Raw genomic sequence first — 57671 nt, forward strand, 5'->3', positions numbered from 1 at the left:
GAGAGCCCCATCCGAAAATATTGATATCCAGCTGGCTGTATTCACCGTAGCCGTTGAGCACGAAGCCGCGGGTGTTCAGGAAGGTCATGATGCCCAGCATGATCACCGTGACGAACTTCAGGCAGCCGATGAACCAGACCTTGGAAGCCGGGAAGTTGGAATAGCGGTTTGCCATCTGACGGATGCGCTCCAGCTTGAAGAACCAGCCGACCAGGATCAGCTCAAGGAATCCGGAAACGGCGAGTCCGATATTGTTGATGAAGGCGTCCAGGATATCCAGGATGTTCAGCCCGGCACCCGTGATGAAGAAGATGCTCAGGAGGAACGCCGGAACCAGTGTGAAGGTGACAGCTCTGTTGTGGGAAATCTCGAATTTGTCTTTCACTGCGGTGACGATTACCTGAGAAATCGATACCAGCGAGGTGATACCGGCCACGAACAGCGCGCCGAAGAAGCATACGCCGGTCAGCGCCTGCATGGTGGGCAGAGAACTGATGGCGGTCGGGAAGGTCATGAAGGCCAGTCCGACGCCGGCGCCTGCAACCTGTTCGACAGGCACGCCCTGGGAATACGCCATGAAACCGATAATGCTGAAGACGCCGATGCCGGCGAACAGCTCGAACCCGTGGTTTGCGGTCGCAGTGATGAACGCGCTGTTGACCACGTCAGTTTCCATCGGCAGATAGCTGGAATAAGAAATCATGATTCCGAAAGCGATGGACAGACTGTAGAAGATCTGGCCGTAGGCCGCGATCCAGACATTCGGTTTGGTTAGCGAGGACCAGTCAGGATTGAACATGTACTGCAGACCGTCTGCCGCATGGGGCAGCGTGATTCCGCGGATGACCAGGACGCAGGTCAGCACCATCAGGATCGGCAGTCCGATCTTGCAGGCCATTTCGACGCCTCTGGAGATGCCGCGGTACATGATGACCGCCGCCAGCGCCCATACGACGATGAACGGGATCAGAAGATTGGTCTGGATTCCGCCCAGGGTATGTGCGTTCGCGGTTACGCCCAGGAATTTAACAAAGAATTTCGTCGGATCTGAACCCCACGCCTGTGTAAAGGAAAAACCGACGTAGGACAGTGTCCATACGATAATCGCGAAATAATAGATCAGAATCATGAAGGAAATCATGACCTGTACCCAGCCAAGCCATTCAAAACGGCGGTTCAGCCGGGCCAGTGCGGCGGGGGCGCCGCCGCGGTAGGATTTACCGATGGTATACTCCATGATTAAAATCGGGATTCCCGCCGTGATGATGGCGATCAGGTAAGGCAGAAGGAAGGCTCCGCCTCCGTTATTTGCCGCCACGTACGGAAATCGCCAGAGATTGCCCAGGCCAACGGCAGAGCCGATTGCCGAGACAATAAAACCAACTTTAGAATTCCATTGTTCTCTCATTTACACTCTCCTCATTTCGAACTCAAAAACTCAGGTTTCATAATAATTGCATTATTCGCGCATGTATAGATACAAACGCAAAGACAATTATATAAAAACGGCATGAAAATGTCAATATCAATAATTTATTCGACAGAAATTTGTTCGCAAAAACAAAATACGGCCGCTGCGCCAGAGGGTTTTCGTCCCGAACCACGAATTTAAGAGTCTCTTCGCAGGGATGTTCGGGGGATTTTCGCGGCCCTCCCTCGGGGGCTTTTCGCGGGCCCCGGCGCAGATTTTTTTGTTGCCGGAGACTCCATGAACCGATTGATTTTCGCGTGCATCTCTGCTAAACTTGCAGTATACGGAAGAGAATATCTGGAAGCCTGCTAATAAAATGTCAAGCAGGAATTTGGGAGGAGAATATCTGATGAACGATAAAATTACAGATTCCATCGTCTATGTCGGTGTGAATGATTACGATATCGATCTGTTTGAGGGACATTATGTTGTTCCGGAGGGGATGGCGTACAACTCCTACGTGATTCTGGATCAGAAGGTTGCGGTCATGGACACCGTCGACCAGAGGAAGACGTCAGAGTGGCTTCAGAATGTCTACTGTGTCCTTCAGGGGCGCCGGCCGGATTATCTCGTTGTACAGCATATGGAACCGGATCATTCCGCATCGATTCAGGCGTTTCTGAATACGTACCCGGAGACGACGGTGGTCGGCAACAGCAAGATCTTTCAGATGATTCATCAGTTCTTCCCGGAGCTCACGCTGAAAAACAAGCTGGAGGTCGGAGACGGGGATACGCTGCGGCTGGGAACCCATGAACTGACTTTTGTGTTCGCTCCCATGGTTCATTGGCCTGAGGTGATGGTTACATACGATGCGGCGGATCGGGTTCTGTTCTCTGCGGACGGATTCGGGAAATTCGGATCCCGGGATGCGGGCGGTGACTGGGCCTGCGAGGCGAGACGCTATTATTTCGGTATCGTCGGCAAATACGGGGAGCAGGTACAGAATCTGCTGAAGAAGGCCGCCGGTCTGGACATTGCGATGATCTGCCCTCTGCACGGCCCGGTGCTGACGGAGAATCTCGGCTATTATCTGGGACTGTACGACACCTGGTCCAGCTACCAGCCGGAGGATGACGGTGTGTGCATCTGTTATACCTCTGTTTACGGGCATACAAAGAAGGCCGCGGAGATGCTCTGCACTGAGCTGCAGGATAAAGGCGTTCCGGAGGTGGTGCTCCACGATCTGGCCAGAAGCGATATTTCGGAGTGCGTTGAGGATGCGTTCCGTCTGGATAAGCTTGTGCTGGCCACCACGACCTTCAACTCGGAGATCTTCCCGTTCATGCGGGAGTTCATCGATCATCTGGTGGAGCGCAACTATCAGAAGCGGACTGTCGCGCTGATTGAAAACGGTTCCTGGGCACCGAACGCCATTAATGTCATGAAGGCAGCCTTCAGGGATTCCAGGGATATTTTGTTTACGGAGAATAATGTAACGATTCTGTCCGCGCTGAATCAGGAGAGCACGGAGAAACTCCATGCGCTGGCGGATGAACTGGCCATGGATTATGCCGGCGCGCAGATCAGCCGCAGACAGACCATCGATCCGACGGCGCAGTTCCGCATCGGCTACGGACTTTACGTGGTGACCTGCAACGACGGGAATAAACACAACGGACAGATCGTGAACACGGTTTCACAGGTGGCTTCTAATCCGGATCGGTTCGCCGTGAACCTGAATAAATCCAATTACACTGCGGAGGTGATTTACCGGACCGGCGTGCTGAATGTCTGCGTGCTGAATCAGCAGGCTCCCTTCCGGATCTTTGAGCACTTCGGCTTTCAGTCCGGTCGTGATGTGGACAAGTTCGCGGATTACCGGCACTACGGGATTTCCTCCAACGGGCTGGCGTATCTGAGCAGGTATGCCAACGCCTATCTGTCCATGAAAGTGACCGGAATCGTGGATATGGGCTCTCACTGGATGTTCGTCTGTGAGCTGACGGAATCCGCGGTGCTGAATTCTGTGGAAACGATGACCTATTCCTGGTATCAGCAGAACGTCAAACCGAAGCCCGAGGCGAAGGGCAAGGGCTGGGTGTGCAGCGTCTGCGGGTACGTCTATGAGGGAGAGGAGCTTCCCGAGGACTTCATCTGTCCGCTGTGCAAGCATCCGGCAAGCGACTTCCGCAGGCTGTAACGGCAGGTACTGTTCGCCGGTGCGCACTGGAGTATATCATGCCTGCACTGTTCGCTGGCATACAAATTGCAACTTATATGGCCAAAGTAAATCTGCCGCCCGGGGGAACTGATCCGGGTGAAATGACGGAGGCCTGATGAAATGACAGGGATGAAGCCCTGCCCGGAGAGGGCGGGGCTTCTGCATTTCCGGCCCGGGGCGGCAGGATTTCTGCAACACTGTTGCAGAGGGACAACAAAGAAATAACCCGAAGAAAGAATACCGGAGGTGGGTCAATGAAATTTGCATTTGTGGGAACCGGAATGATCGGTTCCGGTCTGGCTGTGAACGCTGCGCTGAGAGGTCAGGATGTGGTGCTGTACGATGTCGCGGAGCCGGAAGTGGTGAAGGGAACTGTCAGGAAGGTTCTGGATATCCTCGTGGAGGCGGGAGCTGTCGACAGAGAAAAAGCGGACGAGACTTTGTCGAAGATGTCGTTCACAAAGGATCTTGCGGAAGCCGTGACCGGGGCTGATTTTGTACAGGAATGTGTGCCGGAGAAGCTTGAGCTCAAGCATGCGACGTATCGTCAGATTCAGGAAATCTGCGGCGACAGCACAGTCATCGCCAGCTCGACAAGCGGCATGTTTCCGTCCGCGCTGGCGGAGGGCGCGCTCTATCCGGAGCGGATTATTGTAGGGCATCCGTACAATCCGTCGTATCTGCTGCCGCTGATCGAAATCTGCGGACCCCACGCGCCGCAGGAAACCATTGACCGGGCGCTGGAGGCTTACCGGGCGATGGGCAAGGAGCCTGTGGTCTGCCGCAAAGAGGTGACGGGCTTTATCGTCAACAGTCTTTCCTGGGGAGTGATGGACGGTGCGATTGACAAGGTTCTGGACGGCGTCTGTGATGTCGAGGATGTGGATAAGGCTGTCATGTACGGACCGGGACTGCGGATGGCGGTGACCGGGCAGCTTCTGACCATGTCCATGGGCGTGCAGGGCGGATTCAGGGAGATGGCGGAGAAATACGGAAAGACCGCTGCCCGCCGGCCGGATCAGATTGAACACTACGGTCAGATTGCGGATGGAGTGGACGCGGAGATCGCGGACCGGTCCGACGCGCAGGGCAGAACCGTGGAGGAAATCACTAAATTCCGTGACAAAGCGTTTGTCGAGCTCCTGAAGCTGCAGGGGAAGCTGTAATCGGCGTCTGTTCGTTAAGTCTCCGTCGGATTTAATGAGTGCTGACGGCAGATTCGGGTATCGAAAAAAATGAAATGCTGTAATGAAATGCTGTAACGAGAAAATCATCAGAAAATGTCGCTCGCTGCAGCATTTTTTCGTGCAGTACACAAAGCATCAGGAAGATATTTGTGCCAATAGGACAAACTGGCAATCGAATTTGGACAAGTTTGATGATTTCTGTTATTGTAAAAATTCGTTTTCGTGATAGAATGAAAGTATATTTATCCACATACTTGATAATTCCTTCTGCGGAAGGTCAGGGAGTGCTCTGCGGAAGGACGCGTCAGGTGTGTGCATCAATGTTATTTCTTAATCACAAGCTTTGACCGAGGAGAAAGGAGGTCTATGATGGGAGAGAATGTTCAGGAAAATACTCAGAAGAAGAGAAAATTCGCAGTTCCTCACGTCTACATTTTGTTATTGGCCATTATTGCAATCTTTGCGATACTGAGTTACATTATGCCGGCAAGCGTCTATGACACCAAGACGATTGACGGAAGAGAGATTATTCAGGCAAGCACCTGGCACACCGTCGCGAAAACGCCGGTCAGCCTGATGCAGTTTCTGACTGCGGTTCCGAGAGGAATGCAGGAATCCGCACAGATTATATTCTTTATATTCATCGTCGGCGGCTCCTTTACTGTCGTTCAGGAGACGAGAGCGATCGAGGCCGGCATGGGCAAGCTCGTACAGGCGCTGAAGGGAAAGACGATTGTGATTCTGCCGATCGTTATGGTTCTGTTCTCTCTCGGCGGTTCTGTATTCGGAATGGCTGAGGAAACAATTCCGTTCATTCCCATCTTCGTCGCGCTCTGCCTGGCGATGGGCTATGACTCCATGACCGGAGCGGCCATCGTGCTCTGCGGCGCCGGCGCGGGATTTGCCGGAGCCTTCATCAACCCGTTCACCATTCAGGTGGCGCAGGGAATTTCTGAGCTTCCTCTGCTGTCGGGAATGTCGTTCCGTATCGTGATGTATCTGTGCATGGTGGCACTGGCGACGGTGTTCGTCTGCAGATATGCGCTGAAAATAAAAAAGGATCCGCAGAAGTCCCTGATGTATGAATTCGACCAGACCCGTGAGGACACGGTGCAGCTGGAGGATCTGAAGGAGTTCACCGGAAAGGACGCGGCGATTCTGATCGTGTTCCTGGCGGCGATCATCCTGCTGATCTTCGGCGTCATTCATTACAAATGGTATATGGATGAAATCGCGGCGCTGTTCTTCGGAATGTCCATGATCATCGCGGTGATCGACAGGATGGGTTTCAACAAATACGCAGAGACCTTCGGAGCAGGAATGGCGGGAATCGCCTCCGGCGCTCTGGTCGTCGGATTCGCCAGAGGAATTCTGGTCGTTCTGAACGACGCCAACAATCTGCACACGATTCTGCACGCATCCGCGGCTGGACTGTCGCATCTGCCTTCTATGGCGTCTGCCGTCGGAATGTACATCTTCCAGTGCCTGCTGAACTATCTGGTTCCCTCCGGTTCCGGACAGGCTGCGGTTTCCATGCCGATCATGGCGCCTCTGGGCGATCTGGTCGGAGTAAACCGTCAGGTCGCGTGTATCGCGTTCCAGCTGGGCGACGGAATTTCCAATATCTTCACACCGACCTCCGGATACTTTATGGCGGGACTGGCGCTGGCCAAGATTCCATGGGCCAAGTGGGCGAAGTGGATCCTGCCGCTGATCGGGCTGGAATACCTGCTCGGACTGGTCTTTGTCATCGTCGCACAGGCGATCAACCTGGGACCGTTCTAAACCCGGAAACAGCGATGAACTGACCGGCAAAAGCCGGCGGAAACCGATTAACCTATTGTCAAAGAGAGCAGAGGCTGCTGTGCCGCTGACCGATACAGCAGGCACTCCGTGGAAGACACAGCGGCCCCTGCCTTTTTTAAAGGAAGAAATGTTTTATATTTTGATATTACTGGCGTGCTCCGTCGCCGCGACGGTGATTTTCTTCGTCACGCTGGTGCGTAATTTTAATAAGCACGTGCTGCTGATGGCAGCGGCGGTCACTATGCTGATCAACATGTTCGCCATGCATTATGTCACCTGGCTGGGACTGTGCCTCACGGTATCCCTGCCTCTTTCTGTTGTTTACGTACTGGGCGTCACCTTTCCGGGATTCGCCGCCGGCAGAGAGAACGGAAGGGGCGAAGGAACCGGGAAAGGCGGAACGAGCGGCAGGCGCGGACATGACAGCGGACGAGTCAGACGAAGCGGAGGACGCGGGGAAAGCGACAGGGAGGACGGAAAATGACGGTATTCGGCGGACTGATGATTTTTATCGGTATACAGTTGTTTCTCCTGGGATCGCAGATTCAGCGGGGAAACACCAGATTGCTGACGGCCTCTGTCCGGGAGAACATTCCGGAGAAGGAGATGGCGATGTTCTGCCGGCTCTTCGGGAACAAAATCCTTACCCTGTGTTTTGTTACCCTCGGCGTGGGCGTCGTATGTCTGTTCCTGAAGCAGAGCACTATGCTGCCGCCGGTTTTCATCGTCGTTATGGCGCTCTATACGGCGGCGCGCGAAGCGCTTCTGTACAGACGGTACAGGAAGAGGAACTAAGGAAAGGAGACCAGAATGCTTGATATTTTACTGGTGAACGGCCGCTATCCGGACTTCCGCGCCGGAGAAATGAGAAGCGGCAATATCGGAATCAGGGACGGAAAAATTGACATAATTACAGAGGGAGAGCCGAAGGCGGCACAGGTGATCGATGTCGCCGGACGCGTCGTTTCTCCGGGTTTTATCGATATCCATATGCATGAGGAGGACTTTGCCGGAGAGGGGCTGCGCTACTGCATCGCGGATATGATGCTCCGGATGGGCGTCACGACGGCAGTGGGAGGAAACTGCGGTATCCAGCACCAGACACTGAAGGAGTTCAAAGCCGGGATTCAGAAGCTCGGCGGTTCTCCGGTCAATTATCAGATGCTGGCCGGATACAACCAGTGCCGCTACCGGCTGGGCACGGAGCGCTATGCGGCGGCGACGCGGGAGGAGCGGAACCGGATTCGCGAAATGCTGGCGTCGGAGCTGGAGGAGGGCGCGATCGGAATTTCCTTCGGCATTGAATACGACCCCGGTATGACGACGGATGAGATTCTGTACGCCGCAGAGGTGACGGAGAATCCGGGACATCTTATCGCGGCTCATTACAGATCAGATAACGATAAGGCTCTGGACGCCATCGGAGAGATGATTCAGGTTACAGATGCGATCCGCAGTAAATTTCAGATTTCGCATCTGTCCAGCTGTGCGGCCATGGGGCAGATGACTGATGCGCTGAATCTCATTCACGGGGCGATGGACCGCAATCCGCGGCTGAACTATGACACCTATCCCTATGACGCTTTTTCGACGCATATGGGCTCGTCGGTCTTCGAGGACGGATGCCTGGAGGCCTGGCACAGGAGCTACGACAGCATCCTTCTGACAGAGGAGCCGTACCTGTATCAGCGGTGTACAAAGGAAATGTTCGAGGACGCCCGGGAAAATTATCCGGATATGCTCGCGGTTGCCTTTGTAATGAATGAGGAGGAAATCAGGCAGGCGGTGGCGGATCCTTACGGAATGATCGCCAGCGACGCCATTATCAATCAGGGAGCGGGTCATCCCCGTGCCGCAGGGACATTTCCCCGGGTCCTGGGGAAATACGTTCGTCAGGAGCACGCACTGTCACTGATCGACGCGCTGCACAAGATCAGCTTCACGCCGGCGGAACGCCTTGGCCTCGGGAACAAAGGCCGGGTCGAAGAGGGCGCTGACGCGGATCTGACCGTGTTCGATCCGGAAACGATTATCGACAAAGCGACCTTTACCGACGGAGGTCTCCCGCCCGCGGGAATCGACTATGTCTTTGTGAACGGCGGAATCGCTGCCAGAGGCACCGAAATCGTCGACGGCCGGAGGGGCGGCTTTATTCCGTATCATGATTAATGTAACGATACTTGCGGAGAATTATGTAAAGGACTTCCGGTGCAGAGGTGAGTTCGGGCTTGCGATGTATATCGAGACGGAGGATCACAAAATCCTGTTCGATACCGGTGCGTCCGGGCTTATGTTCGCGAATGCGGAGCAGAAGGGCGTGGATCTGTCGGAGGCGGATATCTGTGTTATCAGCCACGGACATTTTGATCATACAGGCGGACTGCCGGAATTCTGCAGGCAGAACCGGAAGGCGAAGATTTATCTTCACAGGGATGCGTTCGGTGCGACCTTCGGGGAGACGAAGGGGAAAATCGACGATTATGAGTGCGGAATTCTCTGGAAACCCGAAGTGCTGGAGGCCTGCGGGGACCGGGTGATCCGGACGGACGGTCCGATCCGGATCGGCAAAGATATCGTGATTTCCGGAACGATTCCGGAGCTGCCGGAATTTCAGCCTACGGAGCGTTTCTACCGGCTGCGGGCCGGAACGGACCTGATTCCTGACAATATGTCGCATGAGCAGTTCCTGGCGATTCGAGAACCGGGGAAGGGCATCGTTCTTTTCTCAGGATGCAGCCACAAAGGTATCATCGCCGCAATATGCCGCGCGAAGGCTTTGTTCCCCGGAGAGCCGCTGTATGCGGTGGTCGCCGGGATGCATTTAATCGGAACCTCCTGCGGGATGCGTCAGAAGATTATCGACCGTCTGACGGAGGAGGAGCCGCAGATTGTCGTGCCTCTGCACTGTACAGGTCTGGAGGCGATTTGTATGCTGAAGGCGCAGTTTGGCGACCGGTGCCGCCTGACGGGTACCGGCGGCCGGCTGAGATTTTAGAAATAAAGCAGGAGACGGATACAGAATGTATTGATGCGGAAGCCTGCGGGAGGAAGCTATGGACTATGAAGCATTGAAAAAAAGAATTATACAGGCAGTGGAAGGGGGGCGGGAGGAACTGTCCGCGCTGAATGACGATATCGCAGACCATCCGGAGCTTTCCGGTGAAGAATTTCAGACCTCGCGGAAGATTGTCGAACTGCTGCGGGGAAAGGGATATGAGGTGGAATATCCCTTCGACGGACTTGAGACCGCGTTCCGGGGCGTCGCGGGAAACAACGCTCATAAATACAAGGTTGCGATTATGGCGGAGTATGACGCCCTGCCGGAGGTGGGACACGCCTGCGGGCATTGTCTCAGCGGAGCTATCAGCTGTCTTGCGGCGATCGCGACAAAGGATATTCAGGATGAGCTGGAGACGGATATCCATATCATCGGAACGCCGGCGGAAGAGACTGACGGCGCCAAGTGCAAGATGGTGAAGGACGGCGTGTTTGATGGTTATGATATGGCGATCATGGTGCATCTGTACGATCAGAATCTGGTGACGCCCAGACTGCTGGCGCTTCGCAGCGACATGTATACCTTCCACGGGAAGGCGGCACATGCGTCGGCGTCTCCCTGGGAGGGAATCAACGCCTTCAATGCGGCCCAGCTGATGTTCCACGGAATTGATATGCTGAGGCAGCACGTTACGCCGGATGTCCGGATTCACGGAATCATCCGCGACGGCGGAGAAGCTCCGAACATCGTGCCGGAGAAGGTTACGGCGGAGCTGTATGTCCGGGCGCTGGATTATCGCTATATGGAGGAAGTAAATGACAAGGTCGTCAACTGTGTCAAGGCCGGATGCCTTGCGACAGGCGCGACCTGGGACACATATCCCACGGCGGCGACATATCAGGATCTGAAACTGAATCCCACAGGACTGGACGCGCTGAGGGAGATCTTTGACGAGCTGGATATTCCGGATAACGGGGACTATGACGCGGTTTTCGGCTCCGCTGATGCCGGAAACGTCAGTTACGTCTGCCCTACCTTCCATCCGTGCCTGCAGCTTGCACCAAGAGGCGTGGCGATTCATACCAGAGAGTTCGCCGAGCTCGTGAAGACAGATGCGGCTCATGAATGTCTGGTGAAGGGTGCCGAACTCGTCGCTCTTCAGATCGCGAAAATCTTCAGTGACGAGAACAGAATCGCGGCGATGAAGAGGGATTTCGAGACGGCGTGATGAGCGTGTGGGACTGAGAGATATATCGGACTGCTGAAGTGCACCTGCGGAGTTCAGGTTTTGTTATTGCAGATATACAGGGCGGGCATTAGACTCATGACAAAGTGCTGTTTGCCTTTATGATAAAATGCATATATAATATTTAGTGCCTGTTCATCAAGCCGTTATCAGACTTAGTGAGCAGGCACTAAACAAAAAGGAATTTTTCGGATATCATGAAGGCTATAACAATGAGAGCAATGTTGCCCGAGGTAACAGTGAGTCAATGTGGGATGCCGGCGTACATAATCGAATTGATCAATATGTTATTCCAATTCTGAAAAAACAAAACTGGAGAGTCTATCATTTCCACGATATGGGACAAAACGCAAGAGTTAAACAGGAACACAACATCTCAAATAATAAGATGCTGTTGTTTGATGCTGCAAATCTTGCGGCATTTTTGTACCGGCTTAAGCGGCACTATAAGAAAACGTACGATGAGATTGTGCAGACCATTCAGCTGATTGCACCGTATTTTTCGGATTTTGTCCTTGAACCGCAGGAGGGAAATGAGGAGCAGATTGTTTTAAAATGGCAGCAGAAGGGCTGTGAAGACATTTTCAATGCATCGCAGCTTTCTGACGGCACATTGCGTTTTATCTGCCTTGCTACGCTTTTGCTGCAGCCTCACGAACTGCAGCCGGCAACTATCATTGTCGATGAACCGGAGCTTGGTCTGCATCCATATGCGATTACTATTTTTGCGGAAATGGTCAGGCAGTTATCGAACGAGAAACAAATCATTATATCGACGCAGTCTGTTGAACTTCTTGATGAATTTGATGTTGAGGATGTAATGGTTGTAGACAGAGGCGAAAACGGCTCAGAACACATAAAAAGGAGCGGTCTGATTAAACTGCTCCTTTTGTAGTGGTGGTGCGCTCGGCGGTGCACGTTTCTAACCGGTGTCTGCCCATTAAGTCCCCGGGATCTGATGAGTTCTGACTGCGCGTCAGCCGGGGGTCAGAACCGGACGAGCTTGCCGAGGCTGTCGGCCCAGGCACCCCAGCCTTCTGTCAGCAGCTTGCGCCCGGCGTACATAGACGCGAGCGAGTCATCCAGTGGAGGCGCGATTTCCACGATGTCGAATCCGATGATGTTCAGCTCGGCAAACAGCCGCTGTATCAGAGTCATCGCCATGCGCGAGGTCAGCCCGCCGAACTGCGGAGTTCCGGTGCCTGCTGCATACGCCGGGTCCAGCGCATCGATATCGAAGGTCAGGTAGACCCTGCTGAAATTCCGCATCTTCGCGATGCAGTCGTCAGCGACCGACTCGATTCCTTCTTTGTAGCAGTCCCAGGAGGTCTTGACCTGAAGATTTCTGTCGATGTGAAACTCGAATTCATCGGGTTCAATTGAGCGGATTCCGATGAAGTACAGGTTCTTTTCGGACGTGATATTGGACATTTCCAGTGCGCGCTGCTCAGTAGAACCGTGGGAAAGAGGATCCCCCTCCAGTTCATAGCTGAGATCCATATGCGCATCGATATGAATAATGCCGAAGGGCTCGTCGAGCGCCGCGTTAATTCCGCGTTCAACCGGGATTGTGACGGAATGGTCGCCGCCGATCATTGTGAATCTCACGCCGCTGCGCACAAGAGCTTCGACATACTCCTGCACTTCCGCGAAAATTTCGTCCCGATCGGTTCCGTCGAAGTTGCCCGCATCCAGAACCCTGAAATCCCGGTAAAAACCGAGACGCTCCGTACAGGGGGTAGCGTGGTCCGTGTTGGCCCTCAGCAGATCGGGAGCCTGGGCTGCTCCGCCTCTGTAACTGACGCCGCCGTCATAGGGAATCCCGAAAATAACGGCGTCAACGTCTGCGATTTCCGCGCCCGGCGTGTTCAGTCCAAACCATGTGGCGGATTTTTTTGCATGTTCATTCTGTTTCAGCATGATGTCCTCCTGTCTGGTATGTAATGAGTGTACATCAATTATAGTATAAATGTGGTCAGAGCGGAAGAGATTGAGAAACAGAAAAGCAAACATAATTGTGCGGGTGATTTTTTGTCGTCTATGTGTTACAATAACTGAAACGGAGGTATGCAAACGCCAATGCAGTATAAAAACACGGTGGAAGGAAAATTTATAGACCGGCCGAACCGTTTTGTGGCCCATGTGGAAATCGACGGAACGCCGCAGACCGTGCACGTGAAGAACACCGGACGGTGCCGCGAGCTTCTGCTGCCGGGCGCGTCTGTGATTCTGGCGGAGGCGGAGAATCCGAACCGGAAAACGGCGTGGGATTTGATTGCTGTATACAAAGAAGGGCTGGGGCTTGTGAATATCGACAGCCAGGCGCCGAACAAGGTAGTGCAGGAATGGCTGAGTCGCGCGGGCTTCAGCGCGATCCGCCCGGAGTATTCCTATGGGAATTCCCGAATGGATTTTTATATGGAGCGGGAGGGCGTGCCGTATCTGATGGAGGTCAAGGGCTGCACGCTGGAGATCGACGGAATCGGATATTTTCCGGATGCGCCGACGCAGCGGGGAATTAAGCATTTGCATGAACTGATGAGAGCGGCCGGCGAGGGATACCGCGCCGTACTGGCCTTTGTGATACAGATGGAGGGAATTACTGAGGTGAGACCCAATATGACGACGCACCCCGCATTTGGCGAAACCCTGAGGAAAGCTGTCAGAGCCGGCGTGAAGGTTCTGTATCTGCCCTGCCGGGTGGAGCGTGACACGCTGGAAATTATAGACGATTCGATTGTTTGTCAGAGATGATGTGACGAGGAGGTAAATGATGAAGAAGGTTATCATTGTAAATGTGAGTCCGAGGAAGGGCGGAAATTCAGATGTGATTACTGCGAGACTGGCAGAGAAGGCGAATGACGCGGAGATCCGGACCGTGATCTTCCGGGAAACGCCTGTTTCCCCATGTCTTGCCTGCAATGTATGTAAGGGAAAGGAGACTCCGTTCTGCGTGCAGAAGGACGTGATGGGGGAATTGATTCCTGAACTGGACGGGTGCGATGCGCTTGTTCTCGTTTCGCCGATTTACTTCGGGCGGCTCAGCGGACCGGCCATGCTCTTTATCGACCGTCTGTACAGCATTTTCGCTCCTGACAGAGAGACAGCTTCCAATGCGACAAAGACAGGAAAGAAGCTGGCGCTGGTCAGCCCCTGCGGAGCAGGTCCCGCGGACGTTTACACAAAGTATCTGGAAGAGACCGCGGCGACGTTCGGAGTGGCGGGATTTACCGATTCCAGAGTGCTGGTCTGCGGCGGCGTGAACGCTCCGGGCGAAGTCGGAGAACACGCGGAGGACATGGAAAAGATCGACGAGATAGCGGCATGGATTTAAGGTGGCAGGTTTAGTCAATGAGTAAAAAAATCAGCATATTTGCAAGGGAAGACAGGGAAATTACAGTGGGGCTGCCGAGAGCCCTGCTGTATCACCGGTATGAGATTCTGTGGAAGTCTTTTTTCAGCGAACTGGGCGTCCAGTGCGTCACCAGCCCCAGAACCAACAAGGCGATCATCGACAGAGGAATTGAGCGTTCCATCGATGAAACCTGCCTGTCCACAAAGATTTATATGGGACATGTGGATGCGCTGATAGGAAAATGCGATTATATTCTGATTCCTCGGATCAGTAATTTCGGAATCCGCCGTTTCATGTGCACCAAGTTCGAGGCGCTCTATGATATGACTGACAACGTGTTCCGCGGCAGCGGGCAGAAGCTCCTGGCGTATGACATCGATGTGATCAAAAAGACGGGCGAGGAAAAGGCCATGATTGCCATGGCAGAAGCGATGGGCTTCAGCAGAAAAGAAGGCAAGAACGCGTACAAGGCGGCGAAACGGTTTGAAAACGACGACTGGAAGCGTAAGGTACGGGAGGAGGAGCGGAAGCTGAGAACGGATCAGATTAAAATCATGGTTGCCGGACACAGCTATATCACCGAGGATGAATATGTCGGAAAACCGGTAATCCGGATGCTGGAAGAGATGGGTGTCACCCCGATTATCGCGGACCGGGTTGACCGGAAGGAGGCGATCCGTCAGAGCACCAGAATCTCCCCGACAATAAAATGGGAGATGAGCCGCGAGCTGATGGGAAGCATTCAGATCCGGCGGAACAAAATCGACGGGGTTATTCTGCTCAGCGCGTATCCCTGCGGACCGGATTCCATGGTGAACGAGATGATCATACGGAAATTCCGGGATCTGCCGATTCAGACCATCGTGCTGGACACCCAGGAGGGAATGGCCGGCCTGGAAACGAGACTCGAGAGCTTTACGGACGTGCTGAAGCTGCAAAGGGGGGAACTGTAAATGGATGCAGGCAAGCGGAACATCGCCTTTCCAATCATCGCGAACTACAACTGCATTGTGAAATTCTTCATAGAGAAAGGAATGGATCTCAACTACATCGAGCAGCCAAAGATGACCCGGCGCACGCTGGATGTGGGCACAAAATACAGCCCGGACTATGTCTGCGCGCCGTTTAAGAGCACCCTCGGGAGCATGATCGACGCGCTGGAGGCCGGGGCGGACACACTGATCATGACAATGGGACTGTGCCGTCTGGGCTATTACGGAGAACTGCAGGAGCAGATTCTGCGGGATCTCGGATATGAGTTTGAAATGATCAATCTGGCCAGTTATACGACAGGAAACGTGAAGGACTACTATAAGGCGATCCGGCGTCTGAACCCGAAGATCAGCCTTTCCCGCTTCACCAAGGCGGCGCTGATCGGACTGAAGATGCTGGAATACATCGATGAGATTGAGGCGCTGTATTACAGAAACTGCGGGTTTGAGGTCAACAAAGGAGAATACAGGAAGGCGTACGAGGATTTTCTGATGGCGATGGATATGGTAAACGGACGAAAGGACATTGAACGTCAGTACCGGAAGACCAGAAACGCGTTTCGGGAAATCCGTACAGACAAACCGGATCATCCCATCAGGGTCGGCGTCATCGGTGAATATTTCACAGTCATGGATGATTTTTCCAATCTGGGACTTGAGCAGATGCTGGCGGATATGGGCGTGGAGGTCCACCGCTGGATGAATCCCACCAACCGGAATCTCCACTATAAAGGCCAGAAAAATCTGGGAGTGCAGATATCGGAATACAGCCGGTTCGAGATGGGGCCCACCTCGACGGCGAACATCTGGTGCGCCAAGAATTACGCAGAAAACGGATTCGACGGACTGATTCATGTGAAAAGCGCAGGATGCACTCCGGAGATCGACATCATGCCGGTCCTGGAGAACATCAGCAGGGATTACAAAATCCCGATTCTGTATCTGACCTACGATTCCCAGACCAGTGACACCGGTCTGCAGACGAGAGTAGAGGCGTTTAACGACATGCTGAGAATGAGGAGGGCGGCAATATAATGAAGAAGGCATATCTGGGAATCGACATCGGCTCGATCTCAACCAAGGGAGTGGTGCTGGACGACGACAGCAACATTCTGGCGAAGGAGTATCTCTGGACGGAGGGCAATCCTATGGGGGCGGTCAAGAAGCTGCTCGCAGCGCTGGAGAAACAGTTTGATAAAGACGAGTATGAAATCGTATCGACGGGAACCACCGGAAGCGCCCGAAAACTGATCGGCGTCATGGTGGGCGCGACGATCGTAAAGAATGAGATTACAGCTCATGCTGTGGGGACGCTGAATTTCTACCCGGACGTCCGGACAATTCTGGAAATCGGGGGGCAGGATTCCAAAATCATTCTGGTGGATAACGGCGTTGTGGTCGATTACGCCATGAATACCCTGTGCGCGGCCGGAACCGGAGCGTTCCTGTCAAGCCAGGCGAAGCGTCTCGGCGTGGAGGTGGAAGAGTTCGGCAAAATAGCGCTGCAGTCGCAGTCGCCCACGCAGCTGGCGGCGAGATGCACGGTGTTTGCGGAATCCGATCTGGTTCATAAGATTCAGATGGGTCATACACGGCAGGATATTATCGCGGGACTCTGCCGCGCTGTCGTCAACAATTACCTGAATAACGTGGGAAAGGGAAAGAAAATCGTATCCCCGGTGGTATTTCAGGGCGGCGTGAGCCGCAACGAGGGCGTGGTGCATTTCTTTGAGCAGCAGCTGGGAACAAAGGTGATCGTGGATGAAAACGGTCCGCTGATGGGCGCGATCGGCATTGCGATTCTGGGGCGCAGAGCCCGTGCAAGAAAGAAATTCGATTTCGCCATTGAAGACATGGAGTTCCGCACCCGCGAGGCAAGCTGCGGACGCTGTCCCAACAACTGCGAGATCATCTGCGTCTATCGGGACGACGTGCTGATCGACTCCTGGGGAAACCGCTGCGACAAGGGCGCACTCAGAGCCGGAACCCGCGGAGAAAGCGTGAAGTAAAGAGGGAAACGAATGAAAAAGAAGAATGTGGACAAGTACTGGTATACCGATATTCGTGAAATCACCACGCTGAAGGATATGCTGGCGGGAAGCGTCGGACTCTACGGAAAGAATCCGGCCTTCTGGATCAAGCAGAAAAAGGGCGCCCCCTACGAACCGGTGGACTACGAGCTGCTGCAGCATGACATCAATGCTCTGGGCACTGCGCTGGTGAAGATGGGGATGTCCGGAAAGAAAATCGCTGTCATGGGACAGGGCTGCTATGAATGGATCGTCACTTATCTGGCGGTGGTCAACGGGACGGGAATCATCGTTCCGGTGGACAAAGAACTGTCCGGGCCGGAGATCCGGAATCTCCTGCTTGCGGCGGACTGCGACACGATTTTCTGCACCGCGAAGGAGTGCGCGAAGCTTCAGGGCATAGCGGAGATCCGGAATCTTATAGTCATGGAGTTTTACGGAGACCGGACATCGCCGGACACGCCGCCGGTGACCGGCATCCGGGACGCGGCTGAGTACCGCGCCCTTGTACCGGACGCCGCAGTATATACCTGGAGGGACCTGGTCGCCGGAGGCGAGGAGCTTCTGAACAACGGCGATATCGGATTCCTGGAGAAGGAGGTTGACCCCGACGCGCTGGCCGTGATTCTGTTTACGTCAGGAACGACGGGAAATCCCAAGGGGGTCATGCTTTGTCACAGAAATATCACTGCGAATATTATGGACGTCTGCCGCATCGCGCAGATCCCGGAGACAGACAAGACCCTGTCCATCCTGCCGATTCACCACACCTATGAGTGCACGCTGGGAATGCTCCTGGTTCTGTACCGCGGCGCCAGCACCGCGTTCTGCGAGGGCTTCAAGTATATCACAAAGAACATGAAGGAGGCGCAGAATACGGTCATCATCGTGGTTCCCAGGGTACTGGAAATGATTTACGGACGGATTGAAAAGGCGGTTCGCGACGGAGGCAGAGAGAAGGCTTTCCGCAGCCTGATGAAGGTCAATCGGGGACTGAGGTCTGTGGGAATCAACGTCAGCCGCAGGATTTTCCGGCAGGTGATCGATCAGATGGGTGGTAAGCTCCGCCTGGTGATTACCGGAGCGGCGGCACTGTCGCCGAATATTTACCGCGCCTTCGAGGACTTCGGCATCACGGTGCTCCAGGGCTACGGCATGACGGAGTGTACGCCGCTGGTTTCAGGAACACCCATGAGCGCGCCTGCGGAACGGTACCGGAAGGCGGGTTCCGTCGGAGTGACGGTCAGCAGAGGAGAGACTCGCGTGATTAATCAGGACGAGGACGGAATCGGCGAGATCCTGTTCCGCGGCCCCAATGTTATGATGGGTTATTATAACATGCCTGAGGAAACGGCGGAGTCCATCGACGCGGACGGCTGGCTGCACACCGGTGACCTGGGATTTATCGACGGGGACGGATGGATCTATCTCACCGGCAGAAGCAAGAACATTATCGTCACAAAGACGGGAGAGAACGTCTATCCTGAGGAAATCGAGGAATACATCAATAAAAGCCCCTACATCGCGGACTCCATGGTATTTCCGTACCAGAATGAAGGAGAGGAGAGCGTGGGAGTTCAGATCCTGCCGGAGATGGATGCGGTGACAGAGGCGCTGGGTCATGAGCCGGACAGGAAGGAGCTGCAGACGTTTATGAAAAAGCAGATCCGGGAACTGAATCAGGGACTGGCCGTATACAAAAGAATTCGCGACGTGTTTGTGCGTGAGGAGGATTTCGTGCGCACGACGACACAGAAGATCCGCAGACAGGATAATCAGCTGAAGGAAGAATGAGATGACAACAAATGAAGTTATGGACATCCTGACGGAATCCGTTCTGTTCCGGGGGTGCGATGCGGAGGAAGTCCGGGAGCTGGCGAGAAACAGCGGTACGCTCCGGACGTATGAGCAGGGCGAATTTATCTTTGCGGAGGAGGATGCGCCGGACAGGATACGGATGCTGATCAGCGGCGAACTTCTTGTCGCCAAGGATACGGTGAGCGGAAAGAGAATGATCCTGACGAGAATCGATGAGCCGGGAGATCTGTTCGGAGAGATATATCCGTTTATCGGCCTGCCCCATTATGATATGTATGTAGAAGCGCTGAGGAATAGTCAGGTGCTGTCGATCGGCCTGGAACCCTTCCGGATGACCGGGAACGCGGCGCATGACCGGATGGCGCAGATGCTGCAGGGGAATCTCCTCAGCGTGGTTGCCCGGAAGGCGTATCAGATGAACCGGCGTCTCCGCGTGCTGGGATCCGCCGGAATCCGCGGAAAAATCGCACGGCTTCTGGTTGATCTGCAGAAGGAGGGGAACCGGGTTCGCGTCATGCCGCGGGAGGAGATGGCAGATTATCTGACGGTCAGCCGGCCGGCGCTTTCCCGTGAACTTGGAAACATGGTCAGAGAGGGGATTCTGAAAATCGACGGAAGGGATCTGGTGATCCTGGATCAGGAGGCTTTGGAGGAATATCTCTGACAAAACACCGATGGATTGCTGACAGATTCGGAAATAATTTCTTAAATAGTAGTGCTATTTTCCGAAAAATGGTATATGATAGATAATGTCTGCTTTTTGTTGGAGGATATATTCATGACAATGTTAGAGTTTTTTTCGCTTCTCGGCGGCGTCGGACTGTTCCTGTTCGGCATGACGATCATGTCGTCGGGTCTGCGAAACGCATGTGGGGATAATCTCCAGAGTATTCTGGAGAAGGCAACCGCAAACAAGTATATTGCTGTTCTTATCGGCCTCGGGATGACCATGCTGATTCAGAGCTCTTCGGCGACGGATGTGATGGTCATAGGCTTTGTAAACGCGGGAATGATGAACCTGGCGCAGGCCATCGGCGTCATCATGGGTGCCAACATCGGTACGACCGTCACGGCGCAGATCACCGCCTTTAATATCGGCGCCTACGCACCGCTTCTCGTGTTTTTCGGAGCGGTGATGTACCTGTTCATCAAGAAAAGTCTGGTGAAACACATCGGTGAAATCACCATGGGCTTCGGAATGCTGTTTCTCGGCATTTCCATCATGAAGGAGGCGATCGCGCCTCTCGCGGAAAGTCCGCAGTTTATTAAATTTATCGCGAACATGAGCAATCCTGTGATAGCGCTGATTTTCGGAATTGGGTTTACCGCGCTGCTGCAGAGCTCATCCTCATCGACGGTTATCTTTCAGACCTTTGCGGTTCAGGGCCTTCTGTATTACGATACCGCGGTCTATCTGATTATCGGAGCGGCAATCGGCTCCGTCACGCCGAACATTCTGGCGTCATTGACTACCAATCGCAACGGAAAGCGCACGGCGCTGCTGAATCTCACATTCAATATCATCCGCGCGATCATTCTGATTACACTGATTAATCTGTTCCCGGGAATTCTGGATTTCATCCGCAGTCTGTCGCCGGGAGACATCGGACGGCAGATCGCCAACACGCATACGGCGTTTGCGATTATCGCGGTTCTGATTGAACTGCCGTTCACCGGACAGATTATCAAGCTGGTGGAGAAAATTATCCGGATTCTGCCGGAGGAGAGCGAGCAGCTTGAGGAACGGCGACTGCAATATATGACGAATATCAAGTCCGTGCCTCAGAGCATGGCCGTAGATCAGGCGCACCGGGAGGTTACCCGCATGGGCAGAATCGCGGCGAAGAACCTGCGCAATTCCCTGACGTGCTTCTTCAGTTATACGACGGAGATGGCAGAGTCTGTCCGCGCCCGGGAGGAGAGCGTCAATATCCTGAACAAGACAATAGCGGATGCGATCGCGGAGCTGCGGGCCTTCGATCTGGACAAGGAGAATATGCATCGTGTATCGATGCTGACTATCGCAGTTACGGATATCGAAAGACTGTCCGACCATGCGGAGAATGTTGTCGAATACGCGGAGTCAATGCTGGGGCGGCATTCCTGTATGTCTCAGGCGGCAATCGATGAACTTCGGGAGATGGCGGACGATACGCTGAGGGAAGTGGATCTGTCTCTGGACGCCTTTGAATCAGAGGATTACAGCAGGCTGGATGAAATTGAGAGACTTGAAAACAGAGTGGACGAGAAGGAGACGACGCTGGTCAATAATCACGTTCAGCGTCTGATGACTTCCTCTTGTGATCCGATGGCCGGCGTCGTGTTCTGCGATCTGGTCACAGATCTGGAACGCTGTGCGGACCATGCGATCAATCTGGCCTATGCGCTGAAGGAGAGATCGACGGATTCCCTGCCGCATCATTCCGGAGCTGCGGAGCTTCCGGAGGCCTGAGGAATTTCCGTCCTGAGGGGTCTGTGACAAAATCCGGATTCGGGATGCCTGCGGCGCAGGCCGGTCGAAAAGAGTAATCTATCTGAAAATTATTAATCCGGCAATATCAAAAAAAGGACGCGGTTCTTCAAGACAGGAGGGCGTCCTTTTGCTATAATAGAGGCGGAGGTATCGATGGGAGAAAGTGAACTGGAACGGCAACTGCGGCGCGCAGCCGCCGCGGGACGCCGATATTGGAAGATTTTTGAAGTGAAATGCCGGAAGGCGCGGGAAGCGTGCTGCGCGTTTCTCACAGAACACAGGCAGTGGGCGGAGCGGTATCTTCTTCGGGAGATGCTCTGCATGGTGGCGGTCAGCTGCGTTATCGCCGCGGGGGTTTCAGAGGCCGGAGCGAAGCAGGCGGCACAGCCTGCGGAAATATTCCGTGCTGTAAGCGCTCACAAAGCAGCAGCGGTCATGGAGAAGGAAATTCCGGTCTATGACAGAGCGTCGCCGGAACCGCAGAACAGCAGTCAGCTGGGGACGTTAAAATACGGCCGGCACGCGGCAGTCAGAGCGGTGTCGGAGCACTGGTACGAGATCCGGTATAAGGGGGAAAAGGCGTACATCCGCCAGCAAGGAACGGTGCTCTATAATTACAGAAAGAAGCACATCGCATTGACCTTTGACGACGGCCCGAGCCGCCTGACGACGCCGGAGCTACTGAAGGCGCTGGAGAAGAATGAATGCAGAGCGACATTCTTTGTTCTGGGAAACCGCATAAACAGAAGCACGGCAGGGATTCTGCGAAAGGAGCGGGAGCTCGGCTGCGAGATCGGAAACCACAGCTACGACCATGCATTTCTTGTTGGAAAGAGCAGAAAAAAGATTTCCCGGGAATTCCGCCGCACCGACCGCCTGGTGCGCAGAATTACCGGACAGACGCCGGCTCTGTGCAGGGCTCCCTACGGTGCGTTCAACAAAAAGATTCTGCAGATCATGAACCGTCCCAATCTGTTCTGGACGCTGGATACACAGGACTGGAAATATCGGAACCGGCGCCATCTCATGAAATATGTGAGGAGACAGAAACGGGACGGAGCCGTTGTGCTGATGCATGACATTCAGCCGAGTACGGCGAAATCCGTGGATGCGCTGTGCCGGTATCTGAAGAAAAACAATTACGAGACGGTGACGGTTTCAGAGCTTGCGGCGATCAAAAACGTCAAGCTGAAGCCCGGTCACGTTTACAGTTACATAAAGTAGAGAAGGACGGGGAAAGCGAATGTACAATCTCATTTCAAAGCTTGTTATTTACCGCAATATCGGCAGCGGCAGCATCCTCTTCCGGCTGGCGGATATCTGCCGCCGGTTCCGGGCAGGGGAATACGCCAGAGAGGAGTTGACTTCAGAGATCCTAGAGCAGATCAACCGGCTCCTCGAGGTTTCCACACGTTACGGCTTCAACAAAAATCTGTGGCACAATTACCTGGCCTATCTTCTGGCGATGACGGTCACGCCGTTTACTCTTGTGTCGGAAAAGGTGGGCGCCAACGACGGTTCTGTCAATGAGTTCGCGAAGAACGACTTCGCTGTTTTCAAGCAGCTGTTCGATTATGACTTCTCCGCGATGGAGAAGGAACTGGGAATCCGGTGTTTTTCCATCATTGAGAATTACCGGGCGGTGGTGAAGAGCTCGCAGATTTTCAACAGAAATGTCAGCGAAAAGGTGCAGGAGCTCAGCGAAGCCATCGAGCAGACCTCCGACCCGGAGGAGCTGTACCGCGTCGTCACCGACTTTTACCGGCGTTACGGGGTCGGAAAATTCGGTCTGAACAAGGCGTTCCGCGTGAACGAGAATCCGGAAGGGGAGCTGCTGCTGCCGATTACCAATACCAGCGACGTCCGGCTGGAGGATCTGGTGGGGTACGAGCTCCAGAAGCAGAAGCTTGTGGAGAACACAGAGGCCTTCCTGAAGGGAAGGGCGGCGAACAATGTTTTGCTGTACGGAGACGCCGGCACAGGAAAGTCCACCAGCATCAAAGCCGTCCTGAACCGTTACTACGCCGACGGCCTGCGGATGATCGAGGTGTACAAGCACCAGTTCAAGGACCTCTCGCGCATCATCACGGAGATACGCAACCGGAATTACCGGTTCATCATATATATGGACGATTTGTCCTTTGAGGAGTTTGAGACAGAGTACAAATACCTGAAGGCGGTCATCGAGGGCGGCGTGGAGCCTTATCCGGAAAACGTGCTGATCTACGCCACGTCCAACAGGCGGCACCTGATCCGCGAGACATGGAAAGACCGCTACGATGAATCGAAGGAGGATATGCACCGCAACGATACTGTTCAGGAAAAGCTGTCTCTGGCGAACCGGTTCGGCTGTCAGATCGGGTATTTCGCGCCGACGCCGAAGGAATATGAGACTATCGTGAAGGAGCTGGCGCGCCGCTATCCCCAGATTCAGATTGATGAAGAGGAGCTGCTGATACAGGCCAGGGCCTGGGAGATCCGCCACGGCGGATTTTCCGGACGCACCGCGCAGCAATTTATCAATTATCTGGCGGGGACGCTCTGCGCAGAGTGAGGATGGAGTTATGACGGAACAAAGACATATTCTGCTGGTTAACGACCTGCCCGGCGTGGGAAAGGTCGCTACGGCGGCGATGGGACCTGTGCTGTCCCACATGGGCTTCAGCGTCGCGTCGCTGCCCACGGCGCTGGTTTCGAATACGCTGGACTTCGGAGCCTTTGAGATTCTGGATACCTGCGAATACATGAAGAAAACGGCAGAGGTCTGGAAAAGGCTGGATTTTCACTTCGACGCTATCTGCATCGGATTTATCAATTCTTCGGAGCAGATCGAAATTATCCGGGAGCTGATTGAAAATCAGAGAGAAACGCTGCGCTTCGTCATTGCTGATACAATCATGGCGGACGAAGGAAAGCTGTATAACGGAATGACCGGAAGAAACGTGGAAAGCATGAGGGAAATGATCCGGGACGCGGATGTGATTACGCCGAATCTGACTGAGGCTCTGCTTCTGGCAGGGGAGGACCCGGGACAGTACGATTCCCTGAGCCACAGGGAAATCGGGTGCGTAATGCGAAAACTGAGAGAACTCGGTGCGAGCTCCGTCATCCTGACCAGTTGTCATGTGCCGTCGGAGGACCGGTACTTTGTTTACGGTTATGACGCCGGCAGCAGGAGTGTGTTCCGCGTACCCTATGAACTGAAGGGAACGCGCTGCCCCGGAACCGGGGACATCTTCTCCGCGGTTCTGACCGGCGGGCTGATAAACGGGAAAACGCTGGAGGACAGCACCCGTGAAGCGGTGCGGTTCATGTCCGGAATGTTCGAGTATCTGGGCGACCGGGAGCCGGGGTACATGGGTTTTCCCATCGAGGCGTACCTGGCGGAGCTGCGGTAACCGTCGCCGCACTGAGTCCCGGACGGATCTCCGCAAAACGTTCGGATGCGGTCGGCAGAAACGGAAGAAATCGGTGAAAGCGCTGAGGAACCAGCTGCCCGGATGAATTGAAAAAATGAAATGAAAAAGAACCCTGCAACCATATGAATTCATCGGTTACGGGGTTCTTTAAGTTGGTGACCCATACTGGACTTGAACCAGTGACCTTCTGGTTGTCACCCAGACGCTCTCCCAGCTGAGCTAATGGATCATGCGACTTGATTAGTATAACACAGATGAAAATATTTGTCACGCATTTTTTTCAGAACCCGGGCGATGTTTTTAGATATTTTTTGAGGAGGCTTTCGAGCCTGCTATGCGGAAAGGGGTATCTGGCAGAATATCTTTTCATTGCGCCCCGGATTATCCTGCCATATAATAGAAATAACGAATGTCTGCTCATCAGAGGTTTCCGCCGGGATTCCGTTGAGCCTGACAGGCGCGGGCCCGTTTCTGAAGGGTTGTGAGCGCCCGGAAACAGGCGGTGAACACCTCGGAAACAGGAGGCGGGTCCCGGTGCGAAGGCGGGCGATGGGCGGACGGACACGGGAGGAAGAACTGAATGAAAGAAAAGTTTGAGTTTCTGTCAACGGATGAAAAGACAGTTCTCCGGGGGGTTAAATGGATTCCGGACGGAGGCGCGGTGAAAGCGGTGATTCAGATCACCCACGGTATGCAGGAGTTTATCGACCGTTATGACGGGTTTGCCGCCTGTCTGGCGGAGCACGGTTATCTGACGGCGGGCTACGACCAGCTGGGCCACGGCGCTTCAGCGGAAACGCCGGAGGACTGGGGATATATCGGAAAAGAACCGTGCAGTCTCCTGCTCGGCGATATGCACCGTGCCAGAGGCCTGCTTTGCGGAGAATACCCGGACGTCCCGTATTTTATGCTGGGACACAGCATGGGGTCTTACGAGCTCCGGTGCTACATTGCGGAGCACGGAGACGGGCTGGCCGGAGCGGCGATCGTCGGCACGGGTTTTGTGCCTGAGAAGGAAACAAAGAAAGCCCGGCGGGTCGTGAAAGCCATGGCCGCGGTGCGGGGCTGGCGCTTCCGGAGCCGGATGCTGCAGAAAATGACCTTTGCGGGACCGTACCGGCAGTTTGACCTGACCGGAGAAAATCCGGAGAACAGCTGGCTGACCGGGGATCCGGAAATTGTACGCCGTTATTACAGTGATCCCAGATGCACTTTTGTGTTTACGCTGAACGGATACCTGGGGCTCTTTGACGCAGTGAGCGGTTCCTGTGACCCGGAAAGCGTGCAGAGGGTTTCCACGGAGCTTCCGGTGCTCATCGCCTCCGGCGAGGATGATCCTGTGGGCGATATGGGCGACGGCGTGCTTCAGGTTTACCGCATGTTCCGGGATCACGGAATGAAGGATCTGACCTGCCACATCTACGACGGAGATCGCCATGAAATTCTGAATGAAACGGACAGAGACAAAGTATGGGCCGATTTTCTGCGCTGGTTCGACCGGCACTGCTGAGGAAGGAACCGATATGAAACTGATTCATTTATCCGATCTTCATCTGGGAAAACAGGTAAACGGATTTTCCATGATAGACGATCAGAAGCACATTCTGAAGGAAATTCTGCGTGTGATCGATGAGGAAGCGCCTGACGCTGTTCTGATCGCCGGAGACATATACGACAAGCCGCTGCCGGCTGTCGAGGCGGTGAAGCTCCTCGACAGTTTTCTTTCTGCGCTGATGAACCGCCGGCTTCCGGTTTTTCTGATAAGCGGAAATCACGATTCCGCAGAACGTCTGGCGTTTGGCTCGGGCATCATGAAAAACGAAGGCCTGTACATTGCGCCGGCCTATGACGGAACGGTGAGGCCCGTTACCCTTCAGGATGCGTGGGGCGAGGTGCGGATTTACATGCTCCCGTTCATCAAGCCGGTCCATATGAGAGCGGTGCTCCGGAGCATGGATCGGGAGCAGGAGGAGATTGATGCGGTTGTCTCCTATACGGATGCGGTCCGGGCGGCGATCCGGGAGATGCATATTGATCCCGCCGCGCGGAATGTGCTGATCACTCATCAGTTCATCACCGGAGCAGACACGTCCGATTCGGAGGAGCGGACCGTAGGAGGTGCGGACAATGTGGATGCGGCAGTTTTCCGGGATTTCGATTACGTGGCGCTGGGCCATATTCACCGTCCGCAATATGTGGAGCGCGAGACGGTCCGATATTGCGGAACGCCTTTGAAATACTCCTTTTCAGAGGCCGGACACGAGAAGTCGGTCACGGTTGCGGAGCTGGGGAACAAAGGAGAATTCTCCTGGCGCGCGGTGCCGCTCGTCCCGCTTCACGACATGCGCGAAATACGCGGAACCTATGATGAACTGACGCTGAAGCAGAATTATGAGAATACAGAGACTGAGGATTATGTTCACGTTACCCTGACGGATGAGGAGGAAATACTCGAGGCTGTGGCCCGAATGAGAACCATATATCCGAACCTGATGCGTCTGGATTATGATAATCAGAGAACCCGCGCATCCGACGAGCTGCAGGCTGCGGAAGAGACGGAGCAGAAAACGCCTCTGGAGCTTTTCGGTGAACTGTTTGAGATGCAGAACGGAAAAATGATGACGATGCGGCAGATGCAGTATGCCGGAAGGGTAATAGAAGAAGTCTGGGAGGAAGAACAATGAGACCACTGAAGCTCACCATGTCTGCCTTCGGCCCTTATGCGGGGGAAACGGAGCTTGACCTCGCGGCGCTGGGAACGGGCGGACTTTATCTGATTACCGGTGAGACGGGCGCCGGAAAGACCACGATTTTCGATGCGATTTCCTATGCTTTGTATGATGCTCCCAGCGGAGAGGACAGAAGCCGTGAAATGCTCCGGTCCAAATACGCCCGGGAGGACACGAAGACCTTTGTGGAGCTGGAATTCCTTTGTAAAGGAAAACGCTACTCTGTTCGCAGGAGTCCGTCCTATCTGAGGAAAAAGGCCCGGGGCGAGGGAATGACCAGGCAGGATCCGGCTGTCGAACTGATTCTTCCGGACGGGAGGGCTCCCCTGACAAAAAACCGCGAAGTCGAGGAGGAAATCAGGAAAATCATCGGCGTGGACCGCGGACAGTTTGCCCGGATCGCCATGATCGCGCAGGGAGACTTTCGTCAGGTGCTGACGGCGTCAACGGAAGAACGCAGAGCGATTTTCCGCGATCTGTTCGGCACGGCTCCCTATGAGAAGGTACAGAAAAGGCTCAGTGCGGATGCTAATGAGCTCCGACAAAGATGGAGGGACGAGCTCAGAGGAATGAAACAGTATTGCAGCGAGATTTACTGTGCTGCAGAGAGCATTTACGCCTCGGAGACAGAACGGGTCAGGAAAGGGGAATTGACAGCGGAGGCAGTTGATGCTCTGCTGGACCGGCTTTTGTCAGAGGATGAGCGGGCGGACGAAAAACTGAGCGGGGAGCGGCGGAAGGCTGAGGAAAAACTTCGGGCGGTGGAAAGCGCGCTGAAGACGGCAGATGAGCTGCGGGAGAAGAAGCGGAATCTGAGCCGGAAGGAGGCGGATCACGCAAAGGCGTCTGAGAGTGTGGAACAGGCGGAAGCGGCGTGTACAAAGGCTTCTGAGGAGGAGCGGCAGGGCCGTCGCCTGGGAGAGCGCGCGGCTCTCATCAGGAATGGAATCGGCCGCTACGAGGAACTCGACCGTCTGAAGGAAAAATCGGAGGATTTATCTTCTGAGACAGGAAAGAGGGAGCAGAGGCTGACTGAACAAAAAACGGCCCGGGCGGAGGCTGCGGAAACGCTGAAATCTCTGAAGGAGGAGAACACTGCGCTGAAGGACGCGGGCGTCAGCCTGGAGCAGAAGCTGAACGGGCAGAAGGAGCTGCAAAGGGAGACAGAAGAACTGCAGCAGCTTCTGCAGCAGATCCGGGAGCACGATGAGATTGCCGGGAGGTATCGTGACGCGCAGGAGAGATACAGAGTCTGCCGGGATGAGCACCGGAACGCGGAGAACGCATATCGGAATGCAAATCGGGCGTATCTGGACGAGCAGGCCGGGATTCTCGCGGAAACGCTGAAGGAGGGGGTTCCCTGTCCGGTGTGCGGCGCTGTGGAGCATCCGAAGCCGGCGCGGAAATCTGACGGTGCTCCGGATAAGGAAATGCTGGAGCATCTGCGCCGGGAGCTGACGCGGTCACAGGAGGAGCTTGAGAGTGCCAGCGGCCGGGCAGGTGAAATCGGCGGTACGCTTTCCGAAATGAAGAAAAAGCTGGCGGACCGGATAGAGGCGCACTTCGGTTCCCCGGGTTCAGGAGAAGGTGATCCGGAGCCGGGGAAGATGAAAGCCAGGGTGAGTTCCCGTCTGGGGCAGATGACGGAAGAACTTTCGCAATTGGAAGAGGAAATTGAACGGGAGCGGAAACGAAGCCGCCGGAAGGAGGAGATTGAACAGCAGATTCCGGTGCTTGAGAAGGAACTCGCGGACAGGGATCGGAAAATTGCGGATGAAGCCTCATGGCTTGCATCTGCCTCTGCACAGAGGGAAGCCCTCGGCAGCCGTATCGAGTCGCTGCGGGAACAGCTTGAATTCCCGGGAAGGAAGGAAGCGGAACAGGAAATCGACAGACTGGAGAAGGAAGGCGCACGGCTGGAAAAGGCGAAGGAAGACGCGGATGCGGCCAGAGAACAGGCGCAGAACCGGCTCAGAAGACTGGAGGGAGAACTCGGTACGCTGAGGGAGCAGATCCGTGAAACGCCGGCTCCTGACGAGGAACTGCTGCATACAAAAAAAGATGAACTTCAGGCAGCGCTGAGTTCCTTAGATGAAGCGCAGAAGGAGATCCGCGCACGTGCGTCCGGCAACCGGAGAGTGCAGGAAAGACTTTGTGAAAACAAAGAAACGCTGAAGCGTACGGAAGAAGAGCTTGAGGTGGTGGGAGTTCTGGCGGATACGGCTTCCGGAACGCTGAGCGGCAGGCCCAAGCTTATGCTGGAGACCTATGTGCAGTCGGCGTATTTCGACCGGATTATCGGCCGGGCCAACGTCCGGTTCCTGCGCATGACGCGGGGGCAGTATGAGCTGCGCCGCCGGAAGGAGGCAGACCAGAACCGCAGTCAGTCCGGCCTGGAGCTGGATGTTCTGGATCATTACAATAACAGTCTGAGAGACGTCCGGACCCTGTCCGGCGGGGAATCCTTCATGGCGTCACTGTCACTGGCGCTGGGCCTCTCCGATGAAATCCAGGCCAGCGCCGGCGGGATCCGTCTGGACAGTATGTATGTGGATGAAGGGTTCGGCACGCTGGACGACGAGGCGCTGACACAGGCGCTTGACGCACTGGCGTCCCTGGCAGAAAGCGATCGCCTGGTGGGAATCATATCTCATGTGGAGGGACTCGCGGAAAGAATCGACCGTCAGATTGTCATTCACAAGAGCAGGCAGGGCGGAAGCAGCGCAGAGCTGGTAGTGTGAACCGGACAGTGAAGCGCGCTATTTCGCCTTCACGATGAAATTCTTCAGAATGCCTCTGCGTCCGTAGTCGACTCTCAGCGTCGGGGCGAATTCCCTGACCTGCGGGGTAACGATAAAATGGACGTCCTCCACATCGGTGAGCTCGTCGCTGCCCCGGAGCTTATCCGGGTAGATATCAAAGGTATAACTGCAGCAGCCCGATTTCGTGAGGATCAGCCGGGGATATAATCCCTGTATCTCCAGCTCCCGGATCTTTTCGCGGGCGTTTTCCGTCAGTGTAATGTCGGTTTTACGCATAAAAACCTCCTTCGTTCTCAATACAAGTCCTGCCGCGGGATTCGACGGCAGAACAACCGTAACCGCCGCCGCAGAGGGATTCGGAAACGGCCGAATCCCGAAGAACAGGTCTGCACTGATTATATCACAGAAAAAACGGATAAAAAAGAGACCGCTGCATCATGCGACGGTCTCGCCTGATACAACGGCCCTGTGATTTCTCTCTGTTGCCGTTTAGCGGGCAGCAGCTCTGTTGACTGCATAGCTGAATGCTCCAGATACAACCAGTGCTCCGATGACTCCTGCTACCATTTCCATTACCTCCCGATTCAATACTCGACTTTGTTTAAATCCTTTATTTGCCTTGATTATAGTGCCGTTTGCCCGTTCTGTAAAACGGTAAACAGGAATGTTTGACATAAGAAACTGTAATATACAGAATTGAATAAAATGATTTTCTTATTGCTGTTAATTTCGGGCGAAGGCGTATCGCGTGACGCCCTCATACAGCCTTTTCGAGAGTGAACCGGAGAAATGAGCCCGAAACAGACCGGGTTGTTCTTGAATATTTGAAATCACTGCTCTATAATATCTTAGAAATGTCTTAGACAATGATTCAAGGCAGGGAATGATGTGAGTCAGGCAATGATGTAAATCATACGATGAAAGAAACAGGAGGAAATTATGACCTGGGGACCGAGTTTTATGTATTACCACTGTCCCGAATGCGGAATCAAGTTCAAATATGCGATTGACATGATCCCGGAATTCGGCGATGATTACGGGAAATGTCCGCGGTGCGGAGCGATGGGCGTTTATGAAAAGGACGGAGCCAGAACGCCGGACGATGCGGATTATGAAGAGGTGGAATGAGACGCGCGGATTGGGGGCGAAGAGCCCGACCGCCGGCAGATGTGTGCGCAGGATACGGCTGCCCCGTTCAGGGAGGATGGACAAATGGACGAGCATAGAATACTTGAAATCCTCAGAGACTATTACGAGGAGTCGATTTTCATAACAGACGACAAGGGAATCGTGGTTTTTGCCAATAAGGTCGCTGCGCGGCGTATAAATTCCGCAATTCCGGATATGGTTGGAAAAAATGTCCGGGAGCTCGTCAGGAACAGAGTATACGAATATTCCACTACGGAGGAAGCGATACGAACCGGAAGGACGGCGGTGGGGCGCATCGACGACAATGTTTTTTCCAACAGCGTTCCTGTATTTGACGGCGAGAGAAAGCTGGAATACGTTGTTACGAATAATATGAACCTTAAGCACAATCAGGAGTGGGCGAACATTATCGAGAGCAACAAGGCTGAGAACAGCAGACTCCGCCGCGAACTGGACTATATGCGGCTGAAGGACCAGCGTGTCGTAATCGCCAACAGCCCCATCATGAAGAATGTGCTGAAAATGGTGGAGGCGGTAGCTCCCACGGACAGCAGCGTCGTCATTCTGGGGCAGAGCGGAACGGGGAAGGATGTGATTTCCCAGCTGATTCATGAAAAATCCCATCGCTCGAATAAGTCCTATCTCAGCGTCAACTGTGCGGCCATGCCGGAGGCACTGCTGGAGAGCGAACTGTTCGGCTATGAATCAGGAGCCTTTACGGGAGCGAAATCCGGAGGTAAAATCGGCCTGTTTGAGGCGACTGACGGAGGGACTATTTTTCTGGATGAAATCGGAGAGATGTCGCTGCCGCTTCAGGCGAAACTGCTCCGCGTGCTGGAAAGCCATGACATACGCCGTATCGGCGGGATAGAGAACATTCATGTGGATGTCCGGGTCATCTGCGCAACCAACCGTGATCTGGAGAAGATGGTTGCGGAGGGAACCTTCCGTGAGGATCTGTATTACCGGCTCAGTGTCTTCACCATTCAGCTCCCGCCTCTGGCGGAGAGAAAGGAGGATATCCTCCCGATCGCCCAGATGTTTCTGGATCAGCTGAACCATAAATACGGGACAGATAAGGTGCTGGCGGACGTTACAAAGGATACGATGCTGAACTATTACTGGCCGGGAAATATCCGGGAGCTGAGAAATGTCGTGGAGCGAATCTACGTGATCAGCCAGGACAACAAGCTGTTTTTTACTCCGGTGCCGACGGCTGAATACGGAGAAAAGCCTACGGACAGACCGGCAGACAGAGCGGAGGAGCATGAGCCGGAACGTGAATTCGGAAGTCTGAAGGAGTATGTGGATTTCGCGGAGCGTCAGTACATCGACCGGATCATGGCTGACTGCGGCGGATCGGTTGGAAAGACTGCGGAACGGCTGGGAATTCACCGGAGCGTTCTGTATCGGAAGCTTCACAAAAAATAATCCGGGAAGTATTCAGAAGAATTTAAAGCAGAAGGCCATGTCGCAAATCAACAACATTTTTGGTTGTTAATTTGCGACATGTTGTATTTTTGCATCATCGAATAAACGCCGGATATGTGATGGAACGTTGAAATTTAAATGAAGTTTTTGTTGGCACGACTCATGCTATATACAGATATTGAAATTGATTTCCGGTGTGAACGGACACCGCGGGGACGGCAGCAGACCGGAATGAGATGAAAATAACACATGGGAACAGAAAGGAAGTTAACATGAGTTCTGTCAAAAATGTACTTGTATGCGGCGGGGGTCTGATGGGAAAGAACATCGCCTTTGTCGCCTCATCCGTTAAGGAGCATAATATCACGATTTATGATGTCAGACCGGTGGATGTGGAAGGTGGAATCCGCGAAACCATGAAACAGCTTGTGGAAGCGGGAGTCATCACGGAAGCGGAGCTGGACGAGCGCCTTTCCAGAATTCACTTCACTGAGGACATGGACAGCGACGGCGTTAAGAACGCGGATCTGGTTATCGAGGCAGTATTCGAGGACATGACGTTGAAGCAGGAGACCTTCGCCAAACTGGAGGAGCGCTGCAGACCGGACTGCATCTTCTGCACCAACAGTTCAGTAATGAGTCCTTCTGAAATCAGCAAGAACCTGAAGCACAGGGAGCGCTTTGTCGGCACACATTTCTGGAACCCGGGGCACCTGATCCCTCTTGTCGAGGTGGTGAGAACCGATGCGACCAGTGATGAGACGGCAGACACCGTGATGAAATTCATGAAGGACATCGGCAAGGAGCCCTGTCTCTGCAACAAGGATGTACCGGGCTTTATCGCGAACCGCCTGCAGCACGCCCTCTGGAGAGAAGCTATCTCTATCGTAGAGCACGGCATCGCTGATGCGCCGACCGTGGACAAAGCCATCAAGAACAGCTTCGGCCTGCGTCTGCCTCAGCTGGCGCCTCTGGAGAATTCCGACATGGTAGGAACCGATCTGACGTACAACATCCATAATTACGTGCTGAAGAGCATCGAGGACAGCCACGAGCCGTCGCCGCTCCTTACAAAGATGAAGGAAGAGGGCAAGATGGGCTTCAAGAGCGGCGAAGGGTTCTACAAATGGACGCCGGAGCAGATTAAGAAATGCAACGAGGATCTGAATGCATATCTGATCAAAATGCTCTATAAATAGTATCTGCTCATTAAGTCCCCGTCGGACTTAATGGCGCTGACAGCAGCTTTTCAGCAGCGCTGCGGCGCACAGCGCAATTGCAGAGCGCACCGGCAGATCACCGGACCTGATTTTGTAAATGTATTAAAGAATAGATAGATAAGAAATTGACGGGAGGAAAAGAAAATGGATAAGAGCTTAAAGAACAAACGCATCATCACAGCAGCAGTAACCGGAGCATGGCCGAAGAAGGAAAACAATCCGAATGTTCCCATGACGCCGGAGGAAATCTGCGAGGACGTATATGACTGCTGGCAGGCAGGCGCCGCCGTCGCCCATCTCCATATGAGAGACGACGAAGGAAACGGGACGATGGATCACAACAAGTTCAAGAAGACTGTTGACCTGATTCATGAGAAGCATCCTGACTGCGACATCATTCTGAATCTGACCACATCCGGCGACATCTACGCGACTGACGAGACCCGTATGGAGCACGTCAAGGAACTGAAGCCTGAAATGGCGTCCTATGACTGCGGCTCCATGAACTGGCTGAACAGCGGCCTGTTCCTGAACAGCCCGACTTTCCTGGAGAACCTGGGAAAGCTGTTCCAGGAGACCAATACCAAGCCGGAAATCGAAGCCTTTGACCCTGGCATGATCGCAAACGCCGCATACTATGTCAAGAAGGGCATCCTGAAGACTCCGCTTCACTTCCAGTTCTGCATGGGCTGTGCGAACGGAATCCCCGGAACAGTCAAGAATCTGGTATTCATGAAGGAAACCATGGATCAGCTGTGCCCGGGCTCTACATGGAGCACCTTCGGCGTAGGTCACAGCGCGATGGAAATCATGTACGCAGCCATTGCTCTGGGCGGAAACATCCGCGTAGGCATGGAGGACAATGTCATGTACGCGAAGGGACAGTTGGCGGACAGCAACAGACAGTTTGTCGAAAGAGCTGTAAGAGTGATTAAGGAGTACGGTCTCGAGGTTGCCACTCCGGATGAGGCACGCCAGATCCTCGGTCTGAAATAGTTCCGGACAATACGGCGACACGGTGACAGAAGTCATTCAGCTCACTGAGGCCTCCGGGTCTCAGTGAGTGATATAGACGTTATCATTATCAATTTATCAATAAGAGTTATGGAGGAAAAACCTATGCCTACTGCTGAAACATTAAACAAAGACAGAGGAAATATCTTCTGGAGAATATCAAAGAAGTTCCAGTTCGCGGCAGAAAAGATCATTCCGGACGCATTCGTATTCTGTATCGTTCTGGCTATCCTGACCTTTCTGCTCGGCTGGATATTCACTAAATCCACATTCCTGAACATGGTTCAGTACTGGTATGACGGATTCTGGACGCAGTCTGCGTTTGCTTTCCAGATGACGATCATGGTCGTTGTCTGTGCGACATTCGCGAAGGCTCCGTCTGTAAGAAAAGGACTTGACAAACTCGCGGGAATCGCGAAAACCCCGAAGGGCTGCATGGCGGTCATGATGATTTTCGGTTATGTCGCGTCCTTCATCAACTGGGCGTTCTGCACAGTCTGCACACCGATTCTGGCCATGCGTATGGCGAAGAATATGAAGGGCCTGCATTTCCCGATGATGGTTGCGGCCGGATATACGACCATGATCCTCGGACAGTGCATGGGACCGTCGGCTACAGTATACGCGATGGTAGCCGGAAAAGGTCACCAGTTTGAAAACATCATCGGCGTTCTGCCTCAGAACCTGACGACATACAACCCGATGAACGTGATCCTGTGGTTCATCCTGGCAATCGTCGTTATGATTGTGTCCATCATGACCGTTCCGCCGAAAAATGAAATCGTTGAGTTCCACGGAAATATCGCTGACGCGGATATCCAGCTGGAGGAGCCGGAAGAGATGACGCCGGCTGAGAGAATGAACAGCTCCCGCATCATCATGTACGTTGTCGGCGTGATCGGCATTGTGTATGCAGTGATGAGCTTTGCGACAAAGGGTTTCCTGGGTTCTCTGGATCTGAACTTCATGATCTTCCTGTTCATCACGTTGAACTGTTTCGCGTATAATACGCCGAGAAAATTCATCGCGGCACTGAAGGACTCCATGTCCCTCTCCACCGATGTTATGATTCAGTTCCCCTTCTACGGTGCGATCATGGGAATGATGACCATGTCCGGCTTCGGTCAGATCGTCATCGACGGAATGTCACACATTGCAACACAGGCAACGATGCCGCTCGTTACATACATTTCCGCATGTATCCTGAACCTGTTCATTCCTTCTCAGGGCGGTCAGATCATCGTACAGGGACCGATCATCCTGCCGCTCGGAAAGAGTCTGGGATGCTATATGCCTGATATTCTGAACGCCTTCGTCTACGGCGATGAAGCCACGAACCTGCTGCAGCCGCTGTATCTGATACCGGCTCTGGCAGTCGTCAACGTACCTCTGAAGAAGGTTTGGGGATATTGCGCATACATCTTCGTAATCATGTTTGTTATTACCTGCATCGGTCTGAGAGTTCTTCCGGGGCTGGTATAGGCGACAAAGGCAAACGGGATGTGATCTCGAATGAACGAACCGGCAAAGAAAAGCAAAGATGATAAATTAAAGGAGAACAATGAAATGAATGAAAAGGACAGCAAGAGAAAATCCCGCACTGAGCTGATGGAAGGACTGGTGATCCTGTATTTCGTAATCTGCCTCTTCATCGTGGCAATGGCGCAGCAGTATAAGTTCATGACTTATGGGCAGCTGTCGATCCTGTTCCTGCCGCTTCTGGTCGGATTCATCTTCTTCGAGATCCATCAGTATAAAAATCCTCAGGCGAAAAGACGCCCGTCACTGACAAGAACAGTGATTTCCTGCGGGCTGGTAAGCTTCATGATCGTGCTGACGGTTCTGTATAACACTGCAAACCTGTTCAGTTAGCGATGGAAAGGATTAATTCCTTCTTCTTCTGATATTCAGGCTCTGAAAGGATACCCGCCTTGTAAAGGGAATCCAGATTGGAGAGAAGCGCTGATACATCGGATTTTGTAAAATGCGGCGCTGCGTCCTCAGTGGAACATTCTGCTGGACGCGGCGCTGTTTTGCTGTGAAGCGTCCGCAGCCAGGCGCAGGCGTCAGAAACCGCGGAAAAGGACTTTTCCGCATGAACCTGCCAGATTCCGCTTCCGTGCTCATCCCGCTCGATGCCGGGATATTCCATTTCCATCACGGCTGTGATACGGCCGTAATGAAGGCGGATGACGGGACGCAGAAGCTCAGCGTCGCGGAAATTGAAATCATGCTCCGGATTCTCCCGGAAATACCGGCTGAAATACATTTTGCTGCTGGTTCCGAGATAACGGATATGGATGTTTCCGTCAGGAATGCTGAACTCGGTTTCGATAACCGGACTGGTCATGCCGATCTTGCCATAGGCGTTAGTGCCAGCGGTGGCAGCCTTTGTATAATCGTTGACTTTTATCTTCGCCTCGACGACGACAGAGTCGGCGGAAAAATCTTTTGTCTCTGCATGATCCCGGAAGAGCTCGCCTGCCCAGTCCGTCAGGGCGGAGGGATCTGTGTCCGGGGACAAAGGAAGGACGATGAAAGGATCTCTGTTCAGAAGTCCGCCGGCAGGTGCGTCAAGATCCGCTGCCAGAACGAGACTGCGGTCGCGGTCATCGGTTTCTCTGGAGCCATGCTGAATCAGACAGTCCGGACACCAGGACAGCGCGCGGATATTCCGGCGCGGAACAGTTTTCCTGCGGTTTATGACGAGCGCATTCTCGGTCAGCTCGATCTGGTTTCTTTTCATGTTGCACCTCCGATTATCAAATGTATTGTAACCATTATGTGGCGGGGGGTCAAGTTTTGTGGTAAGATAATTCACTGAAGGGAGAACTGCTATGAGGAATTTTTTGTTTGAGCTGATTACAAACCGGGTGTTTCTGGCGGCGGTCTTTTCCTGGGCTGCGGCGCAGGGGAGCAAGATACTCTTTGAAAGCGTGAAGTACGGGTTTTCAAGGGAGCGGCTGACAGGCGGCGGAGGAATGCCCAGCGGCCATACGGCGACGGTAACCGGACTTACGACGGCCGCGGCGGCTGTTTACGGGCCGGGGGGCTTTGAATTTCCCATGGCGCTGTTCTTTTCCATCGTCGTGGTTTATGACGCGATGAATGTGCGTTACGAGACGGGGCGGCAGGCGAAGGTGCTGAACGAACAGAGACGGCAGAGAATTGAAGCCGGGGAGGATCCGCTGTACGATCGTCCCTTTGTTGAGAAAATAGGGCATACGCTTCCGGAGGTTGTCGTCGGTGCGGCCGTCGGAATCGTCATCGGGCTGATTGTCGGACTGGTGTAAGCGGTCCGGTACAGGAGGAAGGCAATTGACAAAACAGGAATTTGAAGAATATCTGAAGGAAACTCTGGGCTTTGCGGCGCTTCAGCCGGAGCGGTTTAACGCGGCGCTGGGCGTCCGTTATATGGACTGCGGCGTGGAGCCGGCGCCGTTTGCGGAATTTCTGTATCAGGCGAAGGAGGAGCATCGCAATCCCTACGGAGGGATTCACGGCGGGATTATTTCATCGCTGGTGGATTACTGCACGGGGACGGGGGCTGTGGCAGTCACCCGGCATTTCGTAACGACGGTGGATCTGAGCGTCAGCTATCTGCGCGCGCTGAACGGTGAGAATTTCCGGATCCGTGTGGAATACACCCATGTGGGCGGCAGGATGATCAGTGCGCTGGTGCGGGTCAGCGACCTTGACAGCGGCGAGTTATGCGCTACGGCGCAGCTGAATTTCATGCAGCTTGCGGAGAAACCCAGGGGACTTGCGGTGTAGACCTTGACTTTGTACGGGGAGAAGACTATTATAGTGGTTGACGAACAGGAAAGGAATTGATTTATTATGCCTATTACACAATATCTGGAGCGTAACGCAAAGGAATGGCCGGACGATGTGGCGCTGGTGGAGCTGAATCCGTCCGTCTCGCTGCCGAAGCTGACGACATGGCGGGAATACGAGCTGATCGAGCCTGCGCGCACCGATAAGTACCGGGAGGAAATCACCTGGAAGGTCTTTGACGAAAAAGCGAACCGGGTGGCGAATTATCTGATCACCCGGGGGATTCGCCCGGGTGAGAAGGTGGGAATCCTTCTGATGAACTGCCTGTCCTGGCTGCCGATTTATTTCGGCATTCTGAAGGCGGGGGCGGTCGCGGTACCGCTGAATTTCCGTTACGCTGCTGATGAAATCGAGTATTGTGTGAATCTCGCCGATATTCGCGTGCTGATCTTCGGCGATGAGTTTATCGGGCGGGTGGAGGAAATCGTTCCCAACATCGGCGCGGGGAGGCTGCTGCTGTATTTCGGACAGTCCTGCCCGACCTTCGCGGAGAATTTCATCTTCCAGACCTCAAACTACTCCAGCAAGGCGCCTGATGTGAAAATCACAGATGACGACTACGCCGCGATTTATTTTTCCTCCGGCACGACCGGATTCCCAAAGGCAATCCTTCACAAACACAGGGCGCTGATGCATTCCTGTCAGGTGGAGCAGCACCATCACGGGCAGACCAGGAAGGACGTTTTCCTTTGTATTCCTCCCCTCTACCACACGGGAGCCAAGATGCACTGGTTCGGCAGTCTGATCTCCGGGAGCCGTGCGGTGCTTCTGCGGGGAACAAAACCAAGGGATATTCTTCATGCTGTTTCGGAGGAGCGCTGCACGATCGTGTGGCTGCTGGTGCCATGGGCGCAGGATATTCTGGACGCCCTGGACCGGGGAGAACTGAAACTGGAGGATTACAATCTGGAGCAGTGGCGGCTGATGCATATCGGAGCACAGCCTGTACCTCCTTCCATGATTCGTCACTGGAAGGAATACTTTCCGCATCATCTCTATGATACAAACTACGGTCTGTCGGAGTCGCTGGGACCGGGCTGTGTGCACCTCGGCGTGGAGAATATCGACAAGGTGGGTGCTATCGGCGTTCCGGGATTCGGCTGGGAGGCGAAGATCGTCGATGAGAACCGGAAGGAACAAAAGAAGGGTCAGGTGGGTGAGCTTGCGGTTCGCGGGCCTTCTGTCATGATCGAATATTATAAAGACCCCAAGGCTACGGAGGAAGTCCTGTCAGAGGACGGCTGGCTGTATACCGGAGACATGGCCAAGCAGGATGAAGACGGGTTTTACTATCTGGTGGATCGCAAGAAGGACGTCATCATCTCCGGCGGTGAGAATATCTATCCGGTTCAGATTGAGGATTTCCTCCATACTTATGACGCGGTAAAGGATGTGGCGGTCATCGGTCTTCCGGACAAGCGTCTGGGCGAGATCTCCGCAGCCGTCATCGAGGTCAAGGATGGATATACCTGTAACGAAAAGCAGATTAACGAGTACTGCATGAAACTTCCGCGGTACAAAAGACCGGTCCGCATCATCTTCGCCGATGTTCCGCGCAACGCTACCGGCAAAATCGAGAAACCGAAGCTTCGGGAAATGTACGGCGGCGCGTTCCTGGTGGCGGCCGAAAACGAAGTCACAGACTGAATTGAGATCCACCTGGCGGCGGAACTTTGCTCCCGGCGCAGGGAGTTTTGATAACTAATGAAGATATGAAAGACCAGAAAGAAACGGAACAATTATTATCATGGTATGACGCCCGACGGCGAATTCTGCCGTGGCGTGAGGAGCCGACGCCGTATCATGTCTGGCTTTCTGAAATCATGCTTCAGCAGACCCGGGTGGAGGCCGTGCGGGAACACTACGCGCGATTCCTCAGGGAGCTTCCTGATATTCACGCTCTGGCATCGGCTGATGAGGACTGTTATCTGAAGTTGTGGGAAGGACTCGGATATTACAGCCGCATCCGCAATATGCATAAGGCTGCGGTGGAAATTGAGGAACGCTGCGGCGGCGAAATGCCGAAAACCGCGGAAGAACTCGTGCGCCTCCCCGGTATCGGTGAATACACGGCGGCAGCCATCGCCTCCATCGCCTTCGGTCAGCCTGTTCCCTCTGTGGACGGAAACCTGCTGCGGGTCTGGGCCCGAAAAACGGCCTCGGCGGACAACATCAAAGCACCTGCCACAGTAAAATCCGCCCGGGCCTATTATGCTGAACGGATTTCCCGGACGCGGCCCGGCGACTATAATCAGGCACTTATGGATCTGGGTGCGACCGTCTGCCTGCCGAAGGGGCAGCCGGACTGTGACCGCTGTCCCTGGAGCCGGTGCTGTTCGGCGCATCTGGACGGTCGTGAACTCGATTTCCCCGTCGTGCCTGCGAAGGCGTCGCGTCGCGTGGAGAAACGCACCGTCTTCATCATTCATGACTCATCTCACGTTCTCCTGCACCGCAGAGGGGACAAGGGGCTTCTGGCAGGGCTCTGGGAATTTCCGGGCACAGAAGGCGTCCTGACAAAGTCTTCTGCCGTTCAATTTCTTCAGGAACACGGCTTAAAACCGACGGAAATCAGGAAACTGCCGCCGGCAAAGCACGTTTTCTCTCACGTGGAATGGCGCATGACCGGCTATGACGTCTTTGCTGACGGCTTGTCCGCGCTTCCTCTTCCTGAAGACTATGCAGCCGCGTCCCGCACAGACCTGGAGGAAATTTACACAGTTCCGTCTGCGTTCGCGGCGTTTCTCAACAGCGAAGCCATACGGAGCCTGCTTTGATTCCGTGAATCTGAGCACTTGTGTGATATATGCGAGGAAACACTATTCCTTTTCTCTGCGTCCGGAGACGATCCAGGGCGCAGGTTCAATCTCGAAGGTGTTCTTGGGGCCCAGTCTGGAGATGGCGACCTGCAGAACCTCCGGGTCTTTGATCCCGTGCGCCTCAAACACATTTTTGAGCTGACCGGCTTCCACAAAATCCAGTGTGTAGACCACCAGAATGATATGGGGGTTCAGCTCCATAAGACACTGAATCTCCTGCTCCATACTTGCGGAGGCGACGATGAAGGCGATGTCAGGCACCGGACATGAGGCAAGAGTTTCCTTGTCCACATGATCCACAATCCGTACATTGCGCAGGTCGAAGTAGTCGATATTATCTTCCAGCGCCTCTCTCTGTTTGTGGTTGTATTCCACGGCGATGACCGTTCCCTCGTTCGCCTGGAAGGCCGCGTCGATGGCGATAATCTCGCCGCCCACGACGCAGACGGTGTCCTCGGCGTCGATATGCATCTTGCTGAGAATAATGTTGCGCAGCTCTGACCCCACCTGACTGGAGGAAGAACGGACCGAAAGGTCGCCCAGCCCGCTTTTGTAGGTGCTGACGGCGTTCGGGTTGACCACCAGCATGCCGGCGGAGGCGTTGATCCCGCGGTCGATCATGAAGCGCACATCGTCGTGCTTGATGGGGCCTGTCGGATCGGAACCCTCGTTGTACCAGACCTCGCAGCCGCCCAGACCCGCGTTCCACATATGATAGAAAATTTCTGTATCGCCGGCCTCCATGAAGGCCAGAACCGCTTTATGCGACTCCACAGTGGGAATGAGATTCTTGTTCTTTTTTGTCACATCCATCATCTTGATCTGCTCCAGATCGATGGGGGTGTTTTCCGCAAAATACTGCAGCCACTGAAGAATTACTTCGTTTGTGAAGATTACATCGTTTGCCATAGATTTCAGCTCCTTTCCTGTTAAACTGATTATACTCGATTTATGCCGCAACATCAAACAGAAACTCCTTTTTTGTGCTATACTATACGCGGGAGAAGAAATATGGAACAACAGACTTTTTTTAACAATACGTCGGTCAACCAGCCGCTGGCCGACCGGCTCCGCCCCCGGGACCTGGATGAGTTCGTGGGACAGAGCCATCTCCTCGGGAAAGGAAAGATTCTGCGCCGCCTGATTGAGGGAGATCAGGTCTCTTCCATGATTTTCTGGGGACCGCCCGGCGTAGGCAAGACGACTCTGGCCAAGATTATCGCTCATCGCACCCGGTCCTCCTTCATCGAGTTTTCCGCGGTGACCAGCGGGATCAAGGAGATTCGCGGCATTATGAAGCAGGCGGATGAAAACCGCTTTTACGGAGAGAAGACCATCGTCTTCGTGGACGAGATCCACCGCTTTAACAAAGCGCAGCAGGATGCGTTTCTGCCTTTTGTAGAGAAGGGTGCCATCACGCTCATCGGCGCAACCACGGAAAATCCGTCCTTCGAGGTGAACGGCGCGCTCCTTTCGCGCTGCAAGGTGTTTGTGCTCCAGCAGCTGACGCAGGAGGACATTACGGAGCTTCTGCAGAGAGCGCTGGAGGATCCCAGAGGCTTCGGCGACCAGCATGTGGTGATGAACAAAGACTATCTGGAAGCAATTGCCGCCTTTTCCAACGGAGACGCGAGAAATGCTCTTTCTACGCTGGAGATGGTCGTTCTGAACGGTGATGTTGACGGCGACACGATCACGGTGACGGAGGAAACCGTGGAGCAGTGTACGTCGAGAAAGTCGCTGCTGTATGACAAGGACGGAGAAGAGCACTACAATCTCATTTCCGCGCTGCATAAGTCCATGCGCAATTCCGATCCGGACGCGGCGGTTTACTGGCTGGCGAGGATGCTGGAGGCCGGAGAGGATCCGATTTATGTCGCGCGGCGCGTCACCAGATTCGCCAGCGAGGATATCGGGATGGCGGATTCCCGGGCACTGGAGGTCTGCGTCGCGGCGTTTCAGGCCTGCCGGCTGATCGGTATGCCCGAATGCTCCGTGCACCTGACCCACGCCGTGGTGTATTGTGCTTTGTCCCCGAAGTCAAACGCCATGGAGCAGGCGTATAATGAGGCGAAGGCAGACGCTCTGAAAAGTCTGGCGGAGCCGGTTCCCCTGCAGATCCGCAACGCGCCCACGAAGCTCATGAAGGAGCTGAAATACGGTGCGGGATACAAATATGCTCACGACTACAAGGAAAAGATAACGACGCTGCAGTGCATGCCGGATTCTCTGATCGGAAAGGAATATTACCATCCTACAGAGCAGGGGCTGGAGGCCAGATACAAAGAGCGGTACGAGCAGATCAAGGAATGGAAGGAAGAACACCGTAAGCAGGAAAGCGAAAAAGAAAAATGAGAAGACAGAACAGACAGGGAGAAAGAAACAATGGCAATGCAGTTTAACAATATGACGGCCTACGATGTTAAATCCGCGATTTTCGGCGTGGTCACGGCGGATGCGCTGGGCGTTCCGGTGGAGTTCAGCGTCCGTGAGGACCGGCGCAGAGATCCTGTTACGGGAATGCGGGAATACGGGACGTATAACCAGCCGAAGGGAACATGGTCGGATGACTCCAGTATGACGCTGGCGGCGCTGGACAGCCTGTCCGCAGGCGTGGATTACGGGGAGATCATGAAACGGTTTGCGGCCTGGGCGCAGAAGGGTGATTATACGCCGTACCGGGAGACCTTTGACATGGGCGAAGCGACGCGGCGGGCGATTAACCGGTATCTGGACGGTACGCCGCCTCTGGAATGCGGCGGAACGGGAGAACGGGACAACGGCAACGGCTCACTGATGAGGATTATGCCCTTTGTGCTTGTGGCGATTAGGGACGGCGACCGGAAAATCAGTGATCTCACCGGAATTCATAACGCTTCCGCATTGACGCACAGGCATCCGCGCTGCATGGCTGCCTGCGGGATCTACGCCCGGCTTGCGGCGGCGCTCATCGACGCGATGACGGGGAACAAAATGAACCTGGCGGCTGCCGCGGTTTCCGGAGCGCTGGAGGATTACCGCAATTCTCCGTTTGCAGAGGAAACGGGCACCTACCGGCGGATGGCGGATCTGAAGGCTCTGGCGGATTTGCCGGAATCGGAGATCCGGAGCTCGGGTTATGTGGTGGATACGCTGGAGGCTGCGGTCTGGTGTTTTCTGAATACGGAAAGCTATCGGGACTGTGTGCTGAAGGCGGTGAATCTGGGAGAGGACACGGATACCGTCGCAGCGGTGGCGGGAGGACTGGCCGGCGTCTGGTACGGGTTTGACGCAATTCCGTCCGACTGGGTTGCCGCCCTTGCCCGCAGAGAGTGGATTGAAGAACTGTGCAAGGGCCTTCTGTGAAGGAACGCCATCGGAAAAGAACGCTATCGGAGAAAGAGAAAAGACTGAAAGAATGAGGAAAAGATTGTGAATGTGAGAACTGTATATCTGAAAAGAATACTGACGCTGATTATTGCCGTCCTTACAGCGCTGTCGCTTGCGGGAACGGATCCGGCAGCGGTCAGCGCTGCGTCGGGTGTCGCGGCGCCGACAAAGGTGAAGGCGGCGAATCTGTACAGCGGAATCCGCCTGACATGGAAGAAACCGGCGAAAAAAACCACCTTCCGGATTTATGTGAAAACCGGAGGGAAATACAAAAAAGCCGGCACGGCCTCCGCAAATAAATTTGTATATAAAAAAGCGAAGTCCGGGAAAACCTACACCTTCCGGGTACGCGCGTACAGAAAAGGAAGCCGTTCCGGATACAGCAGGACGGTCACGAAGAGGTTCGTCCGTTCGCTGGCCAATATGGAGTACAAAGGAAAGGGCTATGCGGTGCTGCACGGCAATAAACCGGCTTTCTCAGACGCTCAGGTGACCCGGGCCCGGAACGCGTATATCACGTTCGGTAAGCTGGATGACAGAGGCCGCTGTACGGCGGTGACCGCCAGTGTGTCCTCTGAGACGCTGCCCAGAGAGGAACGCGGCGATATCAGCTCGGTACATCCCACCGGATGGGTCAGCGGACAGGGCTGGCAGCGGTGTCACCTGCTGGCTTTCAGCCTCGGAGGGGGCAACGCCAATCCCCGGAACCTCATCACCGGATCCGCGCAGATGAACGTGAGCGGCGGTATGTGGATTTTCGAGGAACAGGTGCTGAACTATGTCCGTCAGACCGGAAATCATGTTCTCTACCGGGTGACGCCGGTTTTCAAGGGGAACGAGCTCGTGGCCAGAGGCGTTCACATGGAGGCCAGGTCCGTGGAGAATGCGGGATTGCAGTATAATGTCTATGTGTTCAACGTCATGGACGGGTACAAAATTGATTACGCAACCGGCAGGGTGCGCGCGAAGAACGCCGCCGCCGGAGAGAATCCTGGCGGCAGCAGTCACAGCAACGCCAAAAGGACCTACATCCTGAACGAGAACACGAAAAAATTTCATTATCCCAGCTGCAGTGCTGTTAAGAGGATGAAGCCCTCCAACCGGAAGAAGGTGAAGACCAGCCGCAAGAGTCTGATTCGAAAAGGCTATGACCCCTGTAAAATCTGTGAGCCGTAATTTCCCGGCGTGCACTGAATTGTAAAATATAGGTTGGACAAAGGGGAGACGCTATAGTAAAATGGGTAGCAAGGAAAAAAGCTTTGGAGAATGACGAATGATTTTAGTAAAGGAATTTGAATTTGACGCGGCACATAATCTGATCAATTATCACGGGAAGTGCGAGCGCCTGCACGGGCATACCTACAAGCTGGTCGTAAAGCTGGAAGGAACCCGGGGACCGGAGGATATGATCTATGACTTTGTGGATCTGAAAAACCTCGTGAAGGAACACATTCTGAATGAATTTGATCATCACTATATCAATGAATTCATCGAGCAGCCGACGGCGGAAAACATCGCAGTGTACGTCTGGAACAGGCTGGCCCCGCTGGTGAAGACAGAGAACGCGCATCTCTGTGAGATCCAGGTATGGGAGACAAAGACATCAGGGATTATTTATCACGGAGAGGAAGCATGAAGGACGTACAGAATCAGCCGGACCGGAGACAGATCTATCTGAATCAGGTGGGGATCAAGGATTTCCGGATGCCGATGGAGATCTGCAACAAAAACGGAGAATGGCTCAGTACCGCGGCGGACATCAGTCTGCTGGTGGGGCTCGACGCCAGCCTGCGGGGCACACATATGTCCCGTTTCGTCGATATGATCCAGGAGAATCGGCGGATGGACCTGAAGCACATGAGAAATATCCTGGAAAGCATTCAGCAGCGTCTGGAATCCCGGAGCAGCTTTGTGCGGATGAAGTTTGATTATTTTATTGAAAAGGAATCGCCGGTCACGCGGCTGGCCTCCTTCATCAATGTCCAGGTGGAATACAGTGCGAGTCTGGAGGGCAATGATTTTGAGTTCGACATGAAGGTGATCACGCCGGTGACGACTCTTTGTCCCTGCTCCAAGGAAATTTCGGAGTATTCGGCGCACAATCAGCGCGCCAATGTTTCGATTCAGATTCGCCGCAAGAAGTTCATGTGGATTGAGGACCTGGTGGAGATCGCGGAACAGAGCGCAAGCTCGCCGGTGTATTCTCTGCTGAAGCGGCCGGATGAGAAATATGTGACGGAACACGCCTACGATAATCCCCGGTTCGTGGAGGATGTGTGCAGGGAGGCCAAGCTCCGTGTGGACAGAATGCGGGATGTGAAGGAATACTGCATCGAGGTGGAAAGCCTGGAGAGCATCCACAACCATTCCGCCTACGCGATGGTTACCGGCGGAGAGGAGATATGACAGGAGCATTATGAAACATTTTCTTTTAAAGAACGGAGAGAGAAAGGAATTCGCGCACATGGAGATGATGGGGATCATCAATGTCACGCCGGATTCTTTTTTCGCAGGCTCCAGAACGGCAGACACACAGGCGGCTGTGGAACGGGCGGACCGTCTGATTCAGGAAGGCGCGTCGTTTATCGATGTGGGCGGAGAATCGACCCGCCCCGGTGCGGAGAAGGTGGAGATCCGGGAGGAAATCGGCCGGGTCTGCCCTGTGATTGAAGGGATCCGGAGGAGACATCCGGAGGTTCTGCTGTCAGTGGATACATATAACGCGGAAACCGCCGAAGCGGCCGTTGCTGCCGGCGTGGACATCATTAACGATATCAGCGGACTGACCTTTGACGAAAACATGGCGGCGGTGGCGGCGAAAACCGGCGTTCCGGTGATTCTGATGCACACCGGAGGCAGACCGGATGTGATGCAGAATGATCCGCACTACGATGACGTTGTGCAGGAGGTACACGATTATCTGCAGCGGCAGATCGACTACGCTGTGGCTTCAGGAATTTCCCGGGAGAAAATCATCATCGATCTCGGAATCGGATTCGGCAAAACCTTCGAGCATAATATGACGCTGCTGCGGAATATAGACCGTTTCGCGGATCTGAACTGTCCGCAGCTTCTGGCGGTGTCGCGGAAAACCTTCATCGGCGCGCTGCTGGACGAAAAGGATCCGGCGGACCGGCTGTACGGAACCATTGCGGTGACTTTGTACGGGCAGATGCACGGCATCGAGATGGCGAGGGTCCATGACGTGAAGGAGAACTATGACGCGGTCCGCATGATGGAGGCGCTGCGATGAAGATGTCTGCCGGGATGACAAAGCAGCCCGCGACGGCCGGGACAGCCGCGGAGGCAAAGCAGCCTGCGACGGCCGGGACATCCGCGGAGGTAAAACAGTCCGCGACGGCCGGGACAGCCGCGGCAAAACAGCCTGCGACTACCGCAATCATCGCGCTGGGTTCCAACATGGGGGATCGGGAGATGTATCTGCGCCGGGCCTGGGAGGAAATCGAGGGAAGAGCGGGCCATATCACAAAGGCCTCATCAATAATGGAGACAGAGGCATACGGGTATACAGATCAGGATAATTTTCTGAACATGGTTCTGGAGATTGAAACAGGGCTTTCTCCCCATCGCCTGCTGGCGGAGCTTCTGACGATTGAGGCGGAGCTGGGAAGAGTACGGACCATTCACTGGGGACCCAGAACCATCGATCTCGATATTATTTACTACGGAGATCAGATCATCGATGACGATGACCTCCGCGTCCCCCATCCGGATCTTCACAATCGTGAGTTTGTACTGAAGCCGATTGCGGAGATTGAACCGGAGTGGTACGATCCGAAAAGACAGAAAACAGTCGGGCAGATGCTTGATGAATTAATATAAACGAGGTGACAAAATGTTAAGTGGAGCACAGGCAATGGTGAAATGTCTGGAGGAGGAGGGCATCAAAACGGTGTTCGGCTATCCGGGCGTTGCAATTGCGCCGTTTTACGACGGCTTGCATGATTCTGAAATTGAACATGTACTGGTCAGGGGGGAGCAGTCGGCAGGGCACGCCGCGAGCGGAATGGCCCGGATCTCCCGCAGGCCGGCAGTCTGCGTCACGACCTCCGGGCCGGGCGCGACCAATCTGATTACCGCTCTGGCGACGGCCTATGCGGACAGTATTCCGATTATCGCGATTACCGGGCAGGTGGACAGCAGCCTTCTGGGACGTGACGTTTTTCAGGAGGCAGATATCACAGGCGCGACAGAGTCCTTTACCAAATACCGTTATCTGGTCAGCAATGTAAATGACATCCCGCGGATTTTCAAGGAAGCCTTTTATATCGCCAATACAGGGCGAAAGGGTCCGGTTCTTATCGATATTCCGGTGGATATTCAGCGGGCGACGATGACAAAGGAATTTAATTACAGTGATATTGAGGTCCGGATTCGCGGCTACAAGCCGCCCAGCGCCGGTGGAAACCGCCAGCAGATGCGGAAGGTGGTGGCGGCCATCAACAAATCGAAGCATCCGCTGATCTGTGCCGGCGGCGGTGTGATTCTGGGCAACGGCGAGGAGCAGGTGACCAGGTTTTGTGAAAAAAATCAGATCCCGCTGGTCCATACCATGATGGGAATGGGCGTGATGCCCAAGAACCACCCGCTGTATTTCGGTATGCTGGGCAACAACGGGAAACCATATGCGAACAAGGCGGTCAGCAAAAGCGATCTTCTGATCATCGTGGGCGCCCGGGTGGCGGACCGCGCCGTAGCGAAACCGAAGAACCTGGAAAACAAACTGAAGATCATTCACATCGATATCGACACGGCGGAAATCGGAAAAAATCTCGGACCGACGCTTCCGCTGGTGGGCGATGTCCGGGATATTTTCAGCCAGCTTCTGAAGGAGGACATCCACATCGATACCGCCGAATGGGTGAGAGAACTGGAGGACATCAAGCATGGGACCGTGGACACCCGCGTGTTCAGCAGCGAGCTGGTGAATCCGAACCTTCTGGTTCAGACTTTGTCGGAGAAGATGGACGAGGATGCGATTTACGTCGCCGACGTCGGCCAGAATCAGCTCTGGTCCGCGGATAATTATGTCATGAAAAAGGGACGTTTTCTGACTACCGGCGGCATGGGAACCATGGGATATTCGGTTGCGGCCGCCATCGGCGCCAAAATGTGCGCGCCTGACCGGCAGGTTGTCGCGGTCTGCGGCGACGGTGCTTTCCAGATGAGCATGAATGAGCTGGCGACGGCCCGGGTCAACGATGTGCCCCTGAAGGTGGTCATCGTCAGAAACCGTGTGCTGGGCCTGGTTCGCGAGTATCAGATGAACACCTATAAATCCAGATATGAGGGAATCAGCCTCTACGATCTTCCCCGCTATGACAAAATCGCCGAGGCATATGATATGGAATATCTGCATATTGAGAACAACAGTGAGGTGGAACAGCAGGTGGAGAAATTCCTTTCGATGAATGAGCCCTGCCTGATGGTCGCCGAAGTCGATGACGAGAACAACGTGAAATAGGAGGTCGCGATGAAAGGAATATTTTCTGTACTGGTAGAGAACCAGGCCGGCGTACTTTCCCAGATTTCCGGACTGTTCGCCCGGCGCGGGTTCAATATTGATTCGCTTGCGGTAGGAGAAACGGAGCGCCACGACGTTTCCAGCATGACGATCGTTTCCACCGGCAGTGAACGCACCATCGATCAGGTGGAGAAGCAGCTGAACAAAAAACTGGACGTCATCAAGGTGCGGCGTCTCGAGGAAAACCAGTGTGTCTGCATGGAAATGATGCTGATAAAGGTTTCCTATTCTGCAACGAACCGCAGCTCGCTTCTTGAGATCTGTCTGATTAATAAGGCCAGAATCGTTCACATGAGCCCGAAAAACATGATCATCGAAATGCACGCCGCCCCCGACGAGGTGGAGAATTTCATCGAGCTGGTTCGCCCCTTTGGAATCAAGGATATTCAGAGAACCGGAACAGTGGCGCTGAAGAAGGACTGAGCCATGAACAAAAGAAAACCGACCGGGCTTTCAGCCCCGCCGACAACAGCAACGACGCCGCCGACCACCGCGACGCCGACGGCAGCCCCGGCATCGGCAGGTTCGGCGACCGCCGGTGCCCGCGTACTCGTCGGACTTCCGGTCAATGCGCGTCACCGAAAATTCCTGGAATCCTGCGCACCGGAGTGCGAATTTATCTATAAGCCTAAAGAACTTGTAGTCGATTCGGACTTGGAGGATGTCAGTGTTGTGATTGGGAACATCCGCCCAACGGCGGCAGCCGCCGCGCCCGCACTGCAGTGGATTCAGCTGAACACGGCGGGCGCGGACGAATATGTGGCGGCCCGCAGGGCCGCCGACCACTGGCAGATCTGCTGTGCCCGCGGCGCATACAGCATTGCGGTCTCAGAGCATATGATCGGCATGCTGTTCGATATGATCCGGCATTTTGGTGAATATCACCGCAAGCAGGCGGAGCACATCTGGGAGGCTAATACGCACATAGTCTCTATTGAAGGTTCGACCGTCCTGGTCCTGGGCCTCGGCGATATCGGATCATCCTTTGCTCACAAAATAAAAGGACTGGGAGCGGCCACTGTGATTGGCGTTCGCAGAAGCTGCGGGCCCAAACCCGACTGTGTAGACGAGGTCTGCACAACAGATGAACTGGACAGCGTTCTGGGACGGGCTGATTTTGTTGCGATGGTTCTCCCCGGCGGTGAAGAAACCCGGGGAATAATGGATGAGCGCCGACTGCGCATGATGAAAAAAGGCAGCTATCTGGTCAATGTGGGCCGCGGCAATGCTGTCGATTCCGCTGCGCTTAAAAAAGTTCTGTCGGAAGGTCATCTTGCCGGCGTCGGTCTGGACGTGACCGATCCGGAGCCTCTTCCTGCGGACGATCCGCTGTGGGATATGGAAAATGTCTTCATCACGCCTCATGTCGCAGGGCAGTTTTATCTGGATGAGACCTTCGAACGTATCGTCCGTATTGCGGGCAGGAACCTGCGGCACTGGACTTCCGGAGAACCGCTGGAAAACGTTGTCGGATTATATTAGAAGCCCGTCGGGAACCGGTTCCCGGACATAACCTGTGCCCGGTCGGACTGACTGCCTGCCAGGCGATGTCCTCCTCGACTGGAGGAAAAGGAAGACCGAGCGATGACGCTTGCCAAATGCTTTTCCCCCGGCCGGGCGAAACCGAGGGAATAGTTAATAGCTGGGTGAATTTTATAAGGCACTGCAGGCACATAAACCTATCGAAATGATAGGAGTTGCCACATTTCTCAAAAAAAACGAAAAATGTGGCAGAATTTTCACGTGAATATTTCGAATATTCTCGATACGGACATGTAAATGTACTACGAGTATATTTTTGCGCTGCCACTTTTCCGGTTTCTGGTATGAATAGACGAAAATGACATGGTTAGCCATCCTTAACCGCGCGCTCTGCGTCGATAAACAGGTTCCTTAACATAGAATCTGCCACATTTCTGATAAAAATCCAAAAATGTGGCAAAGTCAAATAAGAAATTTCTCTGAAACCGGATGAATAGTCCGTGTATTTGTTCATGAAGTGCATCAAAGAAAACAATTTTCGCTAATTTCTTCTTCTAAGTGATTGAGTGCGGTCAGTCTCTGATGACATCGGTTGCAGAGGTAAGTCGAGTCGGGCTTTGTGAGTGAATTCCGCCAGGCAGGATTGATTTATGTACCGAATTCCCAAACGTGTATCTACTGGCTCGGAACTCGGATGAAGACCAATTGCGAAATTTCGACATCAGGCACTAATAAGCTTCGAATTAAGCAGGCGATAAATTTCGAATCTATGCAAGCCGATAAATATCGAATCAGTATTGACAAACGACATCGCATGCGGTACAATTCATTTGAACGATGATTCAAATGTTCATGCGTTCATGCGTTAGCCTGTCCATTAAGTCCCCGTCGGACTTAATGGGCGCTGACGGCAGTTTGTCAGCAGCGCCGGCGCACCATCCAATGGAAGAGTGCGCCGGCTGGTTACCGAATATGCTCTTTGTATTATTGATATTTCAAGCATATTCGATAGCTGAGCACGCATTAAGATTAAGAATTATATTCAGAAGCGAAAATTTAAAAGAGAAGGAAGAGGAAGCAGTAAAGGAGGAAAATCGTGAGTAACAGAATCATCGAAGATATTGACCGTTGTGACTGTACCACTATTCATGAAGAGGTAGTCGGAAAGGTTCGCGGCGGCATGCCCCGGGAAGATACCTTGATGGATCTCAGCGACACTTTTAAAGTGTTCAGCGATTCCACGAGACTGAAAATTCTTTGTGCTCTGATTCAGGCGGAAATGTGTGTCTGCGATATTGCGGCACTGCTGGGGATGACACAGTCTGCGGTTTCTCACCAGCTGAGGGTTTTGAAACAGGCCAATCTTGTGAAAAACAGGCGTGACGGCAAGGTTGTGTATTATTCCATTGCGGATGCGCATGTAGAGACAATTATCAATAACGGCATGGAGCATGTTCTGGAGTAGACTTGAAAGTGAGCGTGCGTTAGAGCAGGCGCATTTTGTTGCCGGGCACGCATTAAATTAATGGGGAAAACAGTAATTCAATACTGACGGAAAGGAAGACAAACATGAAGAAGAGATTTAAGATGAATGAAGTTGACTGCGCGAACTGTGCAGCGAAGATGGAGGCGGCGATTCGGAAGATTCCGGGAGTGCATGAGGCCAGCCTGAATTTCATGACGCAGAAGCTGACCATTGATGCAGATGACGACCGCTTCGACGAGATTATGGAGCAGGCGCAGAAGTGCTGTGAGAAAGTGGATGCAGGTACAAAAATTATCATGTAGGTGAGGGCGATGACAAAGAAACAGAAGCAGACACTGATCCGTATCATCACTGCCGCTGTTTTGTTCACGGTGCTGATGATTCTGGATCATACGGGGCGGCTCGCCGCGGTAACTGAAAACCGCCGGCTGGCACTGGGAATCTATGCGGTTCCTTACCTGATTGTGGGATATGATATTCTCTGGAAGGCCGTGCGGAACATCAGCCACGGCGAGGTGTTCGATGAGAATTTTCTGATGATCGTGGCAACCTTCGGGGCTTTCGGCGTGCAGGAATATAACGAGGCGCTGGCGGTAATGCTGTTTTATCAGGTCGGGGAACTGTTTCAGAGTTATGCTGTCGGGAAGAGCCGGCAGTCGATCAGCGATCTGATGGAGATATGTCCGGAATACGTCAACATTGAGAAGGACGGGCAGCTGGTACAGGTGGACCCGGAGGAAATCGCGGTGGGAGATGTGATCGTGGTGCGGCCCGGAGAGCGCATTCCGCTGGATGGCGTTGTGACAGAAGGCAGCTCCATGATCGATACATCTGCACTGACGGGAGAGTCTGTGCCGCGTCGCACCGGGGAAGGCGATGACGTCATAAGCGGGTGCGTCAACGGCGAAGGACTTCTGAAGATTAAGGCTGCAAAGAAATTTGAGGATTCGACGGTGTCCAAGATTCTGGAGATGGTAGAGGACGCAGGAAGCCGGAAGGCACGGACCGAAAATTTCATCACCCGGTTCGCCAGAGTCTATACGCCGATTGTCACCATCGGCGCGGCGTGTCTGGCAGTGATTCCTCCGCTGGCCTTTGGACTTCCATTCTCCGACTGGCTTCAGAGAGCCTGCGTATTTCTGGTAATTTCCTGTCCTTGCGCGCTGGTGATTTCCGTGCCGCTGGGCTTTTTCGGAGGAATTGGAGCATCGTCCAGGATCGGCGTTTTAGTCAAGGGCAGCAACTATCTTGAAGCGGTTGCGGACATGACGACGCTGGTGTTTGATAAAACGGGGACTTTAACAAAGGGTGAATTCGCTGTGCAGTCCGTTCATCCCGAGGGCGCTGCGACAAAGGAAGAACTGCTGGAGATTGCGGCGCTCAGCGAAGGCTATTCCAGCCACCCGATCGCCGAATCAATTCGCGCCGCGTACGGCGGAACGCCGGACATGAGCCGCGTCTGCGACGCGGAGGAGATTCCCGGACACGGAATTCACGTAAAGGTGGACGGAAAGGATGTGCTTCTGGGAAATATACGGCTCATGCGTCAGCATGGCATCGAATGTGAAGAACTGGAAAGCGGCGGGACTGTGATTTACGAGGCGGTTGACGGCAGCTTTCGCGGGAGCATCGTTATCTCAGACACGCTCAAGTCCGGCGCCGCGGAGGCCATTTCCGAGGTGAAGCAGGCGGGCGTAAAGAAGTGCGTCATGCTGACCGGGGACCGGGAGGCCGCGGCACGGGAGGCTGCAGAAGCTCTGGGTATCGACGAGGTGCATGCGGAGCTTCTTCCCGGTGACAAAGTCGAGGCAGTCGAGTCACTTCTGGAGAGGCAGGGTGACAAAGAAAAACTGGGCTTTGTCGGAGACGGAATCAACGACGCTCCGGTGCTCACCCGGGCGGATATCGGTTTCGCGATGGGGAGCATGGGCTCAGACGCCGCAATTGAGGCGGCGGATATCGTTGTGATGGACGACGACCTGCGGAGGATCCCGCGCGTCGTGGAAATCGCACGGAGGACGCTGCGCATCGTCAAGGCGAACATCGTGTTTGCGTTGGCGGTGAAAATTCTCGTGCTGATCCTCGGTGCTCTCGGCATCGCCAATATGTGGGCTGCGGTTTTCGCTGACGTCGGCGTCGCGATAATCTGTATCATCAATTCTATGCGGATATTGACAAATAATGAATATTGATGGATAACGTATATTGACAAGTGAAGACTCATCCGGTCCTCTATCAGACCGAATGAGCGCTGAATACAGGAATGGAGGTTTGAACATGAGTGATACGATTCAGGTAATCAAAGAAAGAAGAAGTGTACGGAAATATCAGGACAGACGCGTTCCGCAGGAGGTCATCGACCGGATTGTTGAAGCCGGGACGTATGCGCCTACAGGAATGGGGAAGCAGTCGCCGATTATTCTTCAGATAAAGAACGATATGGTGCGGGACGAGCTCTCAAAGCAGAATGCGGAAATTATGGGGAAACCGGGGACGGATCCGTTTTATGGAGCAAAGGATGTTCTGGTAGTTCTTGCGAACAGGGAAATACCGACATACCTGTATGACGGAAGTCTGGTTATGGGGACGCTGATGCTTGCTGCAAAGGATCTTGGAGTTGACAGCTGCTATATTTTCCGCGCGAAGGAAGAGTTTGAAAGTGAATACGGAAAAGCGCTTTTGAAATCTCTTGGAATTGAGGGAGATTATGAAGGCGTCGGTCATGTGATCCTGGGTTATGCGGAGGGCGGACAGCCTAAAGCTGCGCCCAGAAAACAAAATTATGTATACATTGTAGAATAGTAGGAGCTGCTGTATAATAAGTGTATTCGTTAAGTACACGTCGGACTTAACAGGCGCTGACGACAGCTTGTCAGCAGCGCCGCGGCGCACAATCCGATGGCGGTATGCGCCGGCAGATCATCAGATATGCTTTTGTATTATTGAAATTTCAGGCATATCCGATGACTGAACACAAATTAAGCAGGAACACTGCACTCTGCCGCCGGGTAGAGAGTTTGCAGGCGTCAGGAACTCGTGTCGTTAGGCCTTAGAAGACATGAGGAACTGGCGCTTTTTTCAGGAGGATTGACATGAAATGGATAATACTCGGAATTGCCGGTGCGCTGGAGATTACCTGGGCGGTGGCGATGAAATTTTCGGGAGGCTTCACACAGCTGATTCCCAGCGTTATAACCGCGGTGAGCTATGTCGCGAGCGCGGTGTTTCTTGCGCTGGCGCTGAAAAATCTGCCGCTTGGGACGGCCTACGCCATCTGGACCGGCATCGGCATCATCGGCACCAGCGTGCTGGGCGTGCTTTTGTTCAGGGAGACGGTCAGCCTGCCGCAGTGGATCTGCATTGCGCTGATCGTTGTCGGCGTCATAGGTCTGCGATTATTGTCATCGGAATGAAAATATGATAGTATGAATGAACAGTCAGGAGGTAGATTCAATGAAAAAGTTTATTTGTGAAAATTCGTTCTGGGAACTGTTTCCGGACGCGGAGATCGGAGTCCTGGTGCTGAACGGCGTCGATAATACGGAGGCGGTTTACGATGTGCACGAGGAGATCCGCGACGATCTTGCGGCGGCGAACGAAGAAGCGGTGAAATGGATTCCGGCGATGCCTTTGTCTAAAAACCCCGTGGTTGCGGTGTGGCGGCAGGCGTTTCAGAAATTCAAAAAAAAGAAGGGAAACCGCGCATCGATTGAGGCACTGCTTGCCCGGGTGGACAAAGGAAATTATGTCGGCGGCATCAATCCGCTGGTGGATATTTACAATGCAGCGTCTCTGACTTATGCGCTGCCGGTGGGCGGCGAAAACCTGGACGCCTTTGTCGGAAACCTGCGGCTGACGATTTCGGAAGA

Annotated in this window: 54 protein-coding genes and 1 tRNA gene (2 of these 55 cut by a window edge); 49 read left to right on the forward strand and 6 right to left on the reverse strand. The window is 53.9% G+C overall.

All coding sequences use genetic code 11. The annotated features are described in order from the left end of the window. Positions 1-1408 carry the 5' portion of a sodium-dependent transporter gene (locus tag BHK98_RS11990; RefSeq protein ID WP_075714516.1) on the reverse strand. Its footprint begins 107 nt before the window's first position, so 1408 of the gene's 1515 nt are visible here — the first part of the coding sequence; the start codon lies at positions 1406-1408; the stop codon falls past the left edge of the window. Positions 1409-1820: 412 nt separating this feature from the next. On the opposite strand from BHK98_RS11990, the gene BHK98_RS11995 reads away from it, so the two are divergent. The 9 genes from BHK98_RS11995 to BHK98_RS12035 all read left to right on the forward strand — a co-directional run bounded on the left by BHK98_RS11995 (position 1821) and on the right by BHK98_RS12035 (position 11767). Beyond that, positions 1821-3614, forward strand: a complete 1794-nt coding sequence (locus tag BHK98_RS11995; protein ID WP_075714518.1) for a flavin reductase — start codon at positions 1821-1823, stop codon at positions 3612-3614. 275 nt (positions 3615-3889) lie between these two features. Further along, complete coding sequence (locus BHK98_RS12000) at positions 3890-4801, forward strand: 3-hydroxyacyl-CoA dehydrogenase family protein (protein WP_075714520.1); 912 nt, start codon at positions 3890-3892, stop codon at positions 4799-4801. A gap of 390 nt (positions 4802-5191) precedes the next feature. Next, positions 5192-6607: a YfcC family protein gene (locus BHK98_RS12005; RefSeq protein ID WP_158024500.1), complete on the forward strand. Its 1416-nt coding sequence runs from the start codon at positions 5192-5194 to the stop codon at positions 6605-6607. Positions 6608-6755: 148 nt separating this feature from the next. Beyond that, entirely contained in the window at positions 6756-7112 is a 357-nt protein-coding gene (locus BHK98_RS12010; RefSeq protein WP_143404589.1) for a hypothetical protein, read from the forward strand. Continuing rightward, on the forward strand, positions 7109-7423 hold the full coding sequence (locus BHK98_RS12015) for a hypothetical protein (RefSeq protein ID WP_075714525.1): 315 nt from the start codon (positions 7109-7111) through the stop codon (positions 7421-7423). Before BHK98_RS12010 ends, BHK98_RS12015 begins: the two co-directional genes overlap by 4 nt. A 15-nt stretch (positions 7424-7438) precedes the next feature. Further along, entirely contained in the window at positions 7439-8797 is a 1359-nt protein-coding gene (locus tag BHK98_RS12020; protein WP_075714527.1) for an amidohydrolase family protein, read from the forward strand. Further along, a complete protein-coding gene (locus tag BHK98_RS12025; RefSeq protein WP_075714529.1) occupies positions 8790-9623 on the forward strand; it encodes an MBL fold metallo-hydrolase in 834 nt (277 codons plus the stop codon). Before BHK98_RS12020 ends, BHK98_RS12025 begins: the two co-directional genes overlap by 8 nt. Positions 9624-9681: 58 nt before the next feature. After that, on the forward strand, positions 9682-10854 hold the full coding sequence (locus BHK98_RS12030) for a M20 family metallopeptidase (RefSeq protein ID WP_083628296.1): 1173 nt from the start codon (positions 9682-9684) through the stop codon (positions 10852-10854). A 145-nt stretch (positions 10855-10999) separates the two neighbouring features. After that, positions 11000-11767, forward strand: coding sequence for an AAA family ATPase (locus tag BHK98_RS12035; protein WP_245796890.1), 768 nt, complete (start codon positions 11000-11002; stop codon positions 11765-11767). A 92-nt stretch (positions 11768-11859) separates the two neighbouring features. On the opposite strand, the gene speB is transcribed toward BHK98_RS12035, so the two are convergent. Next, a complete protein-coding gene (speB, locus tag BHK98_RS12040; protein WP_075714531.1) occupies positions 11860-12792 on the reverse strand; it encodes an agmatinase in 933 nt (310 codons plus the stop codon). Positions 12793-12951: 159 nt separating this feature from the next. Between speB and sfsA the strand changes: the two genes are divergently transcribed. From sfsA to BHK98_RS12095, 11 genes are all read left to right on the forward strand, one after another. Continuing rightward, positions 12952-13626, forward strand: a complete 675-nt coding sequence (gene sfsA / locus BHK98_RS12045; protein ID WP_075714533.1) for a DNA/RNA nuclease SfsA — start codon at positions 12952-12954, stop codon at positions 13624-13626. 16 nt (positions 13627-13642) lie between these two features. Then, a complete protein-coding gene (locus tag BHK98_RS12050; protein WP_083628298.1) occupies positions 13643-14206 on the forward strand; it encodes a flavodoxin family protein in 564 nt (187 codons plus the stop codon). A gap of 17 nt (positions 14207-14223) precedes the next feature. Next, complete coding sequence (locus BHK98_RS12055) at positions 14224-15180, forward strand: acyl-CoA dehydratase activase-related protein (RefSeq protein ID WP_075714537.1); 957 nt, start codon at positions 14224-14226, stop codon at positions 15178-15180. Next, positions 15181-16254 carry a 2-hydroxyacyl-CoA dehydratase gene (locus tag BHK98_RS12060; protein ID WP_075714539.1) on the forward strand — a complete coding sequence of 358 codons (1074 nt, stop codon included), beginning with the start codon at positions 15181-15183 and terminating at the stop codon, positions 16252-16254. Further along, entirely contained in the window at positions 16254-17228 is a 975-nt protein-coding gene (locus tag BHK98_RS12065; protein ID WP_075714541.1) for an acyl-CoA dehydratase activase, read from the forward strand. The genes BHK98_RS12060 and BHK98_RS12065 overlap by 1 nt, the downstream gene beginning before the upstream one ends. A gap of 12 nt (positions 17229-17240) precedes the next feature. Next, entirely contained in the window at positions 17241-19043 is a 1803-nt protein-coding gene (locus tag BHK98_RS12070; RefSeq protein WP_075714543.1) for an AMP-dependent synthetase/ligase, read from the forward strand. A gap of 1 nt (position 19044) precedes the next feature. Further along, a complete protein-coding gene (locus BHK98_RS12075; RefSeq protein ID WP_075714545.1) occupies positions 19045-19731 on the forward strand; it encodes a Crp/Fnr family transcriptional regulator in 687 nt (228 codons plus the stop codon). Between the two features lie 120 nt (positions 19732-19851). Continuing rightward, entirely contained in the window at positions 19852-21519 is a 1668-nt protein-coding gene (locus BHK98_RS12080) for a Na/Pi cotransporter family protein (protein ID WP_245796891.1), read from the forward strand. Between the two features lie 174 nt (positions 21520-21693). Continuing rightward, positions 21694-22764 carry a polysaccharide deacetylase family protein gene (locus BHK98_RS12085; RefSeq protein ID WP_075714549.1) on the forward strand — a complete coding sequence of 357 codons (1071 nt, stop codon included), beginning with the start codon at positions 21694-21696 and terminating at the stop codon, positions 22762-22764. 19 nt (positions 22765-22783) lie between these two features. Continuing rightward, entirely contained in the window at positions 22784-24094 is a 1311-nt protein-coding gene (locus BHK98_RS12090) for an ATP-binding protein (RefSeq protein WP_075714551.1), read from the forward strand. Between the two features lie 10 nt (positions 24095-24104). Further along, positions 24105-24938: a PfkB family carbohydrate kinase gene (locus tag BHK98_RS12095; protein ID WP_075714553.1), complete on the forward strand. Its 834-nt coding sequence runs from the start codon at positions 24105-24107 to the stop codon at positions 24936-24938. 174 nt (positions 24939-25112) lie between these two features. On the opposite strand, the gene BHK98_RS12100 is transcribed toward BHK98_RS12095, so the two are convergent. Further along, positions 25113-25188: transfer RNA gene (locus BHK98_RS12100), tRNA-Val, on the reverse strand. Positions 25189-25539: 351 nt separating this feature from the next. On the opposite strand from BHK98_RS12100, the gene BHK98_RS12105 reads away from it, so the two are divergent. From BHK98_RS12105 to BHK98_RS12115, 3 genes are read left to right on the forward strand one after another with little or no spacing between them, the layout of a single operon-like run. Further along, positions 25540-26469 (forward strand): alpha/beta fold hydrolase, encoded by a 930-nt coding sequence (locus BHK98_RS12105; protein WP_075714555.1) that lies wholly within the window; start codon positions 25540-25542, stop codon positions 26467-26469. Positions 26470-26482: 13 nt separating this feature from the next. Continuing rightward, a complete protein-coding gene (locus BHK98_RS12110; RefSeq protein WP_075714557.1) occupies positions 26483-27643 on the forward strand; it encodes an exonuclease SbcCD subunit D in 1161 nt (386 codons plus the stop codon). Next, complete coding sequence (locus BHK98_RS12115) at positions 27640-30429, forward strand: AAA family ATPase (protein WP_075714559.1); 2790 nt, start codon at positions 27640-27642, stop codon at positions 30427-30429. Before BHK98_RS12110 ends, BHK98_RS12115 begins: the two co-directional genes overlap by 4 nt. A gap of 18 nt (positions 30430-30447) precedes the next feature. Here the strand turns inward: BHK98_RS12115 and BHK98_RS12120 are convergent, their stop codons facing one another. After that, positions 30448-30726, reverse strand: coding sequence for a hypothetical protein (locus BHK98_RS12120; protein ID WP_075714561.1), 279 nt, complete (start codon positions 30724-30726; stop codon positions 30448-30450). Between the two features lie 663 nt (positions 30727-31389). On the opposite strand from BHK98_RS12120, the gene BHK98_RS12130 reads away from it, so the two are divergent. The 6 genes from BHK98_RS12130 (at position 31390) to BHK98_RS12155 (ending at position 37136) form a co-directional block, all read left to right on the forward strand. Then, entirely contained in the window at positions 31390-31578 is a 189-nt protein-coding gene (locus tag BHK98_RS12130; RefSeq protein WP_075714565.1) for an excinuclease ATPase subunit, read from the forward strand. An 84-nt stretch (positions 31579-31662) separates the two neighbouring features. Continuing rightward, positions 31663-33030: a sigma-54 interaction domain-containing protein gene (locus BHK98_RS12135; protein WP_075714567.1), complete on the forward strand. Its 1368-nt coding sequence runs from the start codon at positions 31663-31665 to the stop codon at positions 33028-33030. Positions 33031-33302: 272 nt separating this feature from the next. Then, the gene (locus tag BHK98_RS12140; RefSeq protein WP_075714569.1) at positions 33303-34229 is read left to right on the forward strand and encodes a 3-hydroxyacyl-CoA dehydrogenase family protein; all 927 of its coding nucleotides are present in this window, start codon (positions 33303-33305) and stop codon (positions 34227-34229) included. Between the two features lie 165 nt (positions 34230-34394). Then, a complete protein-coding gene (locus tag BHK98_RS12145) occupies positions 34395-35246 on the forward strand; it encodes a beta-keto acid cleavage family enzyme (RefSeq protein ID WP_075714571.1) in 852 nt (283 codons plus the stop codon). A gap of 123 nt (positions 35247-35369) precedes the next feature. Continuing rightward, entirely contained in the window at positions 35370-36746 is a 1377-nt protein-coding gene (locus BHK98_RS12150; protein WP_075714573.1) for a short-chain fatty acid transporter, read from the forward strand. A gap of 30 nt (positions 36747-36776) precedes the next feature. Further along, complete coding sequence (locus BHK98_RS12155) at positions 36777-37136, forward strand: hypothetical protein (protein WP_075714575.1); 360 nt, start codon at positions 36777-36779, stop codon at positions 37134-37136. On the opposite strand, the gene BHK98_RS12160 is transcribed toward BHK98_RS12155, so the two are convergent. Beyond that, on the reverse strand, positions 37129-38010 hold the full coding sequence (locus BHK98_RS12160) for an SHOCT domain-containing protein (protein ID WP_075714577.1): 882 nt from the start codon (positions 38008-38010) through the stop codon (positions 37129-37131). The genes BHK98_RS12155 and BHK98_RS12160 overlap by 8 nt on opposite strands. Positions 38011-38101: 91 nt before the next feature. On the opposite strand from BHK98_RS12160, the gene BHK98_RS12165 reads away from it, so the two are divergent. From BHK98_RS12165 to mutY, 4 genes are all read left to right on the forward strand, one after another. After that, a complete protein-coding gene (locus BHK98_RS12165; RefSeq protein WP_075714579.1) occupies positions 38102-38557 on the forward strand; it encodes a divergent PAP2 family protein in 456 nt (151 codons plus the stop codon). 25 nt (positions 38558-38582) lie between these two features. Beyond that, complete coding sequence (locus BHK98_RS12170; RefSeq protein ID WP_075714581.1) at positions 38583-39038, forward strand: PaaI family thioesterase; 456 nt, start codon at positions 38583-38585, stop codon at positions 39036-39038. A 66-nt stretch (positions 39039-39104) separates the two neighbouring features. After that, a complete protein-coding gene (locus BHK98_RS12175; protein ID WP_075714583.1) occupies positions 39105-40748 on the forward strand; it encodes a class I adenylate-forming enzyme family protein in 1644 nt (547 codons plus the stop codon). Positions 40749-40795: 47 nt separating this feature from the next. Beyond that, on the forward strand, positions 40796-41878 hold the full coding sequence (mutY, locus tag BHK98_RS12180; protein WP_143404591.1) for an A/G-specific adenine glycosylase: 1083 nt from the start codon (positions 40796-40798) through the stop codon (positions 41876-41878). Positions 41879-41920: 42 nt separating this feature from the next. On the opposite strand, the gene BHK98_RS12185 is transcribed toward mutY, so the two are convergent. Continuing rightward, the gene (locus BHK98_RS12185) at positions 41921-42829 is read right to left on the reverse strand and encodes a precorrin-6B methylase (protein ID WP_075714587.1); all 909 of its coding nucleotides are present in this window, start codon (positions 42827-42829) and stop codon (positions 41921-41923) included. A gap of 102 nt (positions 42830-42931) precedes the next feature. Here BHK98_RS12185 and BHK98_RS12190 point away from each other — a divergent pair, with 102 nt between their 5' ends. From BHK98_RS12190 to BHK98_RS12265, 16 genes are all read left to right on the forward strand, one after another. Next, on the forward strand, positions 42932-44275 hold the full coding sequence (locus BHK98_RS12190; RefSeq protein WP_075714589.1) for a replication-associated recombination protein A: 1344 nt from the start codon (positions 42932-42934) through the stop codon (positions 44273-44275). 30 nt (positions 44276-44305) lie between these two features. After that, the gene (locus BHK98_RS12195) at positions 44306-45265 is read left to right on the forward strand and encodes an ADP-ribosylglycohydrolase family protein (protein WP_245796893.1); all 960 of its coding nucleotides are present in this window, start codon (positions 44306-44308) and stop codon (positions 45263-45265) included. Between the two features lie 66 nt (positions 45266-45331). Beyond that, the gene (locus tag BHK98_RS12200; RefSeq protein ID WP_083628304.1) at positions 45332-46465 is read left to right on the forward strand and encodes a DNA/RNA non-specific endonuclease; all 1134 of its coding nucleotides are present in this window, start codon (positions 45332-45334) and stop codon (positions 46463-46465) included. A 97-nt stretch (positions 46466-46562) separates the two neighbouring features. Continuing rightward, positions 46563-46925 (forward strand): 6-carboxytetrahydropterin synthase QueD, encoded by a 363-nt coding sequence (gene queD / locus BHK98_RS12205; RefSeq protein ID WP_075714591.1) that lies wholly within the window; start codon positions 46563-46565, stop codon positions 46923-46925. Then, positions 46922-47695 (forward strand): GTP cyclohydrolase FolE2, encoded by a 774-nt coding sequence (gene folE2 / locus BHK98_RS12210; RefSeq protein ID WP_075714593.1) that lies wholly within the window; start codon positions 46922-46924, stop codon positions 47693-47695. The genes queD and folE2 overlap by 4 nt, the downstream gene beginning before the upstream one ends. A gap of 10 nt (positions 47696-47705) precedes the next feature. Next, on the forward strand, positions 47706-48542 hold the full coding sequence (gene folP, locus BHK98_RS12215; protein ID WP_075714594.1) for a dihydropteroate synthase: 837 nt from the start codon (positions 47706-47708) through the stop codon (positions 48540-48542). After that, positions 48539-49132, forward strand: a complete 594-nt coding sequence (gene folK, locus BHK98_RS12220) for a 2-amino-4-hydroxy-6-hydroxymethyldihydropteridine diphosphokinase (RefSeq protein WP_245796895.1) — start codon at positions 48539-48541, stop codon at positions 49130-49132. Before folP ends, folK begins: the two co-directional genes overlap by 4 nt. Before the next feature lie 13 nt (positions 49133-49145). Beyond that, complete coding sequence (gene ilvB / locus BHK98_RS12225; RefSeq protein ID WP_075714596.1) at positions 49146-50774, forward strand: biosynthetic-type acetolactate synthase large subunit; 1629 nt, start codon at positions 49146-49148, stop codon at positions 50772-50774. A 9-nt stretch (positions 50775-50783) separates the two neighbouring features. Continuing rightward, entirely contained in the window at positions 50784-51257 is a 474-nt protein-coding gene (ilvN, locus tag BHK98_RS12230; RefSeq protein WP_075714598.1) for an acetolactate synthase small subunit, read from the forward strand. A gap of 3 nt (positions 51258-51260) precedes the next feature. Continuing rightward, positions 51261-52316: a D-2-hydroxyacid dehydrogenase gene (locus tag BHK98_RS12235; RefSeq protein ID WP_083628306.1), complete on the forward strand. Its 1056-nt coding sequence runs from the start codon at positions 51261-51263 to the stop codon at positions 52314-52316. A 1108-nt stretch (positions 52317-53424) separates the two neighbouring features. Next, positions 53425-53781: an ArsR/SmtB family transcription factor gene (locus tag BHK98_RS12240; RefSeq protein ID WP_465250960.1), complete on the forward strand. Its 357-nt coding sequence runs from the start codon at positions 53425-53427 to the stop codon at positions 53779-53781. 104 nt (positions 53782-53885) lie between these two features. Next, positions 53886-54104, forward strand: a complete 219-nt coding sequence (locus BHK98_RS12245) for a cation transporter (RefSeq protein WP_075714602.1) — start codon at positions 53886-53888, stop codon at positions 54102-54104. Positions 54105-54113: 9 nt separating this feature from the next. Beyond that, positions 54114-55994, forward strand: coding sequence for a heavy metal translocating P-type ATPase (locus BHK98_RS12250; RefSeq protein WP_075714604.1), 1881 nt, complete (start codon positions 54114-54116; stop codon positions 55992-55994). Between the two features lie 85 nt (positions 55995-56079). Further along, on the forward strand, positions 56080-56604 hold the full coding sequence (locus BHK98_RS12255) for a nitroreductase (RefSeq protein WP_075714606.1): 525 nt from the start codon (positions 56080-56082) through the stop codon (positions 56602-56604). Between the two features lie 290 nt (positions 56605-56894). Next, a complete protein-coding gene (locus BHK98_RS12260; RefSeq protein ID WP_075714608.1) occupies positions 56895-57215 on the forward strand; it encodes a DMT family transporter in 321 nt (106 codons plus the stop codon). Between the two features lie 40 nt (positions 57216-57255). Further along, positions 57256-57671: the 5' portion of a B3/B4 domain-containing protein gene (locus BHK98_RS12265; protein WP_075714610.1), read on the forward strand. It continues 307 nt past the right edge of the window; the window shows 416 of its 723 coding nt (coding positions 1-416); its start codon is at positions 57256-57258; the stop codon falls past the right edge of the window.

The sequence above is a fragment of the Hornefia porci genome (genome assembly GCF_001940235.1).
Lineage (GTDB): Bacteria > Bacillota > Clostridia > Peptostreptococcales > Anaerovoracaceae > Aminicella > Aminicella porci.

Coding starts and splice junctions, on each gene's coding strand:
- BHK98_RS11995 (WP_075714518.1), top strand. CDS start 1,821: ATGAACGATAAAATTACAGATTCCATCGTCTATGTCGGTGTGAATGAT.
- BHK98_RS12000 (WP_075714520.1), top strand. CDS start 3,890: ATGAAATTTGCATTTGTGGGAACCGGAATGATCGGTTCCGGTCTGGCT.
- BHK98_RS12005 (WP_158024500.1), top strand. CDS start 5,192: ATGGGAGAGAATGTTCAGGAAAATACTCAGAAGAAGAGAAAATTCGCA.
- BHK98_RS12010 (WP_143404589.1), top strand. CDS start 6,756: ATGTTTTATATTTTGATATTACTGGCGTGCTCCGTCGCCGCGACGGTG.
- BHK98_RS12015 (WP_075714525.1), top strand. CDS start 7,109: ATGACGGTATTCGGCGGACTGATGATTTTTATCGGTATACAGTTGTTT.
- BHK98_RS12020 (WP_075714527.1), top strand. CDS start 7,439: ATGCTTGATATTTTACTGGTGAACGGCCGCTATCCGGACTTCCGCGCC.
- BHK98_RS12025 (WP_075714529.1), top strand. CDS start 8,790: ATGATTAATGTAACGATACTTGCGGAGAATTATGTAAAGGACTTCCGG.
- BHK98_RS12030 (WP_083628296.1), top strand. CDS start 9,682: ATGGACTATGAAGCATTGAAAAAAAGAATTATACAGGCAGTGGAAGGG.
- speB (WP_075714531.1), bottom strand. CDS start 12,792: ATGCTGAAACAGAATGAACATGCAAAAAAATCCGCCACATGGTTTGGA.
- sfsA (WP_075714533.1), top strand. CDS start 12,952: ATGCAGTATAAAAACACGGTGGAAGGAAAATTTATAGACCGGCCGAAC.
- BHK98_RS12050 (WP_083628298.1), top strand. CDS start 13,643: ATGATGAAGAAGGTTATCATTGTAAATGTGAGTCCGAGGAAGGGCGGA.
- BHK98_RS12055 (WP_075714537.1), top strand. CDS start 14,224: ATGAGTAAAAAAATCAGCATATTTGCAAGGGAAGACAGGGAAATTACA.
- BHK98_RS12060 (WP_075714539.1), top strand. CDS start 15,181: ATGGATGCAGGCAAGCGGAACATCGCCTTTCCAATCATCGCGAACTAC.
- BHK98_RS12065 (WP_075714541.1), top strand. CDS start 16,254: ATGAAGAAGGCATATCTGGGAATCGACATCGGCTCGATCTCAACCAAG.
- BHK98_RS12070 (WP_075714543.1), top strand. CDS start 17,241: ATGAAAAAGAAGAATGTGGACAAGTACTGGTATACCGATATTCGTGAA.
- BHK98_RS12075 (WP_075714545.1), top strand. CDS start 19,045: ATGACAACAAATGAAGTTATGGACATCCTGACGGAATCCGTTCTGTTC.
- BHK98_RS12080 (WP_245796891.1), top strand. CDS start 19,852: ATGTTAGAGTTTTTTTCGCTTCTCGGCGGCGTCGGACTGTTCCTGTTC.
- BHK98_RS12085 (WP_075714549.1), top strand. CDS start 21,694: ATGGGAGAAAGTGAACTGGAACGGCAACTGCGGCGCGCAGCCGCCGCG.
- BHK98_RS12090 (WP_075714551.1), top strand. CDS start 22,784: ATGTACAATCTCATTTCAAAGCTTGTTATTTACCGCAATATCGGCAGC.
- BHK98_RS12095 (WP_075714553.1), top strand. CDS start 24,105: ATGACGGAACAAAGACATATTCTGCTGGTTAACGACCTGCCCGGCGTG.
- BHK98_RS12105 (WP_075714555.1), top strand. CDS start 25,540: ATGAAAGAAAAGTTTGAGTTTCTGTCAACGGATGAAAAGACAGTTCTC.
- BHK98_RS12110 (WP_075714557.1), top strand. CDS start 26,483: ATGAAACTGATTCATTTATCCGATCTTCATCTGGGAAAACAGGTAAAC.
- BHK98_RS12115 (WP_075714559.1), top strand. CDS start 27,640: ATGAGACCACTGAAGCTCACCATGTCTGCCTTCGGCCCTTATGCGGGG.
- BHK98_RS12120 (WP_075714561.1), bottom strand. CDS start 30,726: ATGCGTAAAACCGACATTACACTGACGGAAAACGCCCGCGAAAAGATC.
- BHK98_RS12130 (WP_075714565.1), top strand. CDS start 31,390: ATGACCTGGGGACCGAGTTTTATGTATTACCACTGTCCCGAATGCGGA.
- BHK98_RS12135 (WP_075714567.1), top strand. CDS start 31,663: ATGGACGAGCATAGAATACTTGAAATCCTCAGAGACTATTACGAGGAG.
- BHK98_RS12140 (WP_075714569.1), top strand. CDS start 33,303: ATGAGTTCTGTCAAAAATGTACTTGTATGCGGCGGGGGTCTGATGGGA.
- BHK98_RS12145 (WP_075714571.1), top strand. CDS start 34,395: ATGGATAAGAGCTTAAAGAACAAACGCATCATCACAGCAGCAGTAACC.
- BHK98_RS12150 (WP_075714573.1), top strand. CDS start 35,370: ATGCCTACTGCTGAAACATTAAACAAAGACAGAGGAAATATCTTCTGG.
- BHK98_RS12155 (WP_075714575.1), top strand. CDS start 36,777: ATGAACGAACCGGCAAAGAAAAGCAAAGATGATAAATTAAAGGAGAAC.
- BHK98_RS12160 (WP_075714577.1), bottom strand. CDS start 38,010: ATGAAAAGAAACCAGATCGAGCTGACCGAGAATGCGCTCGTCATAAAC.
- BHK98_RS12165 (WP_075714579.1), top strand. CDS start 38,102: ATGAGGAATTTTTTGTTTGAGCTGATTACAAACCGGGTGTTTCTGGCG.
- BHK98_RS12175 (WP_075714583.1), top strand. CDS start 39,105: ATGCCTATTACACAATATCTGGAGCGTAACGCAAAGGAATGGCCGGAC.
- BHK98_RS12185 (WP_075714587.1), bottom strand. CDS start 42,829: ATGGCAAACGATGTAATCTTCACAAACGAAGTAATTCTTCAGTGGCTG.
- BHK98_RS12190 (WP_075714589.1), top strand. CDS start 42,932: ATGGAACAACAGACTTTTTTTAACAATACGTCGGTCAACCAGCCGCTG.
- BHK98_RS12195 (WP_245796893.1), top strand. CDS start 44,306: ATGGCAATGCAGTTTAACAATATGACGGCCTACGATGTTAAATCCGCG.
- queD (WP_075714591.1), top strand. CDS start 46,563: ATGATTTTAGTAAAGGAATTTGAATTTGACGCGGCACATAATCTGATC.
- folE2 (WP_075714593.1), top strand. CDS start 46,922: ATGAAGGACGTACAGAATCAGCCGGACCGGAGACAGATCTATCTGAAT.
- folP (WP_075714594.1), top strand. CDS start 47,706: ATGAAACATTTTCTTTTAAAGAACGGAGAGAGAAAGGAATTCGCGCAC.
- folK (WP_245796895.1), top strand. CDS start 48,539: ATGAAGATGTCTGCCGGGATGACAAAGCAGCCCGCGACGGCCGGGACA.
- ilvB (WP_075714596.1), top strand. CDS start 49,146: ATGTTAAGTGGAGCACAGGCAATGGTGAAATGTCTGGAGGAGGAGGGC.
- ilvN (WP_075714598.1), top strand. CDS start 50,784: ATGAAAGGAATATTTTCTGTACTGGTAGAGAACCAGGCCGGCGTACTT.
- BHK98_RS12235 (WP_083628306.1), top strand. CDS start 51,261: ATGAACAAAAGAAAACCGACCGGGCTTTCAGCCCCGCCGACAACAGCA.
- BHK98_RS12245 (WP_075714602.1), top strand. CDS start 53,886: ATGAAGAAGAGATTTAAGATGAATGAAGTTGACTGCGCGAACTGTGCA.
- BHK98_RS12250 (WP_075714604.1), top strand. CDS start 54,114: ATGACAAAGAAACAGAAGCAGACACTGATCCGTATCATCACTGCCGCT.
- BHK98_RS12255 (WP_075714606.1), top strand. CDS start 56,080: ATGAGTGATACGATTCAGGTAATCAAAGAAAGAAGAAGTGTACGGAAA.
- BHK98_RS12260 (WP_075714608.1), top strand. CDS start 56,895: ATGAAATGGATAATACTCGGAATTGCCGGTGCGCTGGAGATTACCTGG.